At 51.8% G+C, this 54,970-nt stretch carries 62 protein-coding genes and 1 pseudogene (1 of these 63 cut by a window edge); 35 read left to right on the forward strand and 28 right to left on the reverse strand.

What is annotated here, in order from left to right; genetic code table 11:
• Positions 1 to 364: pseudogene (locus tag Q0X97_RS09405) on the forward strand (hypothetical protein); the annotation flags it as partial.
• A gap of 511 nt (positions 365 to 875) precedes the next feature.
• Here Q0X97_RS09405 and Q0X97_RS09410 read toward each other — a convergent pair.
• The 3 genes from Q0X97_RS09410 to Q0X97_RS09420 form a co-directional block, all read right to left on the reverse strand.
• On the reverse strand, positions 876 to 3,053 hold the full coding sequence (locus Q0X97_RS09410) for a malate synthase G (RefSeq protein ID WP_302066645.1): 2,178 nt from the start codon (positions 3,051 to 3,053) through the stop codon (positions 876 to 878).
• Between the two features lie 491 nt (positions 3,054 to 3,544).
• Positions 3,545 to 4,075 (reverse strand): cupin domain-containing protein, encoded by a 531-nt coding sequence (locus Q0X97_RS09415; RefSeq protein ID WP_302066644.1) that lies wholly within the window; start codon positions 4,073 to 4,075, stop codon positions 3,545 to 3,547.
• 234 nt (positions 4,076 to 4,309) lie between these two features.
• On the reverse strand, positions 4,310 to 4,774 hold the full coding sequence (locus Q0X97_RS09420; protein WP_302066643.1) for a universal stress protein: 465 nt from the start codon (positions 4,772 to 4,774) through the stop codon (positions 4,310 to 4,312).
• Between the two features lie 139 nt (positions 4,775 to 4,913).
• Here Q0X97_RS09420 and Q0X97_RS09425 point away from each other — a divergent pair, with 139 nt between their 5' ends.
• The 5 genes from Q0X97_RS09425 (at position 4,914) to Q0X97_RS09445 (ending at position 9,769) form a co-directional block, all read left to right on the forward strand.
• Positions 4,914 to 5,690 (forward strand): tRNA threonylcarbamoyladenosine dehydratase, encoded by a 777-nt coding sequence (locus tag Q0X97_RS09425; protein ID WP_302066642.1) that lies wholly within the window; start codon positions 4,914 to 4,916, stop codon positions 5,688 to 5,690.
• A 14-nt stretch (positions 5,691 to 5,704) separates the two neighbouring features.
• Complete coding sequence (locus Q0X97_RS09430; protein ID WP_302066711.1) at positions 5,705 to 6,547, forward strand: ScpA family protein; 843 nt, start codon at positions 5,705 to 5,707, stop codon at positions 6,545 to 6,547.
• A 190-nt stretch (positions 6,548 to 6,737) separates the two neighbouring features.
• Positions 6,738 to 7,955, forward strand: coding sequence for a nicotinate phosphoribosyltransferase (gene pncB / locus Q0X97_RS09435; RefSeq protein ID WP_302066641.1), 1,218 nt, complete (start codon positions 6,738 to 6,740; stop codon positions 7,953 to 7,955).
• Between the two features lie 235 nt (positions 7,956 to 8,190).
• Positions 8,191 to 8,385 carry a hypothetical protein gene (locus Q0X97_RS09440; protein WP_302066640.1) on the forward strand — a complete coding sequence of 65 codons (195 nt, stop codon included), beginning with the start codon at positions 8,191 to 8,193 and terminating at the stop codon, positions 8,383 to 8,385.
• Positions 8,386 to 8,389: 4 nt separating this feature from the next.
• A complete protein-coding gene (locus tag Q0X97_RS09445) occupies positions 8,390 to 9,769 on the forward strand; it encodes a DEAD/DEAH box helicase (protein ID WP_302066639.1) in 1,380 nt (459 codons plus the stop codon).
• A 78-nt stretch (positions 9,770 to 9,847) separates the two neighbouring features.
• Here the strand turns inward: Q0X97_RS09445 and Q0X97_RS09450 are convergent, their stop codons facing one another.
• Together Q0X97_RS09450 and Q0X97_RS09455 are read right to left on the reverse strand one after the other, a co-directional pair.
• Complete coding sequence (locus Q0X97_RS09450; RefSeq protein ID WP_302066638.1) at positions 9,848 to 11,476, reverse strand: ABC transporter substrate-binding protein; 1,629 nt, start codon at positions 11,474 to 11,476, stop codon at positions 9,848 to 9,850.
• 112 nt (positions 11,477 to 11,588) lie between these two features.
• On the reverse strand, positions 11,589 to 12,383 hold the full coding sequence (locus Q0X97_RS09455; protein ID WP_302066637.1) for a thymidylate synthase: 795 nt from the start codon (positions 12,381 to 12,383) through the stop codon (positions 11,589 to 11,591).
• A gap of 390 nt (positions 12,384 to 12,773) precedes the next feature.
• Here Q0X97_RS09455 and gdhA point away from each other — a divergent pair, with 390 nt between their 5' ends.
• A complete protein-coding gene (gene gdhA, locus Q0X97_RS09460; RefSeq protein ID WP_302067716.1) occupies positions 12,774 to 14,111 on the forward strand; it encodes an NADP-specific glutamate dehydrogenase in 1,338 nt (445 codons plus the stop codon).
• An 88-nt stretch (positions 14,112 to 14,199) separates the two neighbouring features.
• Here gdhA and Q0X97_RS09465 read toward each other — a convergent pair whose 3' ends face one another.
• The 3 genes from Q0X97_RS09465 to Q0X97_RS09475 all read right to left on the reverse strand — a co-directional run bounded on the left by Q0X97_RS09465 (position 14,200) and on the right by Q0X97_RS09475 (position 16,252).
• Positions 14,200 to 14,583: a DMP19 family protein gene (locus Q0X97_RS09465; protein WP_367881751.1), complete on the reverse strand. Its 384-nt coding sequence runs from the start codon at positions 14,581 to 14,583 to the stop codon at positions 14,200 to 14,202.
• 175 nt (positions 14,584 to 14,758) lie between these two features.
• Positions 14,759 to 15,928 (reverse strand): lipopolysaccharide assembly protein LapB, encoded by a 1,170-nt coding sequence (gene lapB / locus Q0X97_RS09470; RefSeq protein WP_302066635.1) that lies wholly within the window; start codon positions 15,926 to 15,928, stop codon positions 14,759 to 14,761.
• A gap of 6 nt (positions 15,929 to 15,934) precedes the next feature.
• Positions 15,935 to 16,252: a lipopolysaccharide assembly LapA domain-containing protein gene (locus Q0X97_RS09475; RefSeq protein WP_302066634.1), complete on the reverse strand. Its 318-nt coding sequence runs from the start codon at positions 16,250 to 16,252 to the stop codon at positions 15,935 to 15,937.
• A gap of 278 nt (positions 16,253 to 16,530) precedes the next feature.
• On the opposite strand from Q0X97_RS09475, the gene Q0X97_RS09480 reads away from it, so the two are divergent.
• From Q0X97_RS09480 to Q0X97_RS09490, 3 genes are all read left to right on the forward strand, one after another.
• Complete coding sequence (locus tag Q0X97_RS09480) at positions 16,531 to 17,463, forward strand: branched-chain amino acid transaminase (RefSeq protein WP_302066633.1); 933 nt, start codon at positions 16,531 to 16,533, stop codon at positions 17,461 to 17,463.
• A gap of 91 nt (positions 17,464 to 17,554) precedes the next feature.
• Positions 17,555 to 17,740, forward strand: coding sequence for a zinc-finger domain-containing protein (locus tag Q0X97_RS09485; RefSeq protein WP_302066632.1), 186 nt, complete (start codon positions 17,555 to 17,557; stop codon positions 17,738 to 17,740).
• A 167-nt stretch (positions 17,741 to 17,907) separates the two neighbouring features.
• Positions 17,908 to 18,255: an MliC family protein gene (locus Q0X97_RS09490; RefSeq protein WP_302066631.1), complete on the forward strand. Its 348-nt coding sequence runs from the start codon at positions 17,908 to 17,910 to the stop codon at positions 18,253 to 18,255.
• 183 nt (positions 18,256 to 18,438) lie between these two features.
• On the opposite strand, the gene Q0X97_RS09495 is transcribed toward Q0X97_RS09490, so the two are convergent.
• From Q0X97_RS09495 to Q0X97_RS09525, 7 genes are all read right to left on the reverse strand, one after another.
• Entirely contained in the window at positions 18,439 to 19,266 is an 828-nt protein-coding gene (locus tag Q0X97_RS09495) for an undecaprenyl-diphosphate phosphatase (RefSeq protein ID WP_302066630.1), read from the reverse strand.
• A 92-nt stretch (positions 19,267 to 19,358) separates the two neighbouring features.
• Positions 19,359 to 20,066 (reverse strand): thiol:disulfide interchange protein DsbA/DsbL, encoded by a 708-nt coding sequence (locus Q0X97_RS09500; RefSeq protein ID WP_302066629.1) that lies wholly within the window; start codon positions 20,064 to 20,066, stop codon positions 19,359 to 19,361.
• Between the two features lie 16 nt (positions 20,067 to 20,082).
• The gene (locus Q0X97_RS09505) at positions 20,083 to 20,880 is read right to left on the reverse strand and encodes an SPOR domain-containing protein (protein WP_302066628.1); all 798 of its coding nucleotides are present in this window, start codon (positions 20,878 to 20,880) and stop codon (positions 20,083 to 20,085) included.
• A 108-nt stretch (positions 20,881 to 20,988) separates the two neighbouring features.
• Positions 20,989 to 22,479 carry a YifB family Mg chelatase-like AAA ATPase gene (locus Q0X97_RS09510; RefSeq protein ID WP_302066627.1) on the reverse strand — a complete coding sequence of 497 codons (1,491 nt, stop codon included), beginning with the start codon at positions 22,477 to 22,479 and terminating at the stop codon, positions 20,989 to 20,991.
• A gap of 15 nt (positions 22,480 to 22,494) precedes the next feature.
• Positions 22,495 to 22,773 carry an accessory factor UbiK family protein gene (locus tag Q0X97_RS09515; protein ID WP_302066626.1) on the reverse strand — a complete coding sequence of 93 codons (279 nt, stop codon included), beginning with the start codon at positions 22,771 to 22,773 and terminating at the stop codon, positions 22,495 to 22,497.
• A gap of 119 nt (positions 22,774 to 22,892) precedes the next feature.
• Positions 22,893 to 23,333 carry a hypothetical protein gene (locus Q0X97_RS09520; protein WP_302066625.1) on the reverse strand — a complete coding sequence of 147 codons (441 nt, stop codon included), beginning with the start codon at positions 23,331 to 23,333 and terminating at the stop codon, positions 22,893 to 22,895.
• Positions 23,334 to 23,408: 75 nt separating this feature from the next.
• Positions 23,409 to 24,212: an NUDIX domain-containing protein gene (locus tag Q0X97_RS09525; protein ID WP_302066709.1), complete on the reverse strand. Its 804-nt coding sequence runs from the start codon at positions 24,210 to 24,212 to the stop codon at positions 23,409 to 23,411.
• Between the two features lie 233 nt (positions 24,213 to 24,445).
• Here Q0X97_RS09525 and Q0X97_RS09530 point away from each other — a divergent pair, with 233 nt between their 5' ends.
• Together Q0X97_RS09530 and Q0X97_RS09535 are read left to right on the forward strand one after the other, a co-directional pair.
• Entirely contained in the window at positions 24,446 to 25,120 is a 675-nt protein-coding gene (locus tag Q0X97_RS09530; protein ID WP_302066624.1) for a hypothetical protein, read from the forward strand.
• A gap of 138 nt (positions 25,121 to 25,258) precedes the next feature.
• Positions 25,259 to 26,179, forward strand: coding sequence for a hypothetical protein (locus tag Q0X97_RS09535; RefSeq protein ID WP_302066623.1), 921 nt, complete (start codon positions 25,259 to 25,261; stop codon positions 26,177 to 26,179).
• Positions 26,180 to 26,248: 69 nt separating this feature from the next.
• Here Q0X97_RS09535 and Q0X97_RS09540 read toward each other — a convergent pair whose 3' ends face one another.
• Positions 26,249 to 27,289: an endonuclease/exonuclease/phosphatase family protein gene (locus Q0X97_RS09540; RefSeq protein WP_302066622.1), complete on the reverse strand. Its 1,041-nt coding sequence runs from the start codon at positions 27,287 to 27,289 to the stop codon at positions 26,249 to 26,251.
• A gap of 378 nt (positions 27,290 to 27,667) precedes the next feature.
• Here Q0X97_RS09540 and Q0X97_RS09545 point away from each other — a divergent pair, with 378 nt between their 5' ends.
• The 3 genes from Q0X97_RS09545 to Q0X97_RS09555 all read left to right on the forward strand — a co-directional run bounded on the left by Q0X97_RS09545 (position 27,668) and on the right by Q0X97_RS09555 (position 31,614).
• The gene (locus Q0X97_RS09545) at positions 27,668 to 28,876 is read left to right on the forward strand and encodes an ABC transporter permease (RefSeq protein ID WP_302066621.1); all 1,209 of its coding nucleotides are present in this window, start codon (positions 27,668 to 27,670) and stop codon (positions 28,874 to 28,876) included.
• The gene (locus Q0X97_RS09550; RefSeq protein WP_302066708.1) at positions 28,762 to 30,135 is read left to right on the forward strand and encodes an ABC transporter permease; all 1,374 of its coding nucleotides are present in this window, start codon (positions 28,762 to 28,764) and stop codon (positions 30,133 to 30,135) included. Before Q0X97_RS09545 ends, Q0X97_RS09550 begins: the two co-directional genes overlap by 115 nt.
• A gap of 264 nt (positions 30,136 to 30,399) precedes the next feature.
• The gene (locus tag Q0X97_RS09555; RefSeq protein WP_302066620.1) at positions 30,400 to 31,614 is read left to right on the forward strand and encodes an MFS transporter; all 1,215 of its coding nucleotides are present in this window, start codon (positions 30,400 to 30,402) and stop codon (positions 31,612 to 31,614) included.
• A 105-nt stretch (positions 31,615 to 31,719) separates the two neighbouring features.
• Here the strand turns inward: Q0X97_RS09555 and deoC are convergent, their stop codons facing one another.
• Both deoC and rph read right to left on the reverse strand, forming a co-directional pair.
• Positions 31,720 to 32,385 (reverse strand): deoxyribose-phosphate aldolase, encoded by a 666-nt coding sequence (gene deoC / locus Q0X97_RS09560; protein WP_302066619.1) that lies wholly within the window; start codon positions 32,383 to 32,385, stop codon positions 31,720 to 31,722.
• Between the two features lie 106 nt (positions 32,386 to 32,491).
• Positions 32,492 to 33,220: a ribonuclease PH gene (gene rph, locus Q0X97_RS09565; RefSeq protein WP_302066618.1), complete on the reverse strand. Its 729-nt coding sequence runs from the start codon at positions 33,218 to 33,220 to the stop codon at positions 32,492 to 32,494.
• Between the two features lie 100 nt (positions 33,221 to 33,320).
• On the opposite strand from rph, the gene Q0X97_RS09570 reads away from it, so the two are divergent.
• The 4 genes from Q0X97_RS09570 to Q0X97_RS09585 all read left to right on the forward strand — a co-directional run bounded on the left by Q0X97_RS09570 (position 33,321) and on the right by Q0X97_RS09585 (position 35,816).
• A complete protein-coding gene (locus Q0X97_RS09570; protein ID WP_302066617.1) occupies positions 33,321 to 34,193 on the forward strand; it encodes a YicC/YloC family endoribonuclease in 873 nt (290 codons plus the stop codon).
• 97 nt (positions 34,194 to 34,290) lie between these two features.
• A complete protein-coding gene (locus Q0X97_RS09575) occupies positions 34,291 to 35,067 on the forward strand; it encodes a ferredoxin--NADP reductase (RefSeq protein WP_302066616.1) in 777 nt (258 codons plus the stop codon).
• Positions 35,068 to 35,224: 157 nt separating this feature from the next.
• A complete protein-coding gene (locus Q0X97_RS09580) occupies positions 35,225 to 35,503 on the forward strand; it encodes a type II toxin-antitoxin system RelE/ParE family toxin (RefSeq protein WP_302066615.1) in 279 nt (92 codons plus the stop codon).
• 10 nt (positions 35,504 to 35,513) lie between these two features.
• Positions 35,514 to 35,816, forward strand: coding sequence for a HigA family addiction module antitoxin (locus Q0X97_RS09585; protein ID WP_367881747.1), 303 nt, complete (start codon positions 35,514 to 35,516; stop codon positions 35,814 to 35,816).
• 102 nt (positions 35,817 to 35,918) lie between these two features.
• Here Q0X97_RS09585 and Q0X97_RS09590 read toward each other — a convergent pair whose 3' ends face one another.
• The 8 genes from Q0X97_RS09590 to Q0X97_RS09625 form a co-directional block, all read right to left on the reverse strand.
• Complete coding sequence (locus Q0X97_RS09590) at positions 35,919 to 36,260, reverse strand: hypothetical protein (protein ID WP_367881750.1); 342 nt, start codon at positions 36,258 to 36,260, stop codon at positions 35,919 to 35,921.
• Between the two features lie 87 nt (positions 36,261 to 36,347).
• Positions 36,348 to 37,709, reverse strand: a complete 1,362-nt coding sequence (locus Q0X97_RS09595) for a PFL family protein (RefSeq protein WP_302066613.1) — start codon at positions 37,707 to 37,709, stop codon at positions 36,348 to 36,350.
• Positions 37,710 to 37,721: 12 nt separating this feature from the next.
• A complete protein-coding gene (locus tag Q0X97_RS09600) occupies positions 37,722 to 37,994 on the reverse strand; it encodes an ACT domain-containing protein (protein ID WP_302066612.1) in 273 nt (90 codons plus the stop codon).
• Between the two features lie 94 nt (positions 37,995 to 38,088).
• Positions 38,089 to 38,466 carry a holo-ACP synthase gene (gene acpS / locus Q0X97_RS09605; protein ID WP_085362504.1) on the reverse strand — a complete coding sequence of 126 codons (378 nt, stop codon included), beginning with the start codon at positions 38,464 to 38,466 and terminating at the stop codon, positions 38,089 to 38,091.
• A 51-nt stretch (positions 38,467 to 38,517) separates the two neighbouring features.
• Complete coding sequence (gene pdxJ, locus Q0X97_RS09610) at positions 38,518 to 39,249, reverse strand: pyridoxine 5'-phosphate synthase (RefSeq protein ID WP_115133313.1); 732 nt, start codon at positions 39,247 to 39,249, stop codon at positions 38,518 to 38,520.
• 56 nt (positions 39,250 to 39,305) lie between these two features.
• The gene (gene recO / locus Q0X97_RS09615) at positions 39,306 to 40,052 is read right to left on the reverse strand and encodes a DNA repair protein RecO (RefSeq protein WP_302066611.1); all 747 of its coding nucleotides are present in this window, start codon (positions 40,050 to 40,052) and stop codon (positions 39,306 to 39,308) included.
• A gap of 202 nt (positions 40,053 to 40,254) precedes the next feature.
• Complete coding sequence (locus tag Q0X97_RS09620; RefSeq protein WP_085390271.1) at positions 40,255 to 41,631, reverse strand: HAMP domain-containing sensor histidine kinase; 1,377 nt, start codon at positions 41,629 to 41,631, stop codon at positions 40,255 to 40,257.
• Between the two features lie 17 nt (positions 41,632 to 41,648).
• Entirely contained in the window at positions 41,649 to 42,326 is a 678-nt protein-coding gene (locus Q0X97_RS09625; protein ID WP_302066610.1) for a response regulator transcription factor, read from the reverse strand.
• A 395-nt stretch (positions 42,327 to 42,721) separates the two neighbouring features.
• Between Q0X97_RS09625 and hisH the strand changes: the two genes are divergently transcribed.
• The 16 genes from hisH to Q0X97_RS09705 all read left to right on the forward strand — a co-directional run bounded on the left by hisH (position 42,722) and on the right by Q0X97_RS09705 (position 53,551).
• Positions 42,722 to 43,366 carry an imidazole glycerol phosphate synthase subunit HisH gene (gene hisH / locus Q0X97_RS09630; RefSeq protein ID WP_302066609.1) on the forward strand — a complete coding sequence of 215 codons (645 nt, stop codon included), beginning with the start codon at positions 42,722 to 42,724 and terminating at the stop codon, positions 43,364 to 43,366.
• Positions 43,367 to 43,461: 95 nt separating this feature from the next.
• A complete protein-coding gene (gene hisA, locus Q0X97_RS09635; RefSeq protein WP_302066608.1) occupies positions 43,462 to 44,202 on the forward strand; it encodes a 1-(5-phosphoribosyl)-5-[(5-phosphoribosylamino)methylideneamino]imidazole-4-carboxamide isomerase in 741 nt (246 codons plus the stop codon).
• Between the two features lie 107 nt (positions 44,203 to 44,309).
• On the forward strand, positions 44,310 to 44,627 hold the full coding sequence (locus Q0X97_RS09640) for a hypothetical protein (RefSeq protein WP_302066607.1): 318 nt from the start codon (positions 44,310 to 44,312) through the stop codon (positions 44,625 to 44,627).
• A gap of 231 nt (positions 44,628 to 44,858) precedes the next feature.
• Positions 44,859 to 45,626 carry an imidazole glycerol phosphate synthase subunit HisF gene (gene hisF, locus Q0X97_RS09645; RefSeq protein ID WP_302066606.1) on the forward strand — a complete coding sequence of 256 codons (768 nt, stop codon included), beginning with the start codon at positions 44,859 to 44,861 and terminating at the stop codon, positions 45,624 to 45,626.
• A 58-nt stretch (positions 45,627 to 45,684) separates the two neighbouring features.
• The gene (locus tag Q0X97_RS09650; RefSeq protein ID WP_302066605.1) at positions 45,685 to 46,230 is read left to right on the forward strand and encodes a CreA family protein; all 546 of its coding nucleotides are present in this window, start codon (positions 45,685 to 45,687) and stop codon (positions 46,228 to 46,230) included.
• A 303-nt stretch (positions 46,231 to 46,533) separates the two neighbouring features.
• Positions 46,534 to 47,292: a sulfite exporter TauE/SafE family protein gene (locus tag Q0X97_RS09655; protein ID WP_302066604.1), complete on the forward strand. Its 759-nt coding sequence runs from the start codon at positions 46,534 to 46,536 to the stop codon at positions 47,290 to 47,292.
• Between the two features lie 47 nt (positions 47,293 to 47,339).
• Positions 47,340 to 47,804, forward strand: a complete 465-nt coding sequence (locus tag Q0X97_RS09660) for a copper resistance protein NlpE (RefSeq protein ID WP_302066603.1) — start codon at positions 47,340 to 47,342, stop codon at positions 47,802 to 47,804.
• Between the two features lie 94 nt (positions 47,805 to 47,898).
• Positions 47,899 to 48,297, forward strand: a complete 399-nt coding sequence (hisI, locus tag Q0X97_RS09665; RefSeq protein WP_302066602.1) for a phosphoribosyl-AMP cyclohydrolase — start codon at positions 47,899 to 47,901, stop codon at positions 48,295 to 48,297.
• A 37-nt stretch (positions 48,298 to 48,334) separates the two neighbouring features.
• Positions 48,335 to 48,718 (forward strand): energy transducer TonB, encoded by a 384-nt coding sequence (locus Q0X97_RS09670; RefSeq protein WP_302066601.1) that lies wholly within the window; start codon positions 48,335 to 48,337, stop codon positions 48,716 to 48,718.
• 17 nt (positions 48,719 to 48,735) lie between these two features.
• Positions 48,736 to 49,059 (forward strand): phosphoribosyl-ATP diphosphatase, encoded by a 324-nt coding sequence (locus Q0X97_RS09675; RefSeq protein WP_302066600.1) that lies wholly within the window; start codon positions 48,736 to 48,738, stop codon positions 49,057 to 49,059.
• 225 nt (positions 49,060 to 49,284) lie between these two features.
• Positions 49,285 to 49,608, forward strand: a complete 324-nt coding sequence (locus tag Q0X97_RS09680) for a histidine triad nucleotide-binding protein (RefSeq protein WP_085362480.1) — start codon at positions 49,285 to 49,287, stop codon at positions 49,606 to 49,608.
• 63 nt (positions 49,609 to 49,671) lie between these two features.
• Positions 49,672 to 49,872, forward strand: a complete 201-nt coding sequence (gene tatA, locus Q0X97_RS09685; RefSeq protein WP_302066599.1) for a Sec-independent protein translocase subunit TatA — start codon at positions 49,672 to 49,674, stop codon at positions 49,870 to 49,872.
• A gap of 3 nt (positions 49,873 to 49,875) precedes the next feature.
• Positions 49,876 to 50,409, forward strand: coding sequence for a Sec-independent protein translocase protein TatB (gene tatB / locus Q0X97_RS09690; RefSeq protein WP_302066598.1), 534 nt, complete (start codon positions 49,876 to 49,878; stop codon positions 50,407 to 50,409).
• Positions 50,410 to 50,416: 7 nt separating this feature from the next.
• Positions 50,417 to 51,160: a twin-arginine translocase subunit TatC gene (gene tatC / locus Q0X97_RS09695; protein WP_302066597.1), complete on the forward strand. Its 744-nt coding sequence runs from the start codon at positions 50,417 to 50,419 to the stop codon at positions 51,158 to 51,160.
• Positions 51,161 to 51,348: 188 nt separating this feature from the next.
• Positions 51,349 to 51,717, forward strand: coding sequence for a DUF2069 domain-containing protein (locus Q0X97_RS09700; protein ID WP_302066596.1), 369 nt, complete (start codon positions 51,349 to 51,351; stop codon positions 51,715 to 51,717).
• A complete protein-coding gene (locus Q0X97_RS09705; protein WP_302066595.1) occupies positions 51,710 to 53,551 on the forward strand; it encodes a PglL family O-oligosaccharyltransferase in 1,842 nt (613 codons plus the stop codon). The genes Q0X97_RS09700 and Q0X97_RS09705 overlap by 8 nt, the downstream gene beginning before the upstream one ends.
• 24 nt (positions 53,552 to 53,575) lie before the next feature.
• On the opposite strand, the gene hisB is transcribed toward Q0X97_RS09705, so the two are convergent.
• Together hisB and hisC are read right to left on the reverse strand one after the other, a co-directional pair.
• Positions 53,576 to 54,496, reverse strand: coding sequence for an imidazoleglycerol-phosphate dehydratase HisB (gene hisB / locus Q0X97_RS09710; RefSeq protein ID WP_302066594.1), 921 nt, complete (start codon positions 54,494 to 54,496; stop codon positions 53,576 to 53,578).
• Between the two features lie 72 nt (positions 54,497 to 54,568).
• On the reverse strand, positions 54,569 to 54,970 hold the 3' portion of the coding sequence (gene hisC / locus Q0X97_RS09715; RefSeq protein WP_302066593.1) for a histidinol-phosphate transaminase. The gene runs 678 nt beyond the window's last position; the window shows 402 of its 1,080 coding nt (coding positions 679-1,080); its start codon lies off the right edge, out of view — the gene reads right to left on this strand; it ends in the stop codon at positions 54,569 to 54,571.

Genomic DNA, 54,970 nt, shown 5'->3' on the forward strand with positions numbered 1-54,970 from the left:
TCGGTTCAGGCTTAGGTTCCGGTTTCGGCTCGGGCTTAGGTTCCGGTTTCGGCTCGGGCTTAGGTTCCGGTTTCGGTTCAGGCTTAGGTTCCGGTTTCGGCTCGGGACAAGGGTCTGGTTCAGGATCCGGTTCGGGCTCGGGGCAAGGGTCTGGTTCAGGATCCGGTTCGGGCTCGGGACAAGGATCTGGTTCAGGATCCGGTTCGGGCTCGGGACAAGGATCTGGTTCAGGATTCGGTTCGGGCTCGGGACAAGGATCTGGTTCAGGATCCGGTTCAGGTTCGGGACAAGGATCTGGTTCAGGATCCGGCTCCGGACAAGGATCTGGTTCCGGTTCGGATTGCAGGCAAAAATCAGAAGCTAGATCCGCAGATGATCCTGATTGATAGCCGGAATAAAAATCTTTCATAATTGATACTCCCAAATGTAAGTTTTAAATATATTTTTCAACAAATTTCATAGCAGGCGTAAGAATTCATTAACGCTTACAATAATTTGCGTATTTATTCTAATTTAGATGCTTATATTCTTCCAATTATCATATCAAGCGGTATTTTCTTATGATTAACGGTTTTTTAAATAATAAAATAAAAATTTTAAACCGATAGTTATTGAAAATCATTTCATTGCCGAAAATTCAATATCACATATTTTTAATAATTTATATCCAATCATTTCCACTCCCTCAAGATACAACGAAGGGCTTTTTTATCGTACTATTCACTACTAAACAAATTGAAGGTTGGAATAGGCAGACTCGAAATACCGCACCGCCCTCACAAAATTTATCAATTGTCATTTTAGGTCCGCAAAAAAAGCTACTTGAAAAAATTTCAAATAGCTTTTTTAAAAAATATATTTTTATATTCAGTTTACTATTTTAGCTTTGCGACACGTCTCCAGTGGTGGAGCAGCGGTTCGGTATAGCCGTTCGGCTGTTGTGTACCTTTAAACACCAGATCGCAGGCGGCGAGGAAGGCGGGGGAGGTGTCGAAACGGCCGACCATCGGCGTGTATGCCGCATCGCCTTCGTTTTGCTTGTCCACTACGCCGGCCATGCGTTCCAGCGTTTCGCGCACTTGCGCTTCGCTAACCACGCCGTGCAGCAGCCAGTTGGCGATGTGTTGGCTGGAAATGCGCAGGGTGGCACGGTCTTCCATTAAACCGACGTTGTGGATGTCGGGCACTTTCGAGCAGCCTACGCCTTGTTCCACCCAACGCACCACATAGCCGAGAATGCCTTGGCAGTTGTTGTCCAATTCTTGCTGGATGTCGGCGGCAGACCAGTTGCGTTCGGCGGCGAACGGAATGGTGAGGAGGTCGTCGGTGTAGTTTTTGGCGGGTTGTGCCAACAGGTTTTCTTGTACGTCAAACACGTTCACTTGGTGATAGTGCATGGCGTGCAGGGTGGCGGCGGTGGGCGACGGCACCCAAGCGGTGGTTGCGCCTGATTTGGGGTGGCCGATTTTCTGCTTGAGCATTTCCGCCATCAGATCGGGCATCGCCCACATGCCTTTGCCGATTTGGGCTTTGCCGCGCAAGCCGCATTGCAGGCCGGTTTGGACGTTGCTTAATTCGTAGGCGTTGATCCATTTGCTGGTTTTCATGTCGCCTTTGCGGATGAATGCGCCGCCGTGCATGGAGGTGTGCATTTCGTCGCCGGTGCGGTCGAGGAAGCCGGTGTTGATGAACACCGTGCGGTCTTTGGCGGCTTGGATACAGGCGGCGAGGTTGGCGGAAGTGCGGCGCTCTTCGTCCATAATGCCCATTTTCAGGGTGTTGCGAGGCAGTTTGCCCAAGTCTTCAAACGCGGCAAACAGTTCGTTGGCAAACGCAACTTCTTCGGGGCCGTGCATTTTCGGTTTCACGATATAGACGGAACCGGAACGGCTGTTTTTGTTTTCGCTGCGGTTGAGGTCAAACGGGGCGATTAAGGCGGTCATCACGCCGTCGAGAATGCCTTCGGGGATTTCGTTGCCGTCTGAATCGAGTACGGCGGGCGTGGTCATCAGATGGCCGACGTTACGGATAAACAGCAGCGAGCGGCCGGGCAGTTTGAATTGGCCGCTGCCGTCGGGTTTGGTGTATTCGCGGTCGGCATTGAGTTTGCGGGTAAAGGTTTTGCCGCCTTTTTCCACTTCTTCGGTGAGCGTGCCGTTCATCAGGCCGAGCCAGTTGGCGTACACCAATGCTTTGTCTTCGCCATCCACGGCGGCTACGGAGTCTTCGCAGTCCATAATGGTACTCAAGGCGGCTTCTAAGATGATGTCTTTCACGCCCGCCGGGTCTTGGCTGCCGATGGGGCTGTTTTTGTCGATCAAGATGTCGATGTGCAGGCCATTGTGCAGGAACAATAATGAAGTCGGGGCTTCGGCGCTGCCATTGTAGCCGACGAATAATTCGGGAGAGGCCAAACCGCTCTCGCCGCCGTCTTTCAAGGTGGCTTTCAGACGGCCTCCGGCCACCTGGTAGGCGGTAACGTCTTTATGGCTGCCGTTGGCAAGGGGAATGCTGTTGTCGAGAAATTCGCGGGCGAAGGCAATCACGGCATCGCCGCGTTTGGGGTTGTAGCCTTTGCCGGGTGCCAAGTCGCCGCTTTGGTCAACGGCATCGGTACCGTAAAGCGCGTCATACAGGCTGCCCCAGCGGGCGTTGGCGGCGTTCAGGGCGTAGCGGGCGTTGTTGATCGGCACCACCAATTGCGGGCCGGCTTGCTCGGAAAGCTCGCGGTCGACATTTTGGGTGGAGATTTTGAATTCAGACGGCACATCAACCAAATAACCCAACTCTTTCAAAAACACCTGATAAGCGGCTTCATCTTTAACCGCTCCGGGATTTTGCTTGTGCCATGCATCGATTTTGGCTTGGATGGCGTCGCGTTTTTCAAGCAGCGCACGGTTGCACGGGGCGAATTTTTGCACCAGCTCGGTGAAGCCTTGCCAGAATTCGGCGGATTTCACGTTGGGGTGTTTCGCCAGCACTTCGTTTTCGATGAATTGATAGAGATGGTTGTCCACCTGCAAACCGGCGGCTTGAGTGTAGTTGTATGCCATGATGATTCTCCTGAATTGAATGTTTTTCTGATTGTGCTTTGCGCATTGTCGACAAAGTTAACGCGAAAATACCACTAATCGCGGGAATAATCCATAGTCAGAAACCGTCTTTTTATGAAACAGGCCGTCTGAAAAAAGTTTTTCCACTCAATCGGTTTCACGTAACTACATTTTCATTTTTCAGACGGCCTCGGTCTTCATGGGCGGCAATCGCATGCCGATGTGCTTCCAATTCCCCACTATGATAAAAGTCAAAATCACAAGCCATGTCCGCGAATACTATCTGCGCGCGTAGCAACCGGCAGCCGCGCAAAAATTTAATTGCAGCGGCACCAAACTCCAACCGGATGGAATTCGTATCGAATATTAAAACAGCCTAAAACCGCTGCAATCCGCAGTAGATATATATTACGGCCACACACTCCTTCCCCTTGATAAAAAGAGGCCGTCTGAAAACTTTTCAGACGACCTCTGCTTTCCCCAAAACAATACTATTTGGCTTTCTCTTTTACCGGTACAGCTTTACCTGCGGCAGGGTTAACCGCAGAAGGCGCGCGCTGGGCAACCACATTGATAAACACCAACGGTTTGCTGCCTATATTTTTTAAAGCATGGCTCTGTCCCGGGCGGGCAATCGTAATATCCCCCGGCCCTACGCGGGTTTCTTTGTTATTTGAATCGGTAAACAGCCCTTTTCCCGACACGATAATATAAACGTCTTCATTATCTATATGCTTATGCAACCCGATGGATGCACCCTTGGGCAAAGTCAGCCAACCAGCCTCCCTAAACGCATCCTGATCGTCTGTTTGATGGCGCGTATAGGCAAATTCGCCCAACAAAGGCCCTTCGCCACCGCCTGCTTTCTCGCGGTTCCACTGCATCAGCTTGCCTTTTTTATAAACCTGCACGCTTCTATCCACCGGTGTTTTATCCGCTTGGGTAGGTGTCGGCGGCGCGGCAACGGCAAAATTAACACTCAACAACCCGGCAATCACAACAAACAGTGCTTCTTTCTTCATGGCAGTTTCCTTAAAAAAACACAACGAAAAATAAGCCCACAACCTGTCGAAACCGCATGGGCGGCTTGGTTTGCATACAAAAAACCAACTCTCGCCTCCCGATTCCGACAAACTGCGAAACCCTGATACGGCGGCAACACCCAATACGCTTTTATCGGGCGGCATTAAAAAAGGCCGTCTGAAAAACACGCTAACGATATTTTCCAAACGACCCGTTTTCTTTCAAACGATAACTTATTCTTCTTCAGACACGCTGCGAATCACTAACAGCGGCAAATGGCTTTGACGCATCACGGTTTCGGCAAAGCTGCCCATCAGCAAATGCATCAAACCGCTGCGGCCGTGTGTGCCGAGCACCAAAAGGTCCGCGCCCTGCTCGTCGGCATAATCCACCAATTCCTGAGCCATTTCGCGCGCGCCTTTATTGGCTACCAGCAAATGCTTGGCTACGTTGGCAACGCCTTTTTCTTTCGCACTTTTTTCCGCAAATTCCAACACCTCGTTACCCTGCGCGATAGCGGCGGCTTCATAACTTTCGTGTTGCAGAAATTCGGGAGCCAACGCCATATATTCGGCGGGATTGGCCACATGCACCAAAGTCAGTTGCGCATTACCCACCCGCGCCAACTCGGAAGCATGCTGCAAAGCGTTCAACGCAGTAGCACTGCCGTCAACGGCAACCACTAAATGTTTGTACATCGTCTTCTCCTTTCCCATCACCGGCTTCCGCCGGCCTGTCGTGTGAAATGTGATTCATTAATGAGCTTGCAGTATAATACCGCTGCGCTGTTTTGCCAGCGTTTTTTTGTCGAATTTTGATTTATCACAAGGCACCTTTATGTCCGACCCCGCTTCCGTTTCTTCACGCCGTTTCGGCGGCATCGCCCGTTTGTACGGTGATGAAACCCTACAACGCTTCGCCGCCGCACATGTATGCGTGGTCGGTGTCGGCGGCGTCGGCTCTTGGGCGGTGGAAGCCTTGGCACGCACCGGCATCGGCCGTCTGACCCTGATTGATTTGGACAACGTGGCCGAATCCAACGTCAACCGCCAGCTCCCCGCACTAACCTCCGAATTCGGCAAAGCCAAAGTCAGCTCGCTGCACGAACGCATCCTGCAAATCAACCCCGCCTGCCAAGTTACCGAAATCGAAGACTTCGTTACCGAAGAAAACCTCGACGAACTGTTCAGACGGCCTTTCGACTTTGTGATCGACGCCATCGACCAAGTGTGCGTCAAAGCAGCCATGGCGGCCTATTTCGTGCAGCACAAACAGCCTTTTATCCTCAGCGGCGGCGCAGGCGGCCAGAAAAACCCCGCGCTGATTCAGACGGCCGACTTAAGCCGCGTAACCCATGACCCACTGCTCGCCAACCTGCGCTACACTCTGCGCAAACGCTACGGCTTTTCCCGCGACACCAAAGCCAAAATGAACGTACCCTGCGTGTTTTCCACCGAAAACATCACCCCGCCGCAATCGGGTGAAGCCTGCGCCGCCGATGCCGCCCCGCAAGGATTGTCCTGCGCGGGCTACGGCGCAAGCATGTTGGTAACCGCCTCATTCGGCCTGTATTGCGCGCAGGCTGCGATTGAAAAAATCGGCGGTAAAAAATGACTGTGGGTACCGATATGCAAAACAGGCCGTCTGAAAACGGCACAACGCACAACCCCAATGCCGTCGCATGGATTTTCGGCCAGCCCGTTACCGACGTGCCGCAGGATTTGTTTATCCCGCCCGACGCGCTCAAGGTGGTGCTGCACAGCTTTCAAGGACCGCTGGATTTATTGCTTTACCTGATCCGCAAGCAGAATATCGACGTGCTGGATATTCCGATGATAAAAATCACCGAACAATATCTGCACTACGTCGCCCAGATGGAAGCCTATCAGTTTGATTTGGCGGCAGAATACCTGCTGATGGCAGCGGTGCTGATTGAAATCAAATCGCGGCTGCTGCTGCCGCAACCGGCAAGCGTTGAAGAAGGCGAAGAAGCCGACCCGCGTGCAGAACTGGTGCGCCGCCTGCTGGCTTACGAACAAATGAAGCTCGCCGCCGCCGGTTTGGACGCCCTGCCCCGCGCCGGACGCGATTTCGCATGGGCTTATCTGCCGTTGGAAATTGCCGTCGAAGCCAAACTGCCCGACGTACACGTTGCCGATCTCACACAGGCATGGCTGAACATCCTTTCCCGCGCCAAGCACACCCGCAGCCATGCCGTCGTGCAGGAAGCGATTTCGGTGCGCGCGCAAATGAGCAGTATCTTGCGCCGCTTAAACGAACGCGGGCAATGCCGTTTTTCCGAGCTGTTTCATCCCGAACAAGGCATCGCTTATGTGGTGGTCAACTTTATCGCTTTGCTGGAATTGGCAAAAGAAGGTTTGGTGCGCATCATCCAGCCTGAAAATTTTGCCGAGATTGAAATACACATTAAAAACGACGGCTTGGAAGCAGCCGAATCAGATAAACACTAAAGATACCGTAACCGTGCAAGTCAACTATTGATTGGATTGCTGGGAAGCGTAAGCATCCGGCGGGGCAATTCGGACAGCAAAACAGCCGTTTATACACCCTGCGGCAACAGGCCGTCTGAAACGAAAACGCCACAAAACCGCCTAAACGTGGTTTAATGGCAATTCAGCCAACAAGATAAGAACCGTTATCATGACACCGCACGCTCCCATTATCCAATCGCTGCTTGATACCGATCTCTACAAATTCACCATGTTGCAGGTTATTCTTCACCAATTTCCCCAAGCCCACGGCGTATATGAATTCCGCTGCCGCAACAACGACCAAACCGTTTATCCTCTTGCCGAAATCCGCGAGGATCTGGAACGCGAACTAGACGAACTGTGCCTTTTGAGATTAACCCAAGAAGAGTTGGATTATTTGCGCAGCCTGCGTTTCATCAAAAGCGACTTCGTTGATTACTTGGAGCTTTTCCAACTGAAACGCCGCTTCGTCAAAGTAGGTACCGACGACGAAAGCCGCCTGCACATCAAAGTGGAAGGGCCGATGATACAGGCCATGTTCTTTGAAATTTACATTCTCGCCATCGTCAACGAACTGTATTTCCGCCGTCTCGAAACACCTGAAATATTGGCCGAAGGCGAACGCCGCCTGCAAATAAAAGCAGGCCGTCTGAAAGAACTGGCCCGCTCCCAAAACCCCAATGATCCGCCCTTTCTCATTTCCGACTTCGGCACCCGCCGCCGTTATACATTGGCATGGCAGGAGCATGTCGTCCGCACCCTGCATGCCGCCGCACCCGACATCGTACGCGGCACCAGCAACGTATTTTTAGCCAAAAAACTCGGCATCACCCCCATCGGCACCATGGCACACGAATTCTTGCAGGCGTTCCAATCGCTTGATGTGCGTTTGCGCGATTTCCAAAAAGCCGCCCTCGAAGCATGGGTGCGCGAATACCGCGGCGACCTCGGTATCGCCCTCACCGATGTTGTCGGCATGGATGCTTTCCTGCGCGATTTCGACCTTTACTTCGCCAAGCTGTTCGACGGCCTGCGCCATGACAGCGGCGACCCCTACGTTTGGGGGGAAAAAGCCTACGCGCACTACAAAAAGCTCAAAATCGACAGCCGCACCAAAATGCTGACCTTTTCAGACGGCCTCGATATCGACAAATCATGGGCGCTGCACCAATATTTCAAAGACCGTTTCAAAACCAGCTTCGGCATCGGCACCAACCTCACCAACGATTTGGGCCACACCACGCTCAATATCGTGCTGAAACTGGTGGAATGCAACGGCCAATCCGTCGCCAAACTTTCCGACAGCCCCGGCAAAACCATGACCGATAACGACACTTTCCTCGCCTATCTGCGTCAGGTTTTCCAAGTGCCCGAACCCGAAGCGTAATAACCGACCCTCTGTAAAAGGCCGTCTGAAAACCTTCCCTTCCGCTCCATCCTCATCAAAGCGGGAACCAAATGGTTTCAGACGGCCTCATAACGTAAACAGAGTTTGCACAATGCAGAAATGCATCGCAGACAGCGGCCTTACAAAAGTTTCAGGCCGTCTGAAAGCCCTCAAGATTTATGGCATAATAAGCATCCGTTTTCCACGGCAGGCGGCATAATCCGCCCGCCCCATAGTGAAATCAACCGCAACAGATACCGACTGCGCACAGGAAACAACCGCCGTGCAACCCGATATTGCCGATTTGTCGTTGATTTCACTATATCTTTATCAAACACATACCATCACACCAAACCGTATTAACCATATTTCAGACGGCCTTTCCGCTAAACGCATGTCGAGGCCGTCTGAAACGAAAGTAAAAGTATAAAATCATGAACCCGACCTTTTCATCACTCGGCTTAGGCAACGAAATCGTTTCCGCCCTTACCGAGCAAGGATACGAAACACCCACACCCATCCAAGCCGCTGCCATTCCCAAAGCATTGGCCGGCCACGATCTCTTGGCCGCCGCCCAAACCGGCACCGGCAAAACCGCCGCCTTCATGCTGCCCAGCCTCGAACGGCTGAAACGCTACGCCACACCCAGCACTTCCCCAGCCATGCACCCCGTGCGCATGCTGGTACTGACCCCCACCCGCGAGCTGGCCGACCAAATCGACCAAAACGTGCGCGGCTATATCAAAAACCTGCCGCTGCGCCACACTGTGCTCTTCGGCGGTGTGAACATGGACGCGCAAACCAACGACCTGCGTGCCGGCTGCGAAATCGTCGTCGCCACCGTAGGCCGCCTGCTCGACCATGTGAAACAGAAAAACATCAACTTCGCCAAAGTCGAAATCGTCGTACTCGACGAAGCCGACCGCATGCTCGACATGGGCTTTATCGACGACATCCGCAAAATCATGCAGATGCTGCCCAAGCAGCGCCAAACCCTGCTGTTTTCCGCCACCTTCTCCCCGCCCATCCGCAAGCTGGCGCAAGACTTCATGAACAGCCCCGAGCAAGTGGAAGTGGCCGCCCAAAACGCCACCAACGCCAACGTCGAGCAACACGTTATCGCCGTCGACACCATGCGCAAACGCAACCTGCTCGAACGGCTGATTGTCGACCTGAACATGAACCAAGTGATCGTGTTCTGCAAAACCAAACAAAGCGTCGACCAAGTAACCCGCGACCTGCAACGCCGCGGGCTGGCCGCCCAAGCCATCCACGGCGACAAATCGCAGCAAACCCGCCTCGAAACCCTCAACGCTTTCAAAGAAGGTAATTTGCGCGTATTGGTTGCCACCGACGTAGCCGCCCGCGGTCTCGACATTGCCGAACTGCCGTTCGTGATCAACTACGAACTGCCCACCCAGCCCGAAGACTACGTCCACCGCATCGGCCGTACCGGCCGTGCCGGTGCCGACGGCGTAGCCATCTCGCTGATGGACGAGCAAGAACAGAAAATGTTTGAAGCCATTAAAGAGCTGACCGGCAACAACATCGAAATCGAACGCATCGAAGGCTTCGAACCGAGCTGGTGGGGAGTCGAAACCGCCGTCGGTTCCGCCACAGCCTGCCAACGCCAACCGCGCGAACGCAGTAATGCCCGCGAGAGCCGCTCCCGCGACAACCGCGAAGCCCGCAACGACAAGCAGGCCGACAGCAACGACCCCGGAGCCGCCTGCGGCAAAATCGCCGGCCGCTCGCGCCGCAGCCGCCGCGAACGCCCCAAATGTGCCCTGCTGCAACCGAACTACGGTACTTAACGGTTCGGAATGGTCCTCCATCATGCCAAGAGGCCGTCTGAAAAGACATTTCAGACGGCCTCTTGGCTAATCCAACCTTTATTCTTTAATAAACAACCGTTTGCTCGGCAGTTCATTCAATACGTCTTCGGTTGAATAGCCGCCGATACGTTGTTTTACCAAACGTGAGTTCACATAACCGTAAACCGGAATAATGGCCGTATCTTTATCAATCTGCTCTTCCGCCTGCCGATACAACTTACTGCGCTCTTCGTCGCTTACCCCTGCCTGTAAGGTTTTTGCCAAAATAGCGTCGTATTGGCTGTTTTTGTAAAACGCACGGTTGCTGCTGCTGGCGGATTGCAGGGTATTCAAGAAAGTGGAAGGTTCGTTGTAGTCGCCGCACCACGAAGCGCGGGCAAGCTGGTAGTTACCGCTGCGGCGGTTGTCGAGATAGGTTTTCCATTCTTGGTTTTCCAGATTAACCTTCACGAAACCAAGCGACTGCTGCCACATTGAAGCGGCGGCAACGGCAATTTTCTTATGCTGTTCGGATGTATTGTAGAGGAAAGTAAATTTCAACGGCTTGCTCTCGCTATATCCTGCTTCGGCCAACAGTTTTTTGGCTTCCTCCACGCGGGCGGCATAGTCCAGTTTCGTCCATTCCGGCGTATAAGGCGTAAAGCCCGCCGTGCCGACACGGGTCAAGTTATAAGCGGCTTCTTCACCACGCCCCAATACTTTGGCGGCAATGGTATCGCGGTCGAGTGCGAGAGATAAGGCTTTGCGCACGCGCCCGTCGGTAAACGGCGCTTTTTGGTTGTTGATCTCAAAATAATATGTGCAGAGATACGGGCTGAGTTTCAGCTCGTTAGGATATTTTTCTTTGAGTTTTCCATACATTTCCGGCGGCAATGCATCGGAAATATCTACCTCGCCCGCTTCGTAACGCGCTACGTCATCGGTTTGGGATCCGATGGGCAAAAATACCACCTTGTCGATTTTCACATTATCGGCATCACGGTATTGCGTGTTTTTCGCCAGTTCGATGCGCTCGTTAACCACCCATTTTTTCATTACATAGGCACCGTTACCGACAAAATTTTCAGGCTGAGTCCACTTCACGCCGTATTTTTCCACCGTCGCGCGGTGCACGGGCTTGGTGGAGGCGTGATAAAGCATTTGCGGGAAATACGGCACGGCGGCGGTAAGGGTGATTTGCAATGTATGCGCATCGAGCGCCTTCACACCCAAGGTGTCGGGAGCTTTGCTGCCTTTGAGAATGTCGTTGATATTGGCAATCTGGGCCGCCTGAAGATAGGAAGCGTATTGCGATGCGGTTTTCGGGTCAACCAACCGCCGCCAGCTATATACGAAATCTTCGGCGGTAACCGGATCGCCGTTGCTCCACTTGGCATCGGGGCGCAATTTGAATGTCCATGTCCGGTTGTCGGCACTTTCCCAAGATTCGGCGGCGGCCGGCACGACGGCTCCCTTTTCATCGGTTTCGACCAAGCCTTCGAACAGATCGCGCACGACATTGATTTCGGGCACGCCGGTAATTTGGTGCGGATCAAGCGACTGCGGCTCGGTTACATTGTTGCGCGTTACCGTATTGCCGGAGGATTTCCCGACAGGTGTTTGCTGCGTGCTTTCTTGTTGGTTGCAGGCGGCAAGCAGAACGGCCGCAAACGCCAAAGCTGAAATACGATACGGTACGGACAACATGTTTTTCTCCAGAACGATATAAAGCGCAAAATATAGCGGAATTTATTTTGCCGCAAAACAGAAATACGACAAAAGGCCGTCTGAAAGTACTTTCAGACGGCCTCCTAGCAATTTATACGGCAACCGGCGCTTTAATATGCGGATGGGGGTCGTAATCGGTAAGCTCGAAATCCTCAAATTTGAAGTCAAACAAATCTTTCACTTCGGGATTCAACTTCATGGTTGGCAAGGCCCGCGGTTCGCGGCTCAATTGCAGCTTAGCCTGCTCGAAATGATTGCTGTACAAATGGGCATCGCCGAACGTATGGATAAACTCGCCCGCTTCCAAACCGCACACTTGCGCCACCATCATGGTTAACAGCGCATAGCTGGCAATATTGAACGGCACGCCCAAGAAAATATCGGCACTGCGCTGGTAAAGCTGGCATGAAAGTTTGCCGTTCGCCACATAAAACTGAAACAGCGCATGGCAAGGCGGCAGTGCCATTTCATCCACCAGCGCGGGGTTCCATGCCGACACGATCAGGCGGCGGCTGTCGGGATTGTTTTTGATTTGCTGCACCAACTGGGCGATTTGGTCGATGTGCCTGCCGTCCGGAGCCGGCCACGAACGCCATTGGTAGCCGTAAACCGGCCCCAAATCGCCGTTTTCGTCCGCCCATTCGTCCCAAATCGAAACATTATTATCTTTCAGATATTTGATATTGGTATCGCCTTTTAAAAACCACAACAGCTCATGAATAATCGAACGCAGATGCAGTTTTTTGGTGGTCAGTAGCGGAAAGCCCTTGCCCAGATCAAAACGCATCTGGTAACCAAACACGGAACGCGTGCCGGTGCCGGTGCGGTCGGACTTGTCGATACCGTTTTCAAGCACATAGCGCATTAAATCTTGATAGGCTTTCATAGGGTTCCTTTAGTATGTGTCGGATTGTTTTTCAGGCCGTCTGAAAAATGGTGCATTGTAACATTCCATCCCTTATTTGTATTTGCCCTTATCTTCGAAGCAAAAGGCAAATTTGCTTCAAATCAATTCTCAAGCCGGATATAAAAATTTTTCATTTTTACAATATCCGATATTGAAATATAAATTTAAAAAAATCAAATTAATTAACAATTATATTCAAATTAAATTTAAAAATTATTCTAAAATTCCACTTCTACAAAAATGTAAAAAAATAATGTCAACAATTTTACTCATTTTCTTCTTGGCAACTATTTAAAACGGGTTTATATTATTTTTTACCGTAATTCAATTTTTCTACATTCACCTCTAGTAATCTCTTGGAGAAATTTCATGTCTGTTAATCTCAACAATCTCTTTGAACAAATAAAACAACGCGACCCCAACCAAGCCGTATTCCACCAAGCCGTAGAAGAAGTTTTTATGAGCCTCGGCCCTTTCTTGGCCAAAAATCCCCGCTACACCGAGCAAAGTTTGTTGGAACGTATCGTCGAGCCGGAACGCGTGATTATGTTCCGTGTACCGTGGGTAGATGATGCAGGCAACGTGCGGGTTAACCGTGGCTACCGCGTGCAAATGAACTCCGCTATCGGCCCTTACAAAGGCGGCCTGCGCTTCCACCCCAGCGTTGATTTGGGGGTATTGAAATTCTTAGCTTTCGAGCAAGTATTTAAAAACGCTTTGACCACACTGCCCATGGGCGGCGGCAAAGGCGGCTCCGATTTCGACCCCAAAGGCAAAAGCGATCAAGAAGTTATGCGTTTCTGCCAATCTTTCATGAGCGAACTTTTCCGCCATATCGGTGCAAATACCGACGTTCCCGCCGGCGACATCGGCGTGGGCGGCCGTGAAATCGGCTATCTCTACGGCCAATACAAACGCCTGAGCAACGAGTTTTCTTCCGTGCTCACCGGTAAAGGTTTGAACTACGGCGGCAGTTTGATCCGCCCCGAAGCCACCGGTTACGGCACCGTTTACTTTGCCGATTCCATGCTGAAAACCCGCGGCGACTCTTTGGCCGGCAAACGCGCTGTGGTATCCGGTTCCGGCAACGTGGCGCAATATGCTTGTGAAAAATTGCTGCATAACGGTGCAAAAGTATTGAGCGTATCCGATTCTTCCGGCTGCGTGCATTTCCCCGACGGCATGACCGAAGCCCAACTCGAAGCCTTGAAAGAATTGAAAGAAGTACGCCGCGAACGTTTGTCTGTTTACGCCAAAGAGCAAAACCTGCCTTACTTCGCCGGTGAAAAACCGTGGGGCATTCCGTGCGACCTCGCCCTGCCCTGCGCCACCCAAAACGAACTGGACGAAAAAGACGCGCAAACTTTGCTGTCCAACGGCTGCTTCTGCGTATCCGAAGGTGCCAACATGCCGAGCACCATCGGCGCGGTGAACGCTTTCCTGAAAGCGAAAATCCTCTATGCTCCGGGCAAAGCCAGCAACGCCGGCGGCGTGGCCACTTCGGGCTTGGAGATGAGTCAGAACGCGTTGCGGCTGTCGTGGCCGTCTGAAAAAGTAAACACCCGTCTGCGCGACATCATGGAAAGCATCCATGAATCCTGCCTGCTTTACGGCAAGGAAGACGGTGTGGTGAACTATGTGAACGGTGCCAACATCGCGGGCTTTGTGAAAGTGGCCGATGCCATGCTGGCTCAAGGTGTGGTGTAATCTGCTTTCAAACAGGCAATATCAAAGGCCGTCTGAAACGTTTCAGACGGCCTTTCTTCATATGGCTCACGCGGGCGGCTTTATTGAATCACTCCGAGGGCAATGCAAATTTTTTCAGATTGGCCGACACATACCTTGCCGCTGCTGCCAAATCCTCATCCGCCACTTCATAATAATCACCGTCAAGCTCTTCGAATTCCGCAAACTTGGCGCGGATTTCTTCTAACGGTGTTTCCTCCGCGGCAAGCGATTCGATTGCTTCGCCGTGCTCGGCATACAATACTTTGGCCTTGTCGATGATTTTCGGTGTCGGCTTGATCTGCCAGCGACGCAAGCTGTCGGCCAACGGGTTCATGAAAATATATTCGCCGTAACCTGCTGCAATCAACTGTACAAAACCGCCTTCCTGCACTTGGCTGTCGAGATAACAATAAGCCAACAGCGTATGTTGCTCGTCGTTTAACAAAGCCATTTCACTGTCGTTATTGGCTTCGCAATACTCAAGATAAGAGGCGGTCAATGTATACAGCCGGATTCTGCGGATCGAATGCGGAAAGGTCGATAATCGGGGCGGACATGATGTTTTGCTTTAACAGGGTTTCAAATGATTTTCAGACGGCCTCTTAATTTAAGAGGCCGTCTGAAAACTATACTTCGATTCGGTTGGGCGTAAACGTTTCCCACTTGTTGCAAGCGGGGCAATGCCAGAAAAACACTTGGGATTTGAAATGGCAGTTGCGGCAACGGTACATCACCGCTTTTTGCAACTGGCGGCCGATTACCGAACGCATCATATCGGCATCCGCTTTCCAAGCCGGATTCAACTCGCTCAACTGCAAACCGAGCAAACGGTAAACACCGCTCAAATCGGGCTTTTGGCGTACCAGTTCCACCGCGGTTTGGGCGGCTTCGCCCTCTCCGTTCAGTAACAGCGATTTTTCATAAATCACATTAATCAAATCAAGCTGCGGAAAGGTTTTCATATAGCCGGTCAGCACGTTCAAACCTTCCTGCGCTTTGCCGAGCGCATCGTAAGCGTCGTACAGCCGCTCGCCCACCATGCTCAGATAAGCATGGTTTTGTTTTTCAATCGCGGTATAAGCCTCAATCGCGGCACCGAAATTACCCTGCTTCTGCTCGATATCGCCCAAAATCATATTGGCGCGGGTGCATTTCTTATTGGCATCCAACGCCTTCTGCACGTAAGAGCGGGCGGTTTCAAAATTGGATTGGAACAATGCCGCTTGCGCAAGCTCGCAATAAAATTGGGCGATTTCAAACTGGTACGTCTGCTCGTCATGGCTTAACAATTGTGCCATTTCTATGGCTTTTTCCCAGTCGCGGTCTTGCTGGTAAATGCTCAACAGCACCTGCCGCGCTTCTTTTGCCATGTTGCCGTTTTGCAGGCCGAGAAAAATCTGTTCCGCACGGTCGACCAACCCTGCGCTTTGATAGTTCTGCCCCAACTCGAACAATACGCGCTCACGCTTTTCGCCCACGGTATCGGGAGAATCCAACAACGCCCGATGCATGTTGATGGCTTTATCGTTCTCTCCGCGCTGGCGGTAAAGTTTGCCCAAAGTCAGATTCAAGTCGTAAGACTGCGGCTGCTGATCGATCACTTCGGCTAATTCGCGCGCCGCTTTACCGCTGTTGCGGTCTACCAAAGCATCAAGGCTTTTATAGAAACCGCCGGGCACGGTTTTGGCCTGTTTCAACACCGCTTTCATATCCACCCGTGCAGCAAACCAACCCATTGCAAAAAAAACGGGCAGTAAAATAATCGGCAGCAGCAAAATCCAGATTTCGGTATCCATGCCGGTTTATTCCTTATTATTGGCGGAAACCGCAGCGGCGGGCACCTGAGGTACAGCCAAATCGCGCTCGCTAATGCGGGCGGATTTTTTCAATTCGGCACGCAAACGGTTATTCTCGCTGCGCAAAGCCAGCAAACGGCCGAACAAGGCAAACAAACCGAAAACCGCACCGATAACGAATGCGCCGAACAACACCACAATCAAAGGCAAATCGGCGCTTTGGGCGGGCAGATAGAAAAACTGCACGGTTTGGGTATTACTGATTGCCAACACCAAAAACACCAGCAAAACAATCAGTTTGATAATAAGGTAAACAATTTTCATCGGGTTCTCCGTATATGGCGCAAATTCAGGCCGTCTGAAAGCAAATTTTATTTGGCCAACAGTTTAAACGATTTGCCCCGTTTAGGATACGTCCAAGCCTTTCAGACGGCCTCTCAAGGCTTGCCAGCGACACCCGAAAAACGGTTATAATGCAAAAGATTATTCCGCTTTTCTGCCCGAAAAAACTGCCGTAGCCGCAGTTGCAGGCCGCCCACAATGCGGCCGTTTCCCGCAGCACAGCTCCCCCTCCAACATTACACATAAGAAGAAAGCAAATCATGGCCTTAACAATGGACAACCGCGACGGCAAAATCTGGGTAAACGGCAAGCTGACCGAATGGCGCGATGCCACCACCCACGTTCTCACCCACACCTTGCACTACGGCATGGGCGTATTCGAAGGCGTACGTGCTTACGAAACTTCCAAAGGCCCCGCCATTTTCCGCCTGCAAGAACATACCAAACGCCTCTTCAACTCCGCCAAAATCCTCGGCATGAAGCTGCCGTTCAGCCAAGAAGAAATCAATCAGGCGCATATCGACGTGGTGAAGGTCAACGATCTGCATTCGTGCTATTTCCGCCCGATGGCCTACTACGGTTCGGCCAAGCTCGGCGTGGCACCGAAAGACGACGATGTACAGGTTATCCTCGCCGCATGGGCGTGGGGAGCATATCTAGGTGAAGAAGGCATGAGACGCGGCATTCGTGTGCGGGTAAGTTCGTTCACCCGCCACCATCCCAATATCCATATGATTAAAGCCAAAGCCAACGGCAATTATCTGAATTCCATTCTTGCCAACACCGAAGCAACCCGCGACGGCTACGACGAAGCCATCCTGCTGGACGCACAAGGTTATGTGGCCGAAGGTTCGGGCGAAAACATTTTCTTGATCAACGAGGGCAAGATCTACACTCCCGCCCTCGATGTGGCGCTGGACGGCATTACCCGCAGAAGTGTGATTGCCATTGCGGAAGAAATGGGATTGCAGGTTATCGAAAAACGCATCACCCGAGACGAACTCTACGCCGCAGACGAAGTATTCTTTACCGGCACCGCCGCCGAAGTTACCCCTATCCGCGAAATCGACAACCGCGAAATCGGCATCGGCGAACGCGGCCCGATTACCACCGAAATCCAGCAACGCTATTTCGACATCGTACAAGGCAAAAATCCAAAATACGACCACTGGCTGACTTACGTACACCCATAACCGAAGCCTTGATACACCGCAGGCCGTCTGAAAAAATTCCACCCAAACTTAAAAGTTTCAGACGGCCTGCTTACAAAAAAAGGACAAAACCATGAGCGACCAAAACAACCCCATCGTTATTACCCCGCACGATTTGCCGCTGCATTGTTCCGGCCCTCAAAACGAAACTTGGAACGGGCATCCCCGCGTGTTTTTACCGATTCAGTCCAACGGCACCATCGAATGCCCGTATTGCGGCGCAGTATATAAACTGGAAGGCGAAGCCAAATCCCACTAAGTTAACATTGCCGTTATGAAAATAAGTTTATCCGCCGCAACCGGCCGCATATCGTGCATCAGCCGGATTGATGCAAAATAAAAACGAACTTTCATAACCAGCCCATCAAACGGCCAAGGGCCGAGCCTCCGCCGTTTTGCTTTTCCAAATCAACACAGAGCAAACATATGAAAAAACATGCCGTTATTTTACTGACCGCCTTTCTTTGTACCGCCTGCGGTTCACAAAAAGCCGTCCGCCCCGATGCCCCCACGCCGGAAGTTGCCGAATCGCAAACTTACAATATCAACTATAAAGCCGCCAACGGCAGACGTATTACCGCCGTTTATCACAACAACCACAGCCCGCTTACCGTCGAACTGCGCCAAGGCAATACGGTGGAAACACTCAAACAAATCCAGTCGTGGGCCAAAGGAGCGGAATACGGCAATGCCACTACCCGCTGGCACGTGCAGTCGGACCGCGCCATCTTAACCCGTAAGGGCAAAAAAACCGTTTATAGAGAAACCGATTAATCCGCCACTTCCCGACTCTCCGCCAAAGAAAGTGTGTTGTTTTATGATGCGAGGCATAAAGCTGCAAGGTGGTACAGTTTAAACGCGGCATGCTGTTAAGGTCTGCCACTATAAAAATAAAAAAGACGCATATTGCGTCTTTTTTATTTCACTTACACAAGAGGCCGTCTGAAAAAGCCTTACTTACATCTCCGTCCAGTCCACCCAACCCATTATCCAAGTCAGCAAAATCAACCCGCCGAATACAATGCGGTAGTAAGCAAACGGCACATAGTTTTTAGAAGCGACAAACTTCAATAACGCTTTCACCGCCAACAAGCCGGCTACAAATGCAGAAACGAAACCGACAACAATCAAACCGATATCCTGCATCGTGAAAAGTTTATAGTGCTTCAACACATCGTAAGTGGTTGCGGCAATCATTACCGGCACCGCCAAAAAGAACGAGAATTCCGTTGCGACCTTGCGCTCAAGTCCCCACAACATTCCCCCCATAATCGTACTGCCCGAGCGGGAAGTGCCCGGCACCAATGCGCAAATCTGAGCCAAGCCGACAACCAAAGCATCGCGCATTCTCATATCGTCTACATTCGTTACTTTAGGTGTGGTTTTCGATTGGCGGCGTTCGACCCACAAAATGATAAAACCACCCAGCACCAAAGCGGCGGCAACCGTAATCGGGTTAAACAGAAACACTTTAATCTGCTTACTGAAAATCAACCCGACAACCGCTGCGGGGATAAATGCCACGGCAAGGTTTACCACGAAACGGTTAACGGCTTTGTCTTTCCCCAGATGGGTAATAACATGGGTAAACCGCTGGCGGTATTCAAAAATAACCGCCAACACCGCTCCCAACTGAATGGCAATTTCAAACACTTTCCCGTTGCTTTTAAAATTCAACAAATCCCCCACCACAATCAGGTGACCGGTACTTGAAATCGGTAAAAACTCGGTTAATCCTTCGATAATGCCCAAAATCAGAGCTTTGAACAGCAAAATAATATCCATAAGTTTTCAGACGGCCTTGAGACAATGATTAAGGCAGCCTTACGGCTGCCCGATTAGCCGAACAACTCAATATTGCGGCCCTATCAAAATGGTTATTTGTTGGCAGCTTTGGCAAGCAATGCACCTTTGCTTTTTAAGGCAGGCGCAACTGCAACCGGCTTGGCGGACGGCTTTTTCATACCGCGCTCGGTACGGACTTTCGCCACCAATTCATCAATCGTTTTCATGCCTGCCTGCCAGTCTCCGGTAAATTTCACTTGGTATTTACCGCCGACGATAACCGCCGGAGTACCGCTGATTTGATAAGTATTGGTCAAATCTTCCATTCTTTTCGCTTGGGCCTGATTGCCGAAAGAATCATAGGCGGCAATCAGTTTTTTGCCGTCGAAACCCTTTTGTGCCGCCGCCCATTGCTTGAAGGTAGCGGAATCGGCCAAGTTAATCTTCTCTTCATAAACCGCACGGAATACAGCTTGGTTGGCCTGATACTTCAAACCTGAACTGTTGACGGCAGCCGCCACGCGTGCAAAGCCCAGCATTTCAGGTTGCCACACAACATGTTCGGTACGCAGGTAAGTGTCGGAAGGGAAGGTTTTCGCATGTTTCAGCAATACGGGATCCAAGTGGTAACAATGCACGCAGAAATAACCGAAAAACTCCAATACTTCGATTTTATCTGCCTGATTCTGGGGAATCGGCTTTGCCAGTACAGTGTAATCTTTACCTTCGGTCGCTGCATGAACATTAGCGGTCAATGCCAATGCGGCAACGGTAGTCAGCAATACGGTTTTCAATTTCATGTGTCTTCCTTAAGTTTTATTTCACTGTGCGGGCAAAACTGTCCACACCGTTCTGTTTAAGGGTTTGTTGCGCTTTCTGAGCCGCTTCTTTATTCATCCGGCCGCTTTGGACGCGATAAACGGACTTGCCGCCGGCTGCCGCCTCAACAATATTGGACGATACGCCCATCATCGCCAATTTGGCGCGGTGTGCTTCAGCGCTTTCACGGTTACCGAACGAACCCATTTGCAGCACGATACGGCCACCTTCTTCGGAAGACTGTGCTTGGCGTTCTTTTTTACGTTCGGCTTCTTTTTGGGCGGCTTCGGCGCGGGCTTCCTCACGGGCTTTTTCAATACTGCCGCTGTTTAAAATCTGCTCGGGTGTCGGTTTGGCCGCTTTCTTAGGCTCTTGTTTATCCTCATCGGCCTTTTTCTCGGCCGGTTTGGTTTCAGCTTTAGGTTTGGCTTTTTGAACCGGTTTTTCAACGGGTTTGGTTTCCGGTTTCGGCGGCACGGGTATTACTTCAGGAGGCGTTTCTTCGGTCTTTTCTACCGTTTCGGAAGCCTGTTGTTCCCGAATAAAACCGCCCAATACATCGGAAGCAGGCGTGCTGGCGGCACCGGAAGCCTGCTGAGGTGTCGACGCGGCAGGTTCGCTGCCTTTAGGCGTTAAAATTTCAGGCTTAGGCAGCTCTTTCGGGGCTTCCTCTTTAAAAGCTTTCTGATTGCTTTTATTTAAGAAAAATAACACGCCTGCAATCACAGCGGTTGCCAACAGCAAGCCAAGGATAAAACCCGAAAGGCCTTTACCGTATTGTTTTTTTGCGTTCATAAAATACCTTGTCTTTTTTATTCCGAGATGCCGTCTGAAAACACTTTCACCACCCGAATTTTCAGGCTGCTTATTTTAACAACATCTTGTGTTATTGGGCAAAAGCCCTTACAAAGCCCGACGAAAACTTACTGCCCGCAACACATGCGAGCGGTTTACCGTTTCATCATTGCCCAAATCCGCCAACGTACGCGCCACCCGTAAAATACGGTGGAAACTGCGGGCCGACAGCGATAGCTTTTCCAGCAATTCTCCCAACACTTGTTGGGCCTCTTTACTGACCATTGCAATAGTATCCAGTTCCGTAACACTCAGGGCGGCATTCACTTTACCCTGTCTCGAATACTGTTTTTCTCTTGCCGCTTCAACGCGTTTTAAGACTTCCGCACTGCTTTCGCCGGCCTCTTGCCGCGTCAGTTCGGCGGCGGAAAGGCCGGGTACTTCGATGGTTAAATCGATACGGTCGAGCAGCGGGCCGGAGATTTTGCTGCGGTAGCGGGCTATGCTTTCGGGCGTGCAGCGGCACGGCTTGACCGGATGGCCGAGATAACCGCACGGACACGGATTCATTGCTGCGACCAATTGGAACTTGGCAGGATAAACCGCTTTGTGTGATGCGCGGGAAATGTGAATTTCCCCACTCTCCAAAGGTTCGCGCAACACCTCTAAAACCTTGCGGTCAAACTCGGGAAGTTCATCTAAAAATAAAATTCCGTTGTGGGCCAACGAGATTTCTCCGGGCCCCGAATTTCCGCCGACTATGGCCACTTGGCTGGAAGTATGATGGGGGGTTTGATAAGGTTTCTTGTAGTCCAGTTCCTGCCTATGATTAGGCAGCAACGAGCGCAACGACCACACCTCAATCAATTCCTCGTCGGTCAGCGGCGGCAAAATACCGGGCAAACGTTGGGCGAGCATCGATTTTCCCGTGCCCGGCGGCCCCATCATCAGCAGGCTGTGCCCGCCCGCGGCGGCAATTTCCAAAGCCAACCGCGCCGTATGCTGGCCTTTAACGTCTTTCAAATCGGGGAAATTGATGTTTTCAGACGACCTGATATGCGCATCATAAACGGTTTGCGCCAATGGTTCGACCGCATTCAGATGGGCGGCAACTTGACCCAGACTGTCGGCACCGTAAACGGTGATGCCGCTCATTACTGCGGTTTGTTCGGCGTTTTCAGACGGCAGCACGAATGCCCTGCCCGCTTGCATGGCCTGCCAAGCCATTGCCAATGCGCCGCGCACGGAGCGCAAGGTGCCGGACAAAGCCAGCTCGCCGGCGAATTCATATTGCGGCAGTTTGTCGCCGGCGATCTGCCCCGATGCGGCCAAGATACCGATGGCGATGGGCAAATCAAAACGCCCCGACTCTTTGGGCAAGTCTGCGGGCGCGAGGTTGACGGTGATTTTTTTGGCGGGGAAATCGAATCCGCTCTGAATGATGGCCGCACGCACGCGGTCGCGGCTTTCTTTGACTTCGGTATCGGGCAGGCCGACGATATTGAAGGCGGGCAAACCGTTGGCAAGATGGGCTTCCACCTCGACCAACGGCGCATTCATGCCGTTTAACGCACGGCTGTAAACAACGGCTAAAGACATCTGTTTCAGACGGCCTTATTCGGTTTGTTCCGGCACTTCGGCGGTTTCTACCTGCTGGAGCGGCTGTTCGCCTTCGAGTTTGGCAAGGCGCGCTTCCAGCTCTGCCAATTTGGTGCGGGTTTTAATCAGCACTTGTTGTTGGATATCGAATTCTTCGCGGGTAACCAAATCCATGCGGTTGAATGCGCTGCCCAGCATGGCTTTCACGTTTTTTTCCACGTCTTTGGCGGGGCTGTTGGCGATGGTCTCGCTCAGTTTGGCAGACACTTCTTCAAATAGTTTTTTACCGATCATTTTGGTCTTCCTTCTTTTTAGGATGGGGTCTGTGGCATTGTATAGCGAATCAGGCCGTCTGAAAACCGCTGCACGGTGCACTTTCAGACGGCTTCGGCATGTTTTTGGCATTACCGGTGTTATTCTGCGGTAAAGGCCGTCTGAAAAACCTCGTTGCCGATATGGATGTCGGCCAGATAATCATTGCGGTTTTGCGTGCACACCGGCAGGCGGATTTGGTTTGCCGCCCATGTGCCGTCTTCCTGACGGACGAGTTTGTAGCGGTTGAAACCCATATCCATGTTGCTCATCGAAAAGCTCACAAACACTTCCGGCACCGACGGCCCGACATCGCGCACCACGATATCGAACGGGGCTTTGGCGGAAACATTTTCACTGAACTTCACGGTCGCACCGTTTGGCAACCGGCAGCCCGTGCGTACATTACAAGCGGCTTCGCTTACCGGCGTGATATCGGGCTGCTGCCCTTGCCACCACAACAAAGAAACAACTTTCACGGCAGCAAACGCCAGCAGCACAACGGCAATCAAAATTTTCTGGTTTCGGGTTAATTTCGACATTTTCAGACGGCCTCAAAACAATCAAAAATCTAGTGATAACAACTCAATCAAAATAAAAAATCGGGCGTGCTGCCTTCAGGCCCATTCGGTTTCATCGTTAACCAATACCGTATGCGCCCCCAACGCCAACCAGCGGTTGCGGTATTTTCCCGCCGCGTCAGGTGCAGCGGATACCACCAAAGGCACGGAAACCCCGTCTTCCAACACCGAACAAACCGCTTCCGCCGCAGCCGGATTCTGCACCCGCCACACCACCACATCGGCATCTTGCACGTGCGGCCATTGTTCCGGCCGGGAAATCACCACCCAAACGCTGTCGGCTTCCGGCATTTTGCCGCGCTTCACCAACGCGGTTTCTTCAATCAAAACATTTCCATGCTGCCGCTCCGCCGACTCAAACGGCACCACACGGTATCCGCCCATTCCGTTTTCGCCATACAAGCCCGTTTTCAGACGGCCTTGAAGCTCCGTCGGCACCGCCAGCGCAGCCAGCAGCGGGCCGTTGGCAGGCAGCATCGGCGATACGTCGAAATCCCCCGCCCGCTGCCACGACCAAGCCTGCCCTTCGCGTGCTTGAATTTCTCCCGACCAATCCCCCGCTTCCACACGGAAAAAACGCAGATGCACCCGCGCGTGCTCGTAATCGTGAATCTTAGTCAGCCACGGCCGTGCTTGGCGGATTTGAATGCCCAACTCTTCCTCAAACTCGCGCTTTAACGCCTGCAACTCCGTTTCGCCCGCCTCAACCTTGCCGCCTGCGAATTCCCAATAGCCCGCATAAGGCTTACCTTCGGGGCGCGAACTGAGCAAATAGCGGCCCTGCTCGTTCAACACGACACCGGCCACCACACGAACCAATGGACGGGAAGAATCCATTATTTTATTTTCTCCAAACCACACTGAAATTTTTGCGAAAAACGGAATATACAGAAATGCCCGAAAGCCGTCATCCGCCTCATAGCCACCGCCACCGCTTAAATCGACGGCGCACACAATATATACTTAAACCGGTTATTGAAAAACCTATCCGGAATAACTTGTATTTTCATCGGCACAATGCTATTTTCAGCCTACTTTAATTCTGCATTCCGCTCAACCGCCGCCGACCGTCTATGCCTGCCCCGACCAATCCGCCATCCGCATCCCGTAACAAACGTAAACAAACCGGCCTATCCCGATTGGCCGTCTTGCCCGTGCTGCTTACCGCCTTAGCCCTGAACGGCTACGGCTACAACGGACGCGCTTTTGCCGCCGCGCCCGTTGCGGCAGCTTCGCAAAGCGAAGTTTTTTATCAAGGCAACCTATTGGAAAACGCCACCGCCCTGCAAGCCGCCGAAGACGCTTTGAAAAACCTGCCGCTGCTTCAAGGCAAAGCCGTTAATGTGTATGAAAGCGTAGACTTTTTCGACGGCGTGCGCCCGCGCATCGAAGTCGATATCCAAGACCCCAACCAACCCGAAAAAATCGACCACTACATTTACGAACGCGGCCGATGGACGCTTACCCAAACCATGCGTATCCCCGCCGCGGAACGCATCGCCCGCTACCAATACCTCACCCCGCTTGCCAAAGTCCACTTTGCCGATGTCGTGCCCGTTGCCCGCAACTGGTCGGCCAAAGCAAAATCCGTCGATGCCGTTATCACCGAACCTTATTACGTTTCTTTCGTATTGCTCGGCAAGCAAAAGAAACGCTTCTGGCACACCGCTACCATCGAAGCCGTGGGCGCGCAGTATTATTTGAGCTTTCATGAAGATGGGAAGGTCTGGGAATTTAAGAAGTTGTGAGGTATGGATAAATGAGGTCGTCAGAAAAATTGATTTCAGACGGCCTTTTAATTATGCTATATCTTAATCAATTAGATAATAATTAATATTTTAATTACAACTATTTATAACTAACTTTGACAAAGAAAAGGAGAACAAATGGCTTACATCTCTAGATTTAATTTTGGACGATTAATTGCTGACAGAGAAACGACGCTCAATAATGATGACCTAACAAGGGAGTGTAATAAAATTTACGCAAATAAAGATATTGATTGGTTCAGCGATTTAGAGAAAAAGAGATTATTTTTGTGCAAAATATTACTGACTGAACCAAATAATCCTCTATTTCAAAAAATAATATGTAATAAGTGGATAAAAATCCAAACTACAGATAACTTTAAAAAAGCCAAAAAACCAAGAGAACCCAGATTTCATCGGGATAAATACTGCGAGTGGCTTAATAAAGATTATGAAAATTATAACTTACCTGCTAATTTTTTAGAATTTTACAAAACAAAAGGTGTAGAGGAGTTTAGATTATGGTTTAAGACACCTATCATTGATCACAGAAATAATGAAATAAGGACACCTGAAGATTGGATTAATAATGGGGATAAGATGAAATTTCTCGCTCAAGTAGAAACAAAATGGAATAAAGTTAGCTGGTCTAATTTTGAGAAACAATTTCGTCCTAATAGTGGAAGAGAAAGTTTTGACAATTGGAATTTAAAAAAAATAGAAGAGAAAATAGATCAATTATTAACTAAATTTGATAGTTGGTATCTATCTTTAAGTGAAGAAGACCAAATTAGAATAAATAAAATAAAAAATAAAAATATCACAACAAAAGAAGATCTAGAAATCAAATTTAAAAAAGAATTTAGATTTTCAATGAAAGATCTTCTTCTGACTTACTATTATGCTACTGCTATAAATTCTAATATACCTATAGAAAATACAACTATTCTTGAAAAATTAGGATTTAAGCCTTGTAAAAAATGTTATCCCAACACAAAAAATATTGATATCACAGATATTACCAATTCGACGATAATAAAAAATTTTGAAGATGATTAAATTTAGGCTTAAAAAGCAAGAGGCCGTCTGAAATGTTCAGACGGCCTCTTGCTTTCGGCTTTTTAAAAACTATTTCAATCCGCTCAAATAAGTATCGCTGTCGTCAATCCCCAATTCAATCCACATCGGCAGGTGGTCGCTCATGCGGTAGGTGCGCCAGTCTTTGAAGCTGCGGCCGGGCTTGGTTTCGCGCTCTTGGGCGTAAGCGGCTTCGTCTTCCAAGCGGTAAACGTGTTCGAAGAAGTCGAATACGCCTGCGCGTCCGGTGGGCTTGAGTTTGGCAAGCTGTTTGTAGTAGGCGATTTGGTCGTAGTGGCGGTCTTTGGCGACGTTGGAGCCAGGGATGGTTTTGAGTTCTTCGGGAACGACGAATCCGGCTTCAGTAATCGCCTGCATGGTTACGTCGCTGCGGTTGAAGATGTTGAAGTCGCCGAGCATGATGAGGTTGTCGGGCTTCACTTCTGCGCCGGGTTGGTATTGCGGTGCGCCGGAAAGTTTGGCGGCGTGTTTGGCGATGGTGCGGCTGAATGATTTGATTTCGTCGAATCGGCGCGGATCGACGGCCACGCCTTTGCCGTAGTAGATGTGTACGGTGGCGAGGGTGAGGTAGACCCAGCCTGCTTTGAAGCCTGCCACATAGGGTGAACGGGCGAGTTGCAAGGGTTCTTGTTCGGCGTTTTTGTCTTTGGGCAGTACGAGTTCGGCGGCCAAGCCGGTGAAGCTGACTTTGCGGCGGTCATAGAGATAGGCCATGCGCTCGGAGTTGCCGGACGTGCCTAGGGTTACGTCGGTAACGAGAAACTGCCAGTTGTCGCCGAGCAGCCGTTGCAGGTGTTGCAGCGGGTAGAGGCCGTCGCGCACTTCTTGGATGGCAATAAGGTCGAAATGGTTGAGGATTTCGGCAATGTAGTAATAGGCTTCTTCGCTGCGGTAGCCGTATTTGCCGGAATCGAACTCGCGGATGTTCCATGTGGCAAGCAGCAGGGTGTCGGAAACGGTGCGGGTGGGAATCTGTTCGGCCAAGGCTCGGCGCAGGCGTTGCAGGCCTTCGATGGTGCGGTGGCGGGCGGAGGTGTCTTTGACTCTTTTGAGTCCGGCGTAGTAAGCCATGATTTCTCCTCGGGGCGGTTGTCGGGTGTTGGGTTTTCCTGCGTATATTTCAAATTTATCACTTTGTTTATGCAGACGAAAGTTGTTTGCAGACGGAAAAGGGCCGATTTTCAGAAGGCCTTGTTTTATATCAATCCCGAATTGGCCCGGCTATTTGTTTCGAATAGATAGTTTAATTTGTTTCGTGCGGTAAGATGGTATTGATGATATGATTTTTTGATTGCTTTTTCAGGTAGATTGCTTGTTTCGACAGGGAAAAACAGGCCGTCTGAAAAAAGTTAATATGAACACGAATCGGATTTTCAGCTTTATTTGCGACAAGAATGATTTTCAGACGGCCTCCAAGCTGAAGAGGCCGTCTGAAAAACCAAGATACCTATGAATAAACTCACCGACATCTTTTGGCAAAGTGCGCGTTTGGAATGGCACTATCTGAGCCGTGAACGCTGGGAGCTTTCGCTGCTGCTGTGGTTGCCGCTTGCCAGCGTATTGCTGGTGTGGTGGATGTTTGCCCACGCGGCCATCACCGATCTGCCGGTCGGCGTGCTGGATAAAGACCACAGCGCCTTATCGCGCCAAGTGGTGCGTTATCTCGACGGCGCACCGGCTTTGAAAGTGGCGCAGACTTACACCGACGAACGCGCTGCGCAACAGGGTTTGGACAGAATCGACGTATACGGCGTGGTGGTGATTCCCGACGGTTTTTCCCGACAGCTCAAGCAAGGCGGGGCTTCGCCGTTGATTTTGCAGCTCAACGGGCAGTTCGGTTCGTTTTCCGGCGTATTGGTGCGCGACGTGCAGGCCGTGGCGGGCACGCTCTCGGCGGGGGTAGAAATGAAAGCCCTCAACAAACGCGGCGCTTCGCCGCAACAGGCGGAAAATACGTTCAGCCCGATACGCACGAGCACTTCCGCGCTGTTCAATATTTCCACCGACTACCAGCAATTTCTGGCCGCCACGCTGATTCCGGGGCTGCTGCACATTTTGGCCATGACCGCCGGTGCGGTGGCTTTCGGACGGGAAATCCGCGATAAAAGCCTGCACGATTGGCTGACGGCGGCAGGCTGCCGTCTGAAAGACGGCCATATCCGCTTTGGCGATGCCATGTCCGCTTTGTGCGGCAAGCTGCTGTGGCCGACATTGGCCTTTACCGTATGGAGCGGCATGCTGTTGTGGCTGCTGGCGCAAACGCATGATGTCGGCGGGTTGTCGTGGCTGGCCGCATTTTTAGGGCTGTGTTTGATGATGCTGGTGTCGTTGTGGCTGGGCGTGATCGCCACCGCTTTGCCGATGTCGCTGCGTATGGGGCTGTCTACCACCGGCTTCATTACCGCGCCTGCTTTCGCCTTTTCGGGCATTGCGTTTCCGCGTATCGCCATGCCCCAATGGGCACGGAATTGGTCGGACATATTGCCGCTCACGCATTATCTGGAATTACAGCAAGGGTTGCTGGAAATGGGCATACCGTGGCAATGGTCGGCCGCGCCGCTGTTGTGGTCGGCATTGGCCGCAGTTCTGCTGTTGTCGGTTGCAACCAAATTGTCGCAACGCGCCTACCGTCTGCCCGAACGTTGGGGCGCACGATAGTTTTTCAGACGGCCTCTTCAGCTTGGAGGCCGTCTGAAAACACGATGGCCAATAAACTTTGTTTCTGCTGTGCCTTGTTGTCTCGTATCAAAAAACAAACTGCAAAACTTTCCCGAACCATGAAACAGAAAATCTTCACCGCCGCATTTATCGACACCGTCCGCAGCATTTTTTCTGACAAAGGCGTGCTGCTGATGTTGGCAATCGCACCTGTGCTTTACGGCTTTTTCTATCCGTGGCCGTACAGCACGCAGGCGGCGCGGCGGATTCCGGCGGCAATCGTCGATTACGACAAAAGCACTTTGTCGCAGCGCATCATCCGTATGGCAGAAGCCAGCCCGCGTTTGGACGTTCGGGTGATGCCCGGCGAGAACGATGCGAAAACAGCCTTGTGGAAAGGGGAAATCGGCGGCTATATGGTGCTGCCCGCCGGTTTGAAAAACGATGTGATGATGCAGCGTCCCGCACGGGCGGGGGTGTTGGCCAACGGCAGTTATCTCTTAGTCAGCAAAGAAGTGCAAACCGGTTTTGCCGAAGTGGTCGGCACGGTTTCGGCAGGCATTCAAATCAAACGCCTGCAAGCGGGCGGCATGACTTCGGAACAAGCCTTTGCCGCGCAAAATCCGATACCGTTTGCGATGCAGGTGCAATACAACCCGACTCAAGGCTACGGCAATTATGTCGTGCCGGGCGTGGCGGTGCTGATTGTGCAGCAGCTTTTGATGATGGGTTCGGCGCTGTTGGTGGGCACATGGCGCGAACAGAAACGGCAATACGCCACCATGCAGGCGTGGGCGGGCAGAATTGCCGCGCTTTCGGTGATGGGCTGGCTGATGTCGCTGTTTTACTTCGGCTGGGTGTTTTATATCCAAGACTACGGGCGCGGACAGAATATCGGCGGCATGTTGACGTTCACACTGCTGTTCGCGCCTACGGTTGCCACGCTCGGCTGTTTGTTCGGGCTGTGGTTTCAGAAACGCGAGCGTTCTTTGCAACTGTTGATGTTCACGTCGATTCCGATGTTTTTTCTCAGCGGCTATGCTTGGCCTGCCGAATTGCTGCCGCTGCCGTTACAGTGGTTGCGCTGGCTGATTCCGAGCACGGCGGGCATTCAGGCTTCGGTGCGCTTCAACCAAATCGGCACGCCGTTTGCCGATGCTGCGTATCTGCTGCTGGTGTTGTCGGCATTGCTGGCGGGTTATTTGTCCATATTGCTGTGGTATGTGAAAACACACCGCTCCCCTGCTCCGCACCCTTGAAACGCCCGAACAATTTACACGCACAAAAAGGCCGTCTGAAAAATTTCAGACGGCCTTGTCTTTTTTAAAACAATAAAAATCTGAAACGATAATCGGCAAAAATCATCGGAAAACTTATGAAAAGGAAATAAAATCATTAAGTTGCATCGTTTTCCGCATTATTGGGGTTTTATATCGCAATAAAGTTAATAAGAGAAATTTATTGCTTTTGTGCTAGAATTCAAGAATTTTATTTCACACACCTTACACACCTTCGAGATTTTTATGACAACAACCAAACAAGTGAGCCAGAAAACCGGCATCGGCATGTTTTTTATTCTTTTGCTGGCATATATTACTTTTGCCGCAAGCTGGGTAGGCGGGTCGACCTTAAGCCCGCAAATTCTGGACACCTATTTCGACGGCCACGTTTCTTCCGTTATAGGCCAAGTCATCAACTACACCATCACCATCGCCAGAATTTTCGCGAATTTTTTGGCGGCTTACTTTCTGATTAAGCTGGGCGTGAAAAAAGCAGTAACGCTGGCACTGGGGCTGCTGTGCTTCGCCTTGATTGCAATTTGGCTGCCGAATTATTGGCTCTATACCGTTGCGCGGATGATTATGGCATTGGGCGGTTCGATGATTATGGTGTATATGAACCCGATTGTCGCCCGCTTCGTCAGCCAGCACTATAAACTGACGTATAGCGCACTGATTACCGCGTCTTACAACATCGGTGCTTTCATTATCGCCATTCTGTTTACCCTTTGGTCCGACGAGCTGCACGCCGATTGGCGCGTAACCTTGTCCGCCATCGCATTGCTGACCGTTATATTCTTCACTTTATGGTTGGTTAAAGCCGAAAACTTCGACACCGCAGGCCATTCCGACGGTTCGGGAAAACAATACGGCTACAAACAGGCTCTGGCCGATCCGTTTATCTGGAAAATTTCTTTGGGCTTCGGCGGTTATCTGTTTTTGTATGTGATGTCTTTAACCAGCCTTCCCGCGATATTCCCCAAGCATGTCGACACCATCAATAAAAGCATGATGCTGCTTGCGGTGAGCGGAGGCGGCATCCTCGGCACGCTGATTATGATGCGTGTGAAACTGGAGCGTGCGCGCCGCCCCGTGCTGTTGCTGGCGGGAGTCGGCATGATCGGCGCAATGGCGGCGGCCTTCGTAACGGCGCAGGCCATGCCTGCCGCCGCTTATGCGCTGATGTTCGTTTCGGGCTGCATCATGTTTATGCAATACCCCGTTTTCCTCAACCTGCCGCATGAATTGCCCGATATGTCGCCGCAACGGATTACCATCATGTTCGGCCTGATTTGGGCATTGGCTTACAGCCTCTATACAATCCTGAATTTCTTATGGAGCCTGATACTCGACCACACCGGCTGGACGACATCGCTGGTATTCTATTTCTCCTGCTCCTGCCTGTATCTGCTGGCCGTGTATCTGCTGCCCGAAACTTACCGCAAACCGGCAAACTGATTCGGCCGCAATCCCGCCCGGCCGGCTCCAACCGTTACCGGCTGCAAAAACAATCAGGCCGTCTGAAACATTATTTTCAGACGGCCTGAAATGTAACAGCCGCTATCAGTATTTACCTTCTTCGGCCTGCAAACCTTGCACGATTTCCACACCCGAGCTTGTGCCCAACCGCGTTGCACCCGCTTCGATGTATTTTTGCGCATCGGCCAAATTTTTTATGCCGCCGCTGGCTTTGACTTGGGCTTGGCCGCCAACCGCTTTTTTCATCAGACCCACATCGTCCGGCGTTGCTCCACCTGTACCGAAACCGGTAGAAGTTTTCACAAAATCGGCACCGGCATTGACGGTAAGCTCGCACGCTTTGGTTTTTTCCCCGTCGCTTAAATAACAAGTTTCAATGATCACTTTCAACACATTGTTGCCGATGGCCCGTTTGATTTCGCGGATTTCCTGCTCCACCAAGTCATAGTCTCCGCTTTTTAACGCCCCGATATTGATCACCATATCGATTTCCGAGGCACCGTCTTTCACAGCCTGCGTCGCCTCAAAAACCTTGACCTCTTTCGCCATTGCCCCCAAGGGAAAACCGACCACCGCCGCCACTTTAACCCCGCTGCCGGCCACTTGGCTTGCGGCGAACGCCACATTGGCACCGTTCACACATACCGAAAAAAAACCGTGCGCTTTGGCTTCGTCGCACAACTTCCGAATGTCTTCCTGACGGGCAACGGCTTTAAGCAGCGTGTGATCTATGTATCGGGCCACTTCCATTTTCTCATCCTCATTTCGTTAACATATTTATAACGATACGCCCTATCGCAAGCAGACTCAACCGTTTTCCCGAAGACAACTCCAAAGGCCGTCTGAAAACATCTTTTCAGACGGCCTCCAAAGCCTGTTGCTGACACCGCACCAATTCGGCAATTCCTTTTTGTCCCAACGCAATCAGCGCGCCCAGCTCTTCGACGCTGAACGGCGCACCTTCCGCCGTGCCCTGTATTTCGATGATTTTGCCCGAAGCGGTCATAACGATATTCACATCACTGTCGCAACCCGAATCCTCGGGGTAATCCAAATCCAGCAACGGCACGCCGCCGACCACGCCCACCGACACGGCAGCCACCGCTTCGCGGATAGGGTTTTGCATCAGCATACCGGCCTCCAAAAGTTTGTTAACCGCCATCTGCAAGGCCACAAACGCACCGGTAATCGAAGCCGTGCGCGTGCCGCCGTCGGCCTGAATCACATCGCAATCAATCAAAATCTGACGCTCGCCCAGTTTTTCCAATTCGACCACCGCCCTCAGCGAACGGCCGATTAAACGTTGGATTTCCTGCGTGCGGCCGCTTTGTTTGCCCGCAGCGGCCTCGCGACGCATACGGGAAGCAGTGGAAGCGGGCAGCATGCCGTATTCCGCCGTTACCCAGCCCTGATCTTTGCCGCGCAGAAACGGCGGCAGGTTTTCATCGATCGAAGCCGTGCAGATAACTTTGGTATTGCCGAATTCAATCAGGCACGAACCGTCGGCATGCGGCAAAAAATTCGGCGTGATTTTAATATTGCGCAAAGCATCGGCGGGGCGCGAAGTGCGGGTGTAGGCGGTCATAAAAATTCCTCCGATATCAAACCGGCGGATTATAACACGCCGGTTTGTGGTATATTTTTAAAGATTTCACTCGATATTTTTTAAAACGGAGTAAAACACCATGACTATCCACAGCATGACCGGCTTTGCCAATGCCGCAGGCGAATGCGGCGGCAAACGCATCAATCTGGAAATCCGCGCCGTCAACCACCGCTATCTCGACGTACAGTTCCGCATGCCCGACGATTTACGTTATCTGGAAAGCACCTTGCGCGAAACCATCGCCGCCCAAGCAGCCCGCGGCAAACTCGAATGCCGCATCCAAGTTCAAGACATCGGCCAAAGTGCGCAAGGGCTGGACGTAAATCAGGAATTGGTCGGCCGGCTCGCCAAACTCAACGAACAATGGCGCAAAGAATACAAAGAACTGGGCAAACTCACCGTGGCCGACATTCTCAAATTCCCCGGCGTGTTGGTCAGCCAGAACGAAGATGAAGAAGCATTCGCCGAAACAGTGAAAAGCCTCTTGAAACAGGCATTAACCGACTTTACCGCCGCCCGCGAACGCGAAGGTGAAAAACTGGAACAACACCTGCTGGTGCGTTTGGAAGTGATGGAAAAAATCGTCGACAACCTCAACACGCTCTTCCCTGCCCTGCTCGAAGCACACATGGAAAAAATCCGCACCCGCCTGCAAGAAGCCGTTGCCAACATTGAAAACGACCGCTTGCAGCAAGAATTCGCCCTATTTATGCAGAAAGCCGACGTAGACGAAGAATTCAGCCGCCTGCGCACCCACATCGGCGAAGTGCGCCGCATCGTTACCACCGCCAAAGGCAGCGTCGGCAAACGCTTAGATTTTCTGATGCAGGAACTCAACCGCGAAGCCAACACACTCGGCAGCAAATCCATCGCCTCTGAATGCACGCAGGCTTCGGTCGAATTGAAAGTGCTTATCGAGCAAATGCGCGAACAAGTGCAAAACATCGAATAACATTCCGCCAAACCCGCAAAAAAGCTGTGGTTATTTTTCAGACGGCCTTTAGGTATAATTCAGGCCGTCTGAAAACATTAGAAACATCGGAACCCCAATGGCCGCCTCACCCGAAGCCAAATATACGGAAGAAACCGTATTATGGATCAAACACCACACACCCAAATTAATCACATTCGCCATCTCCCGCCCCGAAGCCTACCGTTTTTCGGCCGGCCAATTTTCACGTTTAGGCTTCCGTGACGGCGAAGGCTTTATCTGGCGCGCCTATTCCGTCGTTTCCGCCGAATATGCCGACACCCTCGAATATTTCGCCGTATTGATCGAAGGCGGCCCCATGTCGGCCAAGTTCGCCGCCATGAAAGCAGGCGACGCCATCCTGCTTGACAAAAACGCCACCGGCTTTCTGCTGCCCGAACGCTTTCCCGACGGCAAAGATTTAGTAATGCTCTGCACAGGCTCCGGCATCGCACCGTTTTTATCCATTTTGGAACAACCCGAAATCTGGCAGCGTTTCGACCACCTCGCCCTTGCCCATTCGGTATCTTATGCCGATGAATTGATTTTCAACAACCGCATCGCCGCCCTTGCCGAGCATCCGCTGATTGAAGAACATTTCCACAAGTTGGTTTTTGTACCCGTTGTAACCCGCGAAACCACCAAAGGCGCACTCGGCAAACGCCTGCCCGAACTGTTAAAAAACGGCGAACTGGCCGCCGCATTCGATATGCAGTTCACCCCTGCCGACACCCGCTTCATGATCTGCGGCAACCCCGCTATGGTAAAAGACACCTTCCAAGCCCTGCTCGACATGGGTTTTACTATGCACCGCAACCGCATTCCGGGGCAAATCATGATGGAAAACGGGTTTTAACGGGCTTTGATAAACCGCTTGATGCTTATTGAAGAGGCCGTCTGAAGACATTTTCAGACGGCCTTAATATTACAAGTGTTATCTCAAGCAATTTGTATAACAGTTGCCCTGTGTAAACAGTAACGATACAATTGCCGTAAACAATAGCGATACAACCATGATTATTTCCTTTCAACACAAAGGGCTGGAACGGTTTTACAAAACAGGCAGCAAGTCGGGCATACAAGCTACTCATGCCGCCAAACTTGCCCGTATCCTCGCCCGATTGAATGCGGCAAGCGTGCCGTCTGATATGAATATTCCCGGCTGGAATCTGCACCCGCTTTCCGGCGATTTGAAAAATCATTGGAGTGTGAAAGTAAACGGAAATTGGCGCGTTACTTTCAAGCTGGACAACGGCCATGCCGAAATCGTGGATTATCAGGATTACCATTAGGAGCAAGATTATGTTGATGCACAATCCCCCCCATCCTGCGGAGGTTATCCGTGAAGACATCCTGCCCGAATTGGGCTTGAGCGTAACCGAAGCTGCCAAGCAACTGGGCGTTTCCCGCGTTACCTTATCGCGCCTGCTAAACGGCAAGGCAGGCATCAGCGCAGATATGGCCATCCGCCTGCATAAATGGCTGGGAGATGACAGCCCCAGCCCTGAAAGCTGGCTGCACCAACAGGCCAACTATGACTTATGGCAGGCCATGCAGAAAAACATACCCGAGGTTACTCCCGCTTATACAGCTTCACCTGCTTGATAATGGGAAATATGGGCTTTGGCAATTTTTAAGTTGAAATCAAACAAGAGGCCGTCTGAAAGCGTTTTCAGACGGCCTCTATGGCAAACATTACAACTGTTATTAATCTACATTTTCCGGTGGAGCAATACCGACATCCATAAGCCGTTTACGAGCAATTTTAAGCTGCTCAGGCGTAAAAAGCTGATTCCACGGTGATTGTAAAACCAAATACTCCACGCTTAATTTAAGAGCTTCTTTTCCTCCGCACATAAATAATTCTGTAAATCCATCGCTCGGCTTGGTAGAAGCCAAAAGCTTGTCAGCAGCCGCTTTTCCACCTTGCTCCAAAACCATTTGCTTAAATCGTGTTGCTCGATAAGGTTTTTTCAAATCCAAAGCTTTATCATAAATGGCCAGCATCGCTGCATGAAATTTTTCTTCAAGTTGATTTTGCATTACCAGTCTCCTTTGTCATTGTTAAAAATAACTAAGGCCGTCTGAAAGCATTTTCAAACATTTTCAGACGGCCTCTTAACCCATATAAACCAATCAATTCTTCATCGACTGCACCGGAGCGGGAATGCGTCCGCCGCGGTTCACGAACACTTCGCACGAACCTTCTTTCACGGGCATGATCGGTGCGTATCCGAGCAGGCCGCCGAATTCTACGCTGTCGCCCACGTCTTTGCCCGGCACGGGGATAATGCGCACGGCGGTGGTTTTGCTGTTGATCATGCCGATGGCGGCTTCGTCGGCGATGATGCCGGAAATGGTTGCGGCGGAAGTGCTGCCCGGCACGGCCACCATATCCAAGCCTACGGAGCAGACGGCGGTCATGGCTTCGAGTTTGTCCAAAGTCAGCACGCCCGATTCGGCGGCGGCAATCATGCCTTCGTCTTCGGAAACGGGGATAAATGCGCCGCTCAAGCCACCTACTGCGCTTGAGGCCATCATGCCGCCTTTTTTCACGGCATCGTTCAGCAAGGCTAAGGCAGCGGTGGTGCCATGGGTGCCGCACACGCTCAAGCCCATTTCTTCGAGAATGCGGGCAACCGAATCGCCGACGGCGGGCGTGGGTGCCAGCGATAAATCGAGAATGCCGAACGGAATGCCGAGCATTTTACTGGCTTCGTGTCCGATCAATTCGCCGACGCGGGTGATTTTGAAAGCGGTTTTTTTCACTACTTCGGCCACTTCGGTCAACGTTCCGGCATGGGAATTTTCCAAAGCGGCTTTCACTACGCCGGGGCCTGATACGCCGACGTTGATGATCGCATCGGCTTCGCCTGCGCCGTGAAACGCACCGGCCATAAAGGGGTTGTCTTCAACGGCATTGCAAAAAACGACGATTTTGGCGCAGCCGAAACCTTCGGGTGTGATTTCGGCGGTTTCTTTAATGATTTCGCCCGCCAGTTTTACCGCGTCCATATTGATGCCCGCGCGTGTGCTGCCGATATTGATAGAACTGCACACGATATCGGTGGTTTTCATGGCTTCGGGAATGGAGCGGATCAGCACTTCGTCCGACGGCGACATGCCTTTTTGCACCAATGCGGAAAAGCCGCCGATAAACGATACGCCGATGTCTTTGGCTGCTTTATCCAGCGTTTGGGCGATGCTTACATACGAATCGGCGTGGGTGGCCGCGGCGATTTGGGCAATCGGGGTAACGGAAATGCGCTGGTTCACAATCGGCACGCCGTATTTGGCGGAAAGGTATTGCGCGGTCTTCACCAAATCTTTGCCGATGCGGGTGATTTTGTTGTAGATGTTTTGGTTGAGGATGTTGATGTCGGCACTGATGCAGTCGTGCAGGTCGATGCCGATGGTGATGGTGCGCACGTCGAAATTCTGGTCGGCCACCATGCGCACGGTTTCTAATATTTCGCTGGATTGAATGCTGGTCGTCATGGTTTCAATCCTTTAAATGCGGTGCATGGCGTTGAAAATTTCTTCGTTTTGCATACGGATGTCGAGCGCGAGTTTTTTGCTCTCTTCTGCAAACAGATCCAGCATTTCCTGACGCGTTTTCGGGCATCTTGCCGTGTCCACCAAAATAATCATGGTAAAAAAATCGTCCATCAGTTGTTGGCTGATGTTGAGGATGTTGATTTGGTTTTCGGCGAGGATTTTAGACACGTCGTACACAATGCCGACGCGGTCTTTGCCGATTACGGTAATCACTGAATTGCTCATGTTGCGTTTCCTTGTTTCGAGTTGAGTTTGCAATCGGGTTTCAGACGGCCTGCGTATGGAAGAGGCCGTCTGAAAATAAATATAGATAAAGGCGTTATTTCTCCGCTACCGCAAAAGCCAGCACCTTGTCTTCTTCATCGCTCATGCTCAGATGCACGCGCTTGATGCCTTTTTCTTTCAGCCATTTTTGCAGTTCGGGTTCGCAATGGAATTCGGGTTTGCCCAATGCGTCATGACCGATACCGATGTTGCGCAGGCTGACGGGCGAACGGATACCGGTGCCGACGGCTTTGGCAAAGGCTTCTTTGGCGGCAAAACGTTTCGCCAAGAAATTCACGGGGCGACCGGCTTGCGGATATTCGAGCAGTTCGATACGGCTGAGCAGGCGTTCGGCAAAGGCTTGTCCGTATTTTTTATGCAGCTTTTCGATGCGGCTCAGGGCAACGATGTCGGTACCGATTCCGTAAATCATGGTGTTTCCTTTGAATGGTTATTTCAGACGGCCTGAATCAGTCTCAATTAATTAATAAGGCAGCGAGCGTGCTCTGAACATCACTTCCTTCATCTGGCGGATGGCTTCGGGCAGGCCGATAAAAATTGCCTGAGCCATCAGCGAATGGCCGATGTTCAGTTCGTGAATGGCCAGAATTTTGGCAATCGGGCTGACGTTGTGGATAGTCAGGCCGTGGCCTGCGTTCACCACCAAACCCAAATCGCTGCCGAAATTCGCGCCTTCTTCAATCCGCAGCAATTGCGCCTGACGCTCTTGCGGCGTTTCGGCATCGGCATACGCACCGGTGTGCAGTTCGATTACCGGCGCACCGACATCGCGTGCCGCCTGAATCTGGGCTTCATCGGCATCAATAAACAGGGAAACGCGGATGCCGGCATCGGTGAGGGTTTTGGTGAACTCGGCGATTTTGTCTTGCTGCGCCAGCACGTCCAAGCCGCCTTCGGTAGTTACCTCTTCGCGCTTTTCGGGCACGATACACACGTCTTCAGGCATCACCTGCAAAGCGTTTTCCAGCATTTCTTCCGTTAAGGCCATTTCCAGATTCATGCGCGTGCGGATGGCCTGTTTGATGGCGAACACGTCAGCATCTTTGATATGGCGGCGGTCTTCGCGCAAATGCAGGGTAATCAAGTCTGCGCCGTGGGTTTCGGCAATCAGCGCGGCTTCAAGCGGGCTGGGGTAAATGGTGCCGCGTGCATTGCGCAGGGTGGCAACGTGGTCGATGTTTACGCCTAACAACATGGGAAATCCTTTCGTGTTTTGTCTTTTCAGACGGCCTTTCTGTTGCGGTTTCATCTTCAGGCCGTCTGAAATTGCTGCATCTGCTGCAATACCTGCCGCGATTTGATGCCCTCCGGCAGACGGAAGTCCAACAGCATGCGGGTAAGCCGCAGTGCCTGCTGCATGCTTTCGCCGTTTTCAAACTCGCCGTTACGAAGCTGGATCAGGCTGCTGCCGTCCACCGCAATCCCTTCCGCCTCAGCCGGCAGCAAACCGTTTGCCTGCTCGAGTGGCAGCGGTGCGTGTTCGGGGCGCAGCCAGTAGCGGCGTTCCGCAGTAACTGCTTCGCCGTGTTCGTCTTGGTGCAAATCAGGGGCGAAACCGAGTTCGGTTAGCAACGTCCATTCAAAGCGGCGCAAGGCGGCAACATGGTTGGCTTCGTTGGCAATCGTCTGCATCACGGTATGCAGTGCATCGTAAAGGGCGGGATGCGGATCTTCGCGGGCAGTGAGTTTATACACCAGTTCGTTCACATACAAACCGCTAAACAGCGCCCTGCCCTGCGGCTGCCGCCAACCGCCCAGCCATTCGGCACGGTGCAGGGTTTTCAATTCCTGCGAACCATACCACGAGGCACTCATCGGCACAAACGGCACCAGCACGCCGCGCAATTCGCTCTGCCGTTTGCGCGCGCTGCGTGCCAGCAAAGCCACGCGCCCGTAGCGGCGACTGAACACTTCCAGCCACAAACTGCTCTCGCGCCACGGCTTGGCGGTAAGCAGAAAAGCGGGTTCGTGATTGATGCGGTGGGTTTGGGCAGCCATGTTCAAAATATAAAATAAAACGTGCGTTATTATAGCCGAATCAATGCAGCATGACTTTGCGGAACCGGCGGTTAATCTATATAAAGAGGCCGTCTGAAATCTGTTTTCAGACGGCCTCTTGAAGCCTGCGGTAAAGACGGTGTTTAGTTATATTCAAAATGATAAACAAAGGCCGTCTGAAAAACTTTGAACCGCCGTAAGGCTACTTTTTCTTTTTCGGCAGGATAAAGCGCATTTTCAAACCGTTCGGCTTCACGTTTTCGGCAATGATTTTACCGCCGTGCTGCTCGACAATGTGTTTGGTTAGTGCCAACCCCAAACCCGTACCCGGTTTTTGCGCGCTGCTGTCGGCACGGTAAAACGCAGTAAAAATATGCGGCAACTGCATTTCATCCACGCCCGGGCCGTTATCGACTACGTCAATCAGCCAGTTTTTAGCGTCCTGATACAGCCTTAACTTAATATCGCTTCCTTCCGGGCTGTACGCCATTGCATTGCGAACCACGTTATCGAATGCACGGTAGAGGTAGCTCTCGTTGGCCAGCAACTGTGCCGTATCGGGTACTTTTTCAATCGACAGCGTAACTTTCTGATTGTTTTGCAAGGCTACACTTTGGCTGTCTTCCACCAACTGGGTTAAGAAAGAAACCAAAGCAAGATTTTCTTTTTCCAGCGGCACGTTGGAAGTTTCCAGACGCGAAAGGGTTAACAGCTCGCCCACCAACGTATCCATACGGGTAAGCTCGCTTTCCAAGCGTTTCAAATATTGCTCCTGCTTTTGCGGCTGGGCCTGAATCAATCCGACAATCGCCTGCATCCGTGCCAACGGGGAACGCATTTCGTGGGAAACGTGATGCAGCAGATGGCGTTCTTTGGCAACCAGCTTCTGAAGCTGCTGCGCCATTTTGTCGAACTGCACGGCCAGTTGCGAAAGCTCATCGTCGCGATCGTCCATCTGCTGTGAAATACGGGTTTCCAAATCGCCCACCGCCAATCGGTTCATACCGAAGCCGAGAATGCGGATAGGTTTGGTAATGTTATTGGTTAGGATGTAAGCCAACAGCAAACCGACCAGAATAATGAAAGAGAGAATGATAAATTCATGCCAAATCGGAGCCAGTTGCAAACCGGGAATAAACAGCGGGCTGGGCAGGCGCTGTATCTGTTGGTTGTCCCAACCGCGGATGAAAAACAGATATTCTTCCCCCCAACGGTCGTACTCGACATGGGCCAAATCGGAGCTGGGATGCTCGAAGGCATAACGGCGCGCACCTTCTATCATTTTGCCGTCAACCGGCCGGTTTAAAATATCCAAACTGTCGTCGCCGGTAACCACAAACACATTTTGCGAAACCGGATTTTCTTTCCACTCGCTCAAAATCTCACGTGCACCCTGTTCTCCGCGCACTTTGAACGCGGAAATCATGCTGCTCATCAGCGTGGTTTCGATGGTACGCTGCTGCTGGAACTGGTTTTCGGCAATGGTGTTCTGCACCAGCCAAAAAGAAAAACTCGCCACGAATATGGCGCAGATAATCACTGCGCAAAACGTGGCGAATATGCGTTGGAACAGTTTCATTGATTTTCTGTTTCCGGTTAGTTTTTAACAAACAAATAGCCTAAGCCCCGAACCGTTTGAATCAACGAAGCATTGCCCAATTTATGGCGGATGCTGGAAATATGCACATCGATGCTGCGGTCAAACTTGGCCAACTTGCGATCAAGTGCTTCGATCGACAAAGTTTCCTTGCTCACAACCTGACCGGCATGACGCATCAACACTTCCAAAAGGTTGAATTCGGTGCTGGTCAACTCCAACGGTATGTCTTTAATCGTTGCCTGACGTTTGGACGGATAAAGCACCACTTCGCTCACGGCAATGCTGTTCGGGCTGCTGCTTTGCTCGCCCGTTTGCTGTGCACGGCGCAAAATGGCATTGATACGCGCCAGCAATTCGCGGGGCGTACAAGGTTTCGGCACATAGTCGTCCGCACCCATTTCCAAACCGATGATACGGTCGATGTCATCGCCTTTGGCGGTAAGCATAATAACCGGTACGGTGCTTTGGCTGCGCACGTTTTTCAAAACATCCAAGCCGTTCATTTTCGGCATCATCGAATCCAGCACGACTACATCATACTGGCCGGAAAGAATTTCCTGCACGCCGGCTTCGCCGTCGGGCACGCTGTGTACGTTCAGACCTTCTGCCGTAAGATATTCGGTAAGCAGTTCGGTCAATAAAGCATCGTCATCTACCAATAATACGCGACTCATGGCCTGTCCTTTTTTGGTGGTTTGAATATTGCGCCTTTCGGCGGTGTAATATTTGGCATCTTAACATGCAAAACAGCTTTGTTGATAGCGTGTATTTCTATGCTTTTGCGCTTTTTTGCAATGAGGCCGACGGCCTTTACATTTCAGACGGCCTTCGTGTGATTTGAACCGAACCGCCGCCGGCAAATAGGTTTGAAAACCCCGATGCATGCCGTTTACTTCAAACAGAGTTTGATATGCAAGGCCGCGGCGGATATGCTATCTTCGCTTTCTGCTTTTCATCAAACAACCGTATAAAAAACCGAAACAGCAGCAAACCTACCGGCCCTAACGCAACCTTTTCCATAATAAGATAAAGAGGCCGTCTGAAACCTCAATCTACAGAAAGGAACAATATGAAAGTCGCCGTTGTCGACTACGGCATGGGCAATCTGCATTCCGTACTCAAATCCGTACAGGCCGCGCGCAATCTGGCCGACATTTCTGCCGAAATCATGCTGACCGACCGCCCCGAAGATGTGTTTGCCGCCGACAAAATCATCTTTCCCGGCCAAGGAGCCATGCCCGACTGCATGGGCGCATTACAAAAAAGCGGTTTGGGCGAGGCGGTTTCAGACGGCCTCAAAAACAAACCTTTCTTCGGCATCTGCGTAGGCGCGCAATTGTTGTTTGACCACAGCGAAGAAGGTAACACCGCCGGTCTGGGCTGGTTTGCAGGCGAAGTAAAACGCTTCCCGAACAATTTGCACGACGCACACGGCGACAAGCTGAAAGTGCCGCACATGGGCTGGAATACCGTGCATCAAACCCAAGCACACCCGCTGTTTCACGATATCGCCCAAGACACCCGTTTCTATTTCGTCCACAGCTACTATTTCGCCCCTGCCGATTCAGGCATTGTGCTCGCCGCCAGCGACTATCCTGACCCGTTTGCCTGCATCGTCGGCAAAGACAACGTATTCGCCACCCAATTCCATACCGAAAAAAGCCACGACGGCGGACTTCTGCTCTTACGTAATTTTTTACGCTGGAACGGATAAGTTGTGTAAAATGTAGAGTATTCTTTTTTCAGACGGCCTAAATCCCTGTTGAAGGGCCGTCTGAAAATCCCTGCAAACAGAAATAAGAAATCAATATGTTACTGATTCCCGCAATAGATTTGAAAGAAGGCCGCTGCGTACGCCTGAAGCAGGGTCTGATGGATCAAGCCACCGTGTTTTCAGACAATCCCGCCGAAACCGCCCTGCACTGGGTGAAGCAAGGCGCACGCCGCCTGCATTTGGTGGATTTGAACGGCGCATTTGCAGGCAAGCCGAAAAACCTTGAAGCCATTGCCGAAATTCTGCAAGAAGTGTCCAAAAACATTTCCGTGCAGCTCGGCGGCGGCATCCGCAATCTGGAAACCATCGAAAAATATCTTGATTTGGGTTTGACCGATGTGATTATCGGCACGGCGGCGGTGAAAAATCCCGAATTTGTGCGCGAAGCCTGCAAACAATTCGCCGGCCATATTATCGTCGGCTTGGATGCCAAAAACGGCATGGTCGCCATCGACGGCTGGGCAACCGTAACCGACCATCACGTTATCGACTTGAGCAAGCAGTTTGAAGACGACGGCGTGAACAGCATCATCTATACCGATATCGGCCGCGACGGCATGATGAGCGGTGTCAACATCGAAGCCACCGTTAAGTTGGCCGAAGCCGTGAACATTCCCGTTATCGCCTCCGGCGGCCTGACCGATTTGAACGACATACGTGCTTTGTGTGCGGTAGAAAAAAGCGGTGTGGCAGGAGCCATTACCGGCCGCGCAATTTACGAAGGCAGCATTGATTTTGCCGAAGCGCAGCAACTGGCAGACTCTCTCGCTTCCTGACATATTTCACAGCAGATCAGGCATGCCGGTACAATCTAAAAACACTTCCGGCAACCGGCAACCCTGATTTTTTAAAATAACAATACTTTTATATTTGGGGTAAAACCATGTTTCAAGCATTTCTTTTAGGGTTTTGGACGTTGTGGTCGACAAACCGTGATATTCATGCACTCAGTGAAAGTCTGAGTTTTACAATCATTTCGGTGTTAATTTCAGCAGGTATTACTTTTGAGTTACCGCATATCGATGGTGCCTGGTTTATTTCAATAGCTGTTTTATGGGCTTATGTAGCCTGCGTATTCGGCATCGTAAACCGCTTTGCAGACAGCTTTATGGGTACGCTGGTCATGGCGGCGGCTTCGGCGATCGGTTACTACCAACTGGCCGAGTATATACCCAAAGTGGCAGCGGGACTATTTGCCTAACCGCAACCCGTTAACTGCACCGGCCTACACCCGTTTTCAGACGGCCCGAAACCTTTGTAAAAAACCGCAGGCATTACAGCAATCCGTAATGCGGGAATGTGTCGCAAAAGACGTTTTTACAGAGGTTTCGGCCTACATAATTTGCCGGTGCGACACACATACCTCAGGCAGGTTTTGATTTCAACCGGCAGGCTGCTCAAAGCAGCCTGTATTCTTTTGGGAACCAACCACATGGCATTAGCAAAACGCATTATCCCCTGTTTGGACGTGGACAACGGCCGCGTTGTCAAAGGTGTCAACTTCGTCGGCCTGCGCGATGCCGGCAATCCGGTTGACGTAGCCAAACGCTACAACGACGAAGGTGCCGACGAGCTGACCTTTCTCGACATCACTGCTTCTTCCGACGACCGCGACACCATTCTGCATGTGATTGAAGAAGTCGCCTCGCAAGTGTTTATCCCGCTTACCGTCGGCGGCGGCGTGCGCTCCGTAGCCGATGTGCGCCGCCTGCTCAATGCGGGTGCCGACAAAGCCAGCATCAACACCGCCGCCGTAACCAACCCCGATTTGGTTAACGAAGCCAGCGGCTTTTTCGGTTCGCAAGCGATTGTGGTGGCGATTGATGCCAAAGCCGTCAACCCCGAAAACACCCGCTGGGAAGTGTTTACCCACGGCGGACGCAAAGCCACAGGCATTGATGCGGTCGAATGGGCACAAAACATGCAGGCGCGCGGCGCAGGTGAAATTCTACTCACCAGTATGGACAGAGACGGCACCAAAATCGGCTTCAACCTGCCGCTTACCCGCGCCATCAGCGAAGCGGTGGATATTCCCGTTATCGCCTCCGGCGGCGTGGGCAACGTGCAGCACCTGATTGACGGCGTGAAAGAAGGCAAAGCCGATGCCGTGCTGGCTGCCAGCATTTTCCATTTCGGCGAAGTGAGCATCCGCGAAGCCAAAGAAGCCATGCGCGCAGCGGGTATCGAAGTGCGTTTGTAATATTCACTTTCAGACGGCCTCCCAACCGTTGAGGCCGTCTGAAAAGAAAGAAACCGATATGAAAAAGTTCATTCCAATTGTATTGATGTCCTCCCTGCTGGCCGCGTGCGGCGGCGGCAATACCGAAAAAATCGGCGAGGCCAGCACTGTGTTCAACATGCTCGGCAAAAACGACCGCATTGAGATTCATGCGTTTGATGATCCGCAGATTAAAGGCGTTACCTGCTATATTTCCTACGCCAAAAAAGGCGGCTTGAAAGAAGCGGTGAACTTGGAAGAAGACGCGTCCGACGCTTCCGTTTCCTGCGTGCAGACTGCGCCGCAAATCAGCTATAACGAAGCCGAAGTCGCTAAGCCGCAAAAGATTTTCAAAAAAGGCTCCAGCTTTATTTTCAAAACCCTGCAAGTGATGCGCTACTATGACCCCGCGCGCAAAGTGTTTTCATACATGGTGTACAGCGACAAAGTGATTCAAGGTTCGCCGAAAAATTCGATGGACGCTTTCTCCTGCTACACCGGCGCTCCGCTGGACGCTGCCAAAGTGAGCGTGCAGCCGAACCAGCAGATTCACGGTTCATGCATCGTTACGCTTACCCAAAAATAAACAGCAAATAAACTTTAAAAGAGTACGTTCGTCATGTTCGGGCTTGACCCGAGCATCTTCATAAGATTACTGGAATCCGAGATACTCGGATCCAGCCCGAGTATGACGGAACTATAGTCAATCAACTTAACTTTTACTACAGTGTTGCTGCGCCTTGCCGTACTATCTGTACTGTCTTCGGCTTGCTGCCTTGTATTAAAAATTAATTTGATTGACTAGATGATAAAAAATAAGTTTATTTTATAAACTTAAGGCCGTCTGAAAACCGTAGGCTTCTGCGAAGCCAAAACAGATTGGAACAGCATGAATCTCACCCTCTGGCACTATCTGGCGATTGCCACGCTGGGCATTTTGGCCAGCATCATCAATATCTTAGCCGGCGGCGGTTCCAATCTGATTCTACCGCTGTTGATGGCCTTCGGCGTGCCGCCCGATATTGCCAACGCCAGCAACCGCGTCGGCATTTTTTTCCAGTCGCTCACCGGTATCCGCGGGTTTAGAAACGCCGGCGCGTTGCCCACGCACGATTTGCACGGCATTTTGCTGCCGATGGTGGCGGGCGGTTTGGTCGGTTCGGTGTTGGCTTCAGTGCTGCCCAATCAGATTCTGAAACCCGCCTTGCTCGTCTGCATTCTCGGCGTGGCCACGCTCACTTTTCTCAAACCGCAGCTTTTGTTGCCGCCGCAAAACGTGCAGGAACGCAAAGTGTCCGACACGCGCGGTGCGGCGGTTTTGCTGTTTGCGGTCGGTATTTATGGCGGCTTTGTGCAGGCAAGCACCGCGTTTATTCTGCTGCCCGTATTGGCGGGCGTATTGCACTACAACCTGCTGCGCGCCAATGCCTTGAAACTGGTATGCACGCTGGCGTTTACCATTGTGGCTTTGGCCGTATTTATCGTGCAGGGGCAGATTTGGTGGGATGTCGGCCTCGTGCTGGCGGCCGGCAATATACTCGGCTCAATGATCGGCGTGAAAATTGCGTTGAAACTTTCGCCCAACACCTTGCGCACGATTTTGTTTGTGATGACGGTTGTGGCCGTAGCCGCAGCGTTTTTGAAGTAGATGAGGCCGTCTGAAAACAAAGGGCTCAGGTTTCAAAAGATAAGCTCATGAACATGAACACAAAATCCTACCGCTTTATTCTGCTTGCCTTAGCCGTATTTCAGACGGCCTGCACGCCCGAAAGCAGCAGCCGGCCCCAAGCCGAACGCGAAGTTTTATCCGCAGTTGCCGCCAAAGATTCGGCTTCTTGGGTCGGCATCTATCGGGGCGAACTGCCTTGCGCCGACTGCGATTACATCGAAGCCACCATCGTTTTGCGCGATAATCTGCATTACAGCCTGACTACCCGACACGTCGGCAGAGTGGCCGGCGTATTGCCGTCTGAAAAACGCGGCACTTTCCATTGGCGCGACGACGGCCTGCTGCAATTGGATGCGGCGGGCGGCAATATGGTGTTTTTCGTCCACGAAAAAGGCCTGCAAATGCGCGGCAACGACGGTAAAGCCTATCCCGACAGCAAAGGAAAAATCTGCGGTTTGGCGAAAACCGGCAGTTTTGTGCCCGGGCAGTGAGTAGCTATTAGATATAAGATAAAATCATCAACCTTAAAAATATCGTACAAGAAAGCCGGTAATAAAAGGCCGTCTGAAAAAGGAGTCAACAAACATGCCGAACCCACTGCTGGATGCCGTTAAATTTGATGAAAAAGGCTTGGTCTGCGCCATCGCACAAGACGCGAAAACCCTGCGCGTGCTGATGGTGGCTTGGATGAACGCCGAAGCGCTGCAAAAAACCGCCGAAACCGGCTACGCCCACTATTACAGCCGTTCGCGTCAAAAACAATGGATGAAAGGCGAAGAGTCGGGGCATACGCAAAAAGTGCACGAGCTGCGTCTGGATTGCGACGGCGATGCGGTAATTATGCTGATAAACCAAGCCGGCGGCATTGCCTGCCATACCGGCCGCGAAAGCTGCTTTTACCGCGTGTGGCGAGATGATGAATGGCAGATTGTGGATGCGGTATTGAAAGACGAAAAAGAGATTTACGGGCATACGCACGGTTGATATGCCTATCCGAAAATAACAGGACCAAAAAAATAAGATGAAAAAGTATTTGCAAAGTTTGGGATGGGCGATTGTATGTATGTGTGTGAGTACATTTGCAACTGCACAATCTCCCCTACCGACAAAAATATCTAAAAAAGCAAAAGGTTATATCATTCGCCCACAGTATCCTCCTATTGCAATAGAAAATAAGATGGAAGGTAAAGTGATACTGTCTGTGTTAGTTGCACCCGGAGGCAGGGTGATGGAAATTAAATTGCTGGAATCCAGCGGACATGAACAGCTGGACAAAGCGGCAGAAAAGGCAGCTCGGATAGGGCGCTTTGAAACGGAAAAATGGACGGAATATTTCATTCCATTTACATTCAAAATAGACGAAGAAGAAGAACCGCCTCAAAATGTGGAAAGTGTTTCTAAATAAATAACCGAGATAAAGATATGACCGACCAAGTTTTAACCCAAATCCAAAACGTTATCGATTCCCGCAAAGGCCAAGACCCGCAAACGTCTTATGTGGCCCAGCTTCTGCACAAAGGCGAAGACAAAATCCTGAAAAAAGTGATTGAAGAAGCGGGCGAAGTGCTGATGGCTTCGAAAGACGGAGGCGGTGAGCATCTGGTTTACGAAGTGGCGGATTTGTGGTTTCACACGCAGGTGTTGCTGGCGCATCACGGCTTGCGCGTTGAAGAGGTGTTAAACGAACTGGCGCGCAGGCAGGGTTTGTCGGGGCTGGCGGAAAAGGCGGCGCGGCAGGAAAGCTGAATTTGTATTAAAATCCACCCGAAACGATGCGGAGGCCGTCTGAAAGATTCGGTTTCAGACGGCCTTTCTTTTATAATTATATGAAGGCAAACGGCAATATCGAACCGAGGCCGTCTGAAAACAGGCCGGCCGTTTGCACCCCAAAACTGAATATGTGTTACGCCGCAAGGTCGGCCGCTGTGTGCAGAGGATTGGGTTTTCGGCTATATTTTCGGAGTATTTGAGATGACTGACTGTATTTTCTGCAAAATCGTGGATAAGCAAATCCCCGCCGGCATCGTGTATGAAGACGACGACATGCTGTGCTTCAAAGACATCCGCCCCGCCGCGCCCGTGCATCTGCTGTTGATTCCGAAAGTGCATTTCGATTCGCTCGCGCACGCCAAGCCCGAGCATGAGGCGTTGTTGGGCAAAATGATGATGAAAGTGCCGCAAATCGCCGAAGCCAACGGCCTTAGCGACGGCTTCAAAACCCAAATCAACACGGGCAAAGGCGGCGGGCAGGAAGTGTTTCACCTGCATATCCACATTATGGGGCGGCCTGCCTGAACATAAGGTGGAGGCCGTCTGAAAAACATTTCTATATTTATTTTAATGATAAGGACTTAAATCATGGGCAGCTTCTCTATCTGGCACTGGATTATCGTGCTGGTGATTGTTGTGCTGGTATTCGGCACAAAAAAATTACGCAACGTCGGCAAAGACTTGGGCGGTGCGGTACACGATTTCAAACAGGGTTTGAACGAAGGCACTGAAGCCGGTAAAAAAGACGATGTGATCGAGCACCAAAAAGACGATAACAAATCAGCTTAAACCATGTTTGATTTCGGTTTCAGCGAACTGCTGCTGATAGGTGTGATTGCGCTGGTGGTGCTCGGCCCCGAACGCCTGCCTAAAGCCGCCCGCATGGCGGGGAGCTTGCTTGGGCGTGTGCAGCGCACGGTGAGCAGCGTGAAGCAGGAATTGAGCGCGCAAATCGAAATGGACGAGCTGCGCAAAGCCAAAAGCGAGTTCGAATCCGCCGCAGAATCGCTGCGCAACGGGCTGGGCAGCACGGGCGAAAGCCTGCGCAAGGATTTGGACGATATTTCAGACGGCCTCAAAGTGCCGGCATGGGAACGTGTGCCGCAACAGCGTACACCCGCCGATTTCGGTTTGGACGAACACGGCAACCCGCTGGGCAGCGACCATGCCGACAACGGCCGGCTCGATTACCCGATGCCGTCTGAAAACCCGCACGCATCCGGCGGGTTTCATACAGTCTCCCTGCGGCGGCAGGCCATGCAGCGCAAACGCGACATGCGTCCGCGCCACCGCCCGAAACCGCAACTGCGCGTCCGCAAAAAGTGAGTAAACGGTGTCTGAAGAACAACAAGCCCAGCAGCCTTTGGTTGAACATTTAATCGAATTGCGCCGCCGCCTGATGTGGATAATCGGCGGCCTCTTGATCTGCTTTTTCGGCCTGATGCCTTTTGCCCAAAAGCTCTATACGTTTGTGGCCGAACCGCTGATGGCGACGCTGCCGGCCAACACCAGCATGATTGCCACCGACGTGGTTGCGCCGTTTTTCGTGCCGGTAAAAGTAACGCTGATGGCGGCTTTTTTGCTGTCGCTGCCGCACACGATGTATCAGGTTTGGGCGTTCGTCGCCCCCGCGCTTTATCAAAATGAAAAACGCCTGATTACGCCTTTGGTGCTCTCGAGCATTTTGTTGTTTTTTGCGGGCATGGCGTTTGCTTATTTTCTGGTGTTTCCGGTGGTGTTTAAGTTTCTGGCCGGCGTTACGCCCATCGGCGTGAACATGGCGACCGACATCGACAAATACCTGTCGTTTGTATTGGGTATGTTTGTCGCGTTCGGCACTACATTCGAAGTGCCGGTGGTGGTGGTTTTGTTGAACCGCATGGGCGTGCTGTCGCTGGAGCAGTTAAAGTCCGCTCGGCCTTATGTGATTGTGGGCGCGTTTGTGATCGCCGCTATCATCACGCCGCCCGACGTGATTTCGCAAATCATGCTCGCCGTGCCGTTGGTGTTGCTGTATGAAGCGGGCTTGTGGTTTTGCCGTTTTACGAAGCCGTTGTCGCGCAGGCAGGAAAGCTGAACCGTGAATTGAGGCCGTCTGAAAACGAGTTTTGCGAGTTTCGCTAAAACATTTTCAGACGGCCTCAACCGTTTTTAAGATAAAATGCCTGCCGCATTTTTTTATCAACCGCATAAAACTAATTTTCTTAAAGGCCGTCTGAAAACAATACGCTTTTTCAGACGGCCTCACATTAAACAGATTGAACGATGAACACACCCTCCGATAAAAAACACTGGTCGCATACCGCCGCCGTCATCAGCCTGTGCGGGCTGATTGCCGTCAGCCTTGCTTGGGAGCTTTGGCTTGCGCCGCTGCGCCCGGGCGGTTCGTGGCTGGCTTTGAAAGCTTTGCCTTTGTGTCTGCCGCTGGCGGGCATTTTGAAAGGCAGGGTTTACACTTTCCAATACAGTTGCCTGCTGGTGCTGTTTTATTTTGCCGAAGCGGTGGTGCGGCTGTTTGACGCTGCGCCTGCCAGCCGTGCCTGTTCCGCTGCGGCATTGGTGTGCAGCAGCGTGTTTTTCGTCGCCTGCTTGGTTTTTGTGAAACAGCAGCGGAAGGCGGTGCCACATGTTTAGCCGTTATTCCGACTATTCGGCGACGGTGTGGACATGGCGTTTGTGGCCGTTGTGGTTGTGCTTTATCTGCATTTGTATCGCACCTTTCGTGTCGCTGTACCGCGTCGGCCCGTTATCGAGCTTTTATCTGGAAGCGGGTTCGCTCGCCGGAGCGGTGTTATTGTTGCTGCTGACGGCGTTGACAGGCCGTCTGAATGTGCGTTTGCCTGCCGCTTCGGTTTATTTTTTGGTTTTGGCTGTGTTTTGGTGGCTTCAGGCGCGGTTGATGGATTTGACCTATCCGGGCTTGAGCGATATGACGGCTTCGGCATTCGTGATTCTGGCGCTGGCGGCTTGGGCCTGCCGCGGCTGGGTGGCGGAATGGGGGCAGGAACGCGTGGTGTCGGTGTTGGCATGGACGCTGCTGGCCGGCGTACTGATACAGGCGGCGGTGGCGTTGATGCAGTTTACCGGCTGGGCTTCGGCGGAAATGTTCCGCGGCATCATCGCTTACCGCGGGCTGCGCGAAGTGAGCGGGCAGCTCGGCCAGCGTAATCATCTGGGGCATTATCTGATGTGGGGCACGCTGGCGGCTTCGTATTTGTGGGCGATGCGCAGAATGCCCGGCTGGCTCGGTTTTCTAATGGTACTGACGCTGACTTCGGTGCTGGGCTTGGTAAACTCGCGCACCATTCTCACTTATGTGATCGGTGTCGGTTTGCTGCTTCCGTTTTGGCGTTGGCGCGCCGGCCGCGGAGCCAACCGTTTGGTGCTGATTATGTTGTTCGCGCTGGTGATGACGGTGATCGTACAGTTCGGTATCGGCCCGCTTCTGGATATGTTTTCAGGCGTGAAATACGATACGGCGCTGGAACGCGTGGAAGGCGGCGGCTTCAGCGGCTCCGCGCGCGATGTGGAATGGCGCAAGGCTTGGGCGGTATTTTTGTCCGCTCCCTTTTGGGGGCACGGCTGGGGCAGTTTTTCTTTGCAGGGCTTTTTGGCTCACGCGCAAATGGGCAAGTTCAGCGGCAATATGCTGAACGTGCTGTTCACGCATTCGCACAATATCGTGTTGCAGCTTTTGGCCGAAATGGGCTTGGCCGGCACGCTGTTGGTAGGCTTGGGCTTTTTGGCCGCCATCGGGCGCATGTTTGCGCGGCCGTTCAACCACGCTTCGCTGCTTCTGCTGGCAATGATGGCGGTTTCCCTCTGCCACAGCATGTTGGAATACCCGCTTTGGTATTTCTATTTTCTGGTGCCGTTTGCTTTAATGGCCGGCCTGTCGCCCGCACGCGAGGAAGATTTTTCAGACGGCCTCAAAGCGGTTAAATGGCAAAACTCCGGCGGTGCTCTGCTGGCCGTATTCCTGCTGGCGTCCATTGCCCGTTTGGGTTGGGTATATACCGATTTGGTGAAGTTCGACCGCCAATCGAAAAAAGACGATGCCGCCGCCGTTGCCGCAAAAATCACCGGTCTGAACAAAATTGCCGCAACCGAACCGATGCTGCGTTATTACGCGCAACTTTCGCTCACCCGCCACGCCAACCCCGCCGACCCGGGCATTTATCCGTGGGCGGAAAAAGCGGCGGCGGAGGCGTTGACATTCCGCCCGTATGCCAATGCTTATCAGGTCGGGCTGTACCGATACCGCAGGGGGCAAAAACAAGAGGCGGAAGCATGGATGCGCAAGATGTACCTCTACTATCCCCACTCCATGCCGCATTATGCGGAAAAAATCCGCAGCAACAGCCTGTTGGTGCCATTGGATGACGAACTGCAAACCTACTGCAAAGAATTGCGCAAACAAAATCCCCAAGCCAAGCCGTGCGACACGGCGAAAAAAAATACCCCGTAACCGGGGTATTTTTTTCAGACGGCCTCAAGCGGTCAGCGTGCCTTTTGTCGAAGGCATAATGCCGGCCATACGTTCGTCGTACTCCACCGCCATACGCAGTGCGCGGCCGAAAGCCTTAAACATGGTTTCGGCTTGGTGGTGGGCATTTTTACCGCGCAGGTTGTCGATATGCAGCGTCATCATGCTGTGGTTGACCAAGCCTTGGAAAAACTCGCTAAACAAATCCACATCGAAACGGCCGATCATTGCGCGGGTAAATTCGATGTTGTACACCAACCCCGGACGGCCCGACAAATCAATTACCACACGGCTCAAAGCCTCGTCCAGCGGCACGTAGGCATGCCCGTAGCGGCGGATTCCGGCCTTGTCGCCCAACGCCTGCTTCAACGCCTGCCCGAGCGTGATGCCGATATCTTCTACGGTGTGGTGGTCGTCGATATGCAAATCGCCTTGGCAGGTAATATCCAAATCAATCAGGCCGTGGCGGGTGATTTGGTCGAGCATGTGGTCGAGGAACGGCACGCCGGTATCGAATCGGCCTACGCCGCTGCCGTCGAGGTTCAGCGATACGGAAATCCGGGTTTCGCTGGTATTGCGGACAACCGTAACCGCACGCGCGCCTTCAAACACGGGCACGGATACCGCGACGGCGGCTTTTTCGGCGGCACGTTCGGCCGCCGCTTCTTTCTGGCGTTTTTCGGCTTCGGGATCATGCTCCCTATCCATCCAGCCTTTGCGTTTTCCCATCCCGCTTTCGAGTTTCGCCAGCAGCGATGCGCGGATACCGCGGCCGTTTTCATCCGTGCTTTGCTGCTCCAAACGGCGTTTGATTTGGGAAAGCGAAGCGGAATTGTCATAACCGCTGCGGCGCGCCAGCTCTGCCAGCGAACCGGCTTCTTTCATCAGGATATACAGGTTTTGAAGATGGAGTTGTGCTTTATTCATAACAATATCCGGTTGTGTTTACTAATTTCAAAATCTACCCAGACCGCCTTGAGAGGCCGTCTGAAAACAAGTTTACCGATACAGGGCGCGGATCACTTTTAAGACGGCATCGTTCTCTTCGGGCGAACCGACGGTGATGCGTACACATTGATCCAGCAAAGGATGCACGCCGTGCAGGTTTTTAATCAGAATTTTGTTTTGCTTCAACGTATCAAACAGCTCCTGCGCATCCGGCACGCGCACGGTAATAAAGTTCGCGTCGCTGGGAAAGGCTTTCAGACGGCCTATTGCCGACAATCCGGCAAACACCCGCTCGCGCTCGTCTTTCAGTTTGGCAGTCGTTTCTTCGATTCGTTCCGCATGTTGCAGGGCGAATGTCGCCGTTACAAGGCTCAATTGGTTCATATTGTAGGGCGGCACGATTTTCGCCAGTTCGTCGATAACGGCGGCGTAGCCCGAAGCATAGCCGATGCG

The organism is Neisseria sp. MVDL19-042950 (assembly GCF_030504625.1).
In the GTDB taxonomy this organism is placed as follows: Bacteria; Pseudomonadota; Gammaproteobacteria; order Burkholderiales; family Neisseriaceae; genus Neisseria.

Bases quoted from the DNA above. Each gene is read 5' to 3' on its own strand.
- Q0X97_RS09410 (WP_302066645.1), bottom strand. From the start codon at position 3,053: ATGGCATACAACTACACTCAAGCCGCCGGTTTGCAGGTGGACAACCAT.
- Q0X97_RS09415 (WP_302066644.1), bottom strand. From the start codon at position 4,075: ATGAAGAAAGAAGCACTGTTTGTTGTGATTGCCGGGTTGTTGAGTGTT.
- Q0X97_RS09420 (WP_302066643.1), bottom strand. From the start codon at position 4,774: ATGTACAAACATTTAGTGGTTGCCGTTGACGGCAGTGCTACTGCGTTG.
- Q0X97_RS09425 (WP_302066642.1), top strand. From the start codon at position 4,914: ATGTCCGACCCCGCTTCCGTTTCTTCACGCCGTTTCGGCGGCATCGCC.
- Q0X97_RS09430 (WP_302066711.1), top strand. From the start codon at position 5,705: ATGCAAAACAGGCCGTCTGAAAACGGCACAACGCACAACCCCAATGCC.
- pncB (WP_302066641.1), top strand. From the start codon at position 6,738: ATGACACCGCACGCTCCCATTATCCAATCGCTGCTTGATACCGATCTC.
- Q0X97_RS09445 (WP_302066639.1), top strand. From the start codon at position 8,390: ATGAACCCGACCTTTTCATCACTCGGCTTAGGCAACGAAATCGTTTCC.
- Q0X97_RS09450 (WP_302066638.1), bottom strand. From the start codon at position 11,476: ATGTTGTCCGTACCGTATCGTATTTCAGCTTTGGCGTTTGCGGCCGTT.
- Q0X97_RS09455 (WP_302066637.1), bottom strand. From the start codon at position 12,383: ATGAAAGCCTATCAAGATTTAATGCGCTATGTGCTTGAAAACGGTATC.
- gdhA (WP_302067716.1), top strand. From the start codon at position 12,774: ATGTCTGTTAATCTCAACAATCTCTTTGAACAAATAAAACAACGCGAC.
- Q0X97_RS09465 (WP_367881751.1), bottom strand. From the start codon at position 14,583: ATGGCTTTGTTAAACGACGAGCAACATACGCTGTTGGCTTATTGTTAT.
- lapB (WP_302066635.1), bottom strand. From the start codon at position 15,928: ATGGATACCGAAATCTGGATTTTGCTGCTGCCGATTATTTTACTGCCC.
- Q0X97_RS09475 (WP_302066634.1), bottom strand. From the start codon at position 16,252: ATGAAAATTGTTTACCTTATTATCAAACTGATTGTTTTGCTGGTGTTT.
- Q0X97_RS09480 (WP_302066633.1), top strand. From the start codon at position 16,531: ATGGCCTTAACAATGGACAACCGCGACGGCAAAATCTGGGTAAACGGC.
- Q0X97_RS09485 (WP_302066632.1), top strand. From the start codon at position 17,555: ATGAGCGACCAAAACAACCCCATCGTTATTACCCCGCACGATTTGCCG.
- Q0X97_RS09490 (WP_302066631.1), top strand. From the start codon at position 17,908: ATGAAAAAACATGCCGTTATTTTACTGACCGCCTTTCTTTGTACCGCC.
- Q0X97_RS09495 (WP_302066630.1), bottom strand. From the start codon at position 19,266: ATGGATATTATTTTGCTGTTCAAAGCTCTGATTTTGGGCATTATCGAA.
- Q0X97_RS09500 (WP_302066629.1), bottom strand. From the start codon at position 20,066: ATGAAATTGAAAACCGTATTGCTGACTACCGTTGCCGCATTGGCATTG.
- Q0X97_RS09505 (WP_302066628.1), bottom strand. From the start codon at position 20,880: ATGAACGCAAAAAAACAATACGGTAAAGGCCTTTCGGGTTTTATCCTT.
- Q0X97_RS09510 (WP_302066627.1), bottom strand. From the start codon at position 22,479: ATGTCTTTAGCCGTTGTTTACAGCCGTGCGTTAAACGGCATGAATGCG.
- Q0X97_RS09515 (WP_302066626.1), bottom strand. From the start codon at position 22,773: ATGATCGGTAAAAAACTATTTGAAGAAGTGTCTGCCAAACTGAGCGAG.
- Q0X97_RS09520 (WP_302066625.1), bottom strand. From the start codon at position 23,333: ATGTCGAAATTAACCCGAAACCAGAAAATTTTGATTGCCGTTGTGCTG.
- Q0X97_RS09530 (WP_302066624.1), top strand. From the start codon at position 24,446: ATGCCTGCCCCGACCAATCCGCCATCCGCATCCCGTAACAAACGTAAA.
- Q0X97_RS09535 (WP_302066623.1), top strand. From the start codon at position 25,259: ATGGCTTACATCTCTAGATTTAATTTTGGACGATTAATTGCTGACAGA.
- Q0X97_RS09540 (WP_302066622.1), bottom strand. From the start codon at position 27,289: ATGGCTTACTACGCCGGACTCAAAAGAGTCAAAGACACCTCCGCCCGC.
- Q0X97_RS09545 (WP_302066621.1), top strand. From the start codon at position 27,668: ATGAATAAACTCACCGACATCTTTTGGCAAAGTGCGCGTTTGGAATGG.
- Q0X97_RS09550 (WP_302066708.1), top strand. From the start codon at position 28,762: ATGGTCGGCCGCGCCGCTGTTGTGGTCGGCATTGGCCGCAGTTCTGCT.
- Q0X97_RS09555 (WP_302066620.1), top strand. From the start codon at position 30,400: ATGACAACAACCAAACAAGTGAGCCAGAAAACCGGCATCGGCATGTTT.
- deoC (WP_302066619.1), bottom strand. From the start codon at position 32,385: ATGGAAGTGGCCCGATACATAGATCACACGCTGCTTAAAGCCGTTGCC.
- rph (WP_302066618.1), bottom strand. From the start codon at position 33,220: ATGACCGCCTACACCCGCACTTCGCGCCCCGCCGATGCTTTGCGCAAT.
- Q0X97_RS09570 (WP_302066617.1), top strand. From the start codon at position 33,321: ATGACTATCCACAGCATGACCGGCTTTGCCAATGCCGCAGGCGAATGC.
- Q0X97_RS09575 (WP_302066616.1), top strand. From the start codon at position 34,291: ATGGCCGCCTCACCCGAAGCCAAATATACGGAAGAAACCGTATTATGG.
- Q0X97_RS09580 (WP_302066615.1), top strand. From the start codon at position 35,225: ATGATTATTTCCTTTCAACACAAAGGGCTGGAACGGTTTTACAAAACA.
- Q0X97_RS09585 (WP_367881747.1), top strand. From the start codon at position 35,514: ATGTTGATGCACAATCCCCCCCATCCTGCGGAGGTTATCCGTGAAGAC.
- Q0X97_RS09595 (WP_302066613.1), bottom strand. From the start codon at position 37,709: ATGACGACCAGCATTCAATCCAGCGAAATATTAGAAACCGTGCGCATG.
- Q0X97_RS09600 (WP_302066612.1), bottom strand. From the start codon at position 37,994: ATGAGCAATTCAGTGATTACCGTAATCGGCAAAGACCGCGTCGGCATT.
- acpS (WP_085362504.1), bottom strand. From the start codon at position 38,466: ATGATTTACGGAATCGGTACCGACATCGTTGCCCTGAGCCGCATCGAA.
- pdxJ (WP_115133313.1), bottom strand. From the start codon at position 39,249: ATGTTGTTAGGCGTAAACATCGACCACGTTGCCACCCTGCGCAATGCA.
- recO (WP_302066611.1), bottom strand. From the start codon at position 40,052: ATGGCTGCCCAAACCCACCGCATCAATCACGAACCCGCTTTTCTGCTT.
- Q0X97_RS09620 (WP_085390271.1), bottom strand. From the start codon at position 41,631: ATGAAACTGTTCCAACGCATATTCGCCACGTTTTGCGCAGTGATTATC.
- Q0X97_RS09625 (WP_302066610.1), bottom strand. From the start codon at position 42,326: ATGAGTCGCGTATTATTGGTAGATGACGATGCTTTATTGACCGAACTG.
- hisH (WP_302066609.1), top strand. From the start codon at position 42,722: ATGAAAGTCGCCGTTGTCGACTACGGCATGGGCAATCTGCATTCCGTA.
- hisA (WP_302066608.1), top strand. From the start codon at position 43,462: ATGTTACTGATTCCCGCAATAGATTTGAAAGAAGGCCGCTGCGTACGC.
- Q0X97_RS09640 (WP_302066607.1), top strand. From the start codon at position 44,310: ATGTTTCAAGCATTTCTTTTAGGGTTTTGGACGTTGTGGTCGACAAAC.
- hisF (WP_302066606.1), top strand. From the start codon at position 44,859: ATGGCATTAGCAAAACGCATTATCCCCTGTTTGGACGTGGACAACGGC.
- Q0X97_RS09650 (WP_302066605.1), top strand. From the start codon at position 45,685: ATGAAAAAGTTCATTCCAATTGTATTGATGTCCTCCCTGCTGGCCGCG.
- Q0X97_RS09655 (WP_302066604.1), top strand. From the start codon at position 46,534: ATGAATCTCACCCTCTGGCACTATCTGGCGATTGCCACGCTGGGCATT.
- Q0X97_RS09660 (WP_302066603.1), top strand. From the start codon at position 47,340: ATGAACATGAACACAAAATCCTACCGCTTTATTCTGCTTGCCTTAGCC.
- hisI (WP_302066602.1), top strand. From the start codon at position 47,899: ATGCCGAACCCACTGCTGGATGCCGTTAAATTTGATGAAAAAGGCTTG.
- Q0X97_RS09670 (WP_302066601.1), top strand. From the start codon at position 48,335: ATGAAAAAGTATTTGCAAAGTTTGGGATGGGCGATTGTATGTATGTGT.
- Q0X97_RS09675 (WP_302066600.1), top strand. From the start codon at position 48,736: ATGACCGACCAAGTTTTAACCCAAATCCAAAACGTTATCGATTCCCGC.
- Q0X97_RS09680 (WP_085362480.1), top strand. From the start codon at position 49,285: ATGACTGACTGTATTTTCTGCAAAATCGTGGATAAGCAAATCCCCGCC.
- tatA (WP_302066599.1), top strand. From the start codon at position 49,672: ATGGGCAGCTTCTCTATCTGGCACTGGATTATCGTGCTGGTGATTGTT.
- tatB (WP_302066598.1), top strand. From the start codon at position 49,876: ATGTTTGATTTCGGTTTCAGCGAACTGCTGCTGATAGGTGTGATTGCG.
- Q0X97_RS09700 (WP_302066596.1), top strand. From the start codon at position 51,349: ATGAACACACCCTCCGATAAAAAACACTGGTCGCATACCGCCGCCGTC.
- Q0X97_RS09705 (WP_302066595.1), top strand. From the start codon at position 51,710: ATGTTTAGCCGTTATTCCGACTATTCGGCGACGGTGTGGACATGGCGT.
- hisB (WP_302066594.1), bottom strand. From the start codon at position 54,496: ATGAATAAAGCACAACTCCATCTTCAAAACCTGTATATCCTGATGAAA.